The organism is Apibacter mensalis (genome assembly GCF_001418685.1).
GTDB lineage: Bacteria > Bacteroidota > Bacteroidia > Flavobacteriales > Weeksellaceae > Apibacter > Apibacter mensalis.
Genome location: NZ_LIVM01000003.1, coordinates 115,343 through 173,013, shown reverse-complemented (window position 1 = coordinate 173,013; position 57,671 = coordinate 115,343). Strand labels below are relative to the sequence as shown.

Annotated in this window: 48 protein-coding genes, 1 pseudogene and 1 riboswitch (2 of these 50 running past the window's edge); of the genes and pseudogenes, 30 read left to right on the top strand and 19 right to left on the bottom strand. The window is 30.5% G+C overall.

What is annotated here, in order from left to right; translation table 11 throughout:
- From ASC36_RS03230 to ASC36_RS03220, 3 genes and pseudogenes are all read right to left on the bottom strand, one after another.
- Positions 1–176 (bottom strand): annotated as a pseudogene (locus tag ASC36_RS03230) (Nramp family divalent metal transporter); its annotated part reaches 1,213 nt to the left of the window's first position; the annotation flags it as partial.
- Between the two features lie 61 nt (positions 177–237).
- Complete coding sequence (locus ASC36_RS03225; protein WP_055425053.1) at positions 238–561, bottom strand: MGMT family protein; 324 nt, start codon at positions 559–561, stop codon at positions 238–240.
- A gap of 439 nt (positions 562–1,000) precedes the next feature.
- Positions 1,001–1,519 carry an NUDIX hydrolase gene (locus ASC36_RS03220; protein ID WP_055425052.1) on the bottom strand — a complete coding sequence of 173 codons (519 nt, stop codon included), beginning with the start codon at positions 1,517–1,519 and terminating at the stop codon, positions 1,001–1,003.
- A 243-nt stretch (positions 1,520–1,762) separates the two neighbouring features.
- Here ASC36_RS03220 and tpx point away from each other — a divergent pair, with 243 nt between their 5' ends.
- The 9 genes from tpx (at position 1,763) to ASC36_RS03190 (ending at position 9,685) form a co-directional block, all read left to right on the top strand.
- Positions 1,763–2,263 carry a thiol peroxidase gene (tpx, locus tag ASC36_RS03215; protein WP_055425051.1) on the top strand — a complete coding sequence of 167 codons (501 nt, stop codon included), beginning with the start codon at positions 1,763–1,765 and terminating at the stop codon, positions 2,261–2,263.
- Positions 2,264–2,794: 531 nt separating this feature from the next.
- A complete protein-coding gene (gene fbaA, locus ASC36_RS03210) occupies positions 2,795–3,862 on the top strand; it encodes a class II fructose-bisphosphate aldolase (protein WP_055425050.1) in 1,068 nt (355 codons plus the stop codon).
- A gap of 84 nt (positions 3,863–3,946) precedes the next feature.
- Positions 3,947–4,678 carry an SIMPL domain-containing protein gene (locus ASC36_RS03205; protein WP_055425049.1) on the top strand — a complete coding sequence of 244 codons (732 nt, stop codon included), beginning with the start codon at positions 3,947–3,949 and terminating at the stop codon, positions 4,676–4,678.
- A 119-nt stretch (positions 4,679–4,797) separates the two neighbouring features.
- Entirely contained in the window at positions 4,798–4,959 is a 162-nt protein-coding gene (locus ASC36_RS10625) for a hypothetical protein (protein ID WP_141656186.1), read from the top strand.
- Between the two features lie 60 nt (positions 4,960–5,019).
- A complete protein-coding gene (locus tag ASC36_RS11020; RefSeq protein ID WP_260182339.1) occupies positions 5,020–5,142 on the top strand; it encodes a hypothetical protein in 123 nt (40 codons plus the stop codon).
- Positions 5,139–5,582 carry an oxidoreductase gene (locus ASC36_RS10620; protein WP_245630733.1) on the top strand — a complete coding sequence of 148 codons (444 nt, stop codon included), beginning with the start codon at positions 5,139–5,141 and terminating at the stop codon, positions 5,580–5,582. The genes ASC36_RS11020 and ASC36_RS10620 overlap by 4 nt, the downstream gene beginning before the upstream one ends.
- Positions 5,583–5,747 carry a hypothetical protein gene (locus ASC36_RS11015; RefSeq protein WP_245630725.1) on the top strand — a complete coding sequence of 55 codons (165 nt, stop codon included), beginning with the start codon at positions 5,583–5,585 and terminating at the stop codon, positions 5,745–5,747.
- 163 nt (positions 5,748–5,910) lie between these two features.
- Positions 5,911–6,098, top strand: a riboswitch (cobalamin riboswitch).
- 199 nt (positions 6,099–6,297) lie between these two features.
- Entirely contained in the window at positions 6,298–8,604 is a 2,307-nt protein-coding gene (gene metE / locus ASC36_RS03195; RefSeq protein WP_055425048.1) for a 5-methyltetrahydropteroyltriglutamate--homocysteine S-methyltransferase, read from the top strand.
- A gap of 385 nt (positions 8,605–8,989) precedes the next feature.
- On the top strand, positions 8,990–9,685 hold the full coding sequence (locus tag ASC36_RS03190) for a DUF421 domain-containing protein (RefSeq protein WP_055425047.1): 696 nt from the start codon (positions 8,990–8,992) through the stop codon (positions 9,683–9,685).
- A 5-nt stretch (positions 9,686–9,690) separates the two neighbouring features.
- Here the strand turns inward: ASC36_RS03190 and ASC36_RS03185 are convergent, their stop codons facing one another.
- Genes ASC36_RS03185 through ASC36_RS03175 form a run of 3 tightly spaced genes read right to left on the bottom strand, consistent with a single transcriptional unit; the run spans position 9,691 to position 11,787 of the window.
- Entirely contained in the window at positions 9,691–10,299 is a 609-nt protein-coding gene (locus ASC36_RS03185; RefSeq protein ID WP_055425046.1) for a fumarylacetoacetate hydrolase family protein, read from the bottom strand.
- The gene (locus ASC36_RS03180; protein WP_055425045.1) at positions 10,296–11,060 is read right to left on the bottom strand and encodes a 3'-5' exonuclease; all 765 of its coding nucleotides are present in this window, start codon (positions 11,058–11,060) and stop codon (positions 10,296–10,298) included. Before ASC36_RS03180 ends, ASC36_RS03185 begins: the two co-directional genes overlap by 4 nt.
- The gene (locus ASC36_RS03175; RefSeq protein WP_055425044.1) at positions 11,041–11,787 is read right to left on the bottom strand and encodes a CDP-alcohol phosphatidyltransferase family protein; all 747 of its coding nucleotides are present in this window, start codon (positions 11,785–11,787) and stop codon (positions 11,041–11,043) included. Before ASC36_RS03175 ends, ASC36_RS03180 begins: the two co-directional genes overlap by 20 nt.
- Before the next feature lie 194 nt (positions 11,788–11,981).
- Between ASC36_RS03175 and ASC36_RS03170 the strand changes: the two genes are divergently transcribed.
- The 11 genes from ASC36_RS03170 (at position 11,982) to recA (ending at position 28,115) form a co-directional block, all read left to right on the top strand.
- Positions 11,982–13,052: a putative type IX sorting system protein PorV2 gene (locus ASC36_RS03170; protein WP_449371651.1), complete on the top strand. Its 1,071-nt coding sequence runs from the start codon at positions 11,982–11,984 to the stop codon at positions 13,050–13,052.
- Between the two features lie 202 nt (positions 13,053–13,254).
- Complete coding sequence (gene rimP, locus ASC36_RS03165; protein ID WP_055425043.1) at positions 13,255–13,722, top strand: ribosome assembly cofactor RimP; 468 nt, start codon at positions 13,255–13,257, stop codon at positions 13,720–13,722.
- Between the two features lie 19 nt (positions 13,723–13,741).
- Positions 13,742–14,977, top strand: a complete 1,236-nt coding sequence (gene nusA / locus ASC36_RS03160) for a transcription termination factor NusA (protein WP_055425042.1) — start codon at positions 13,742–13,744, stop codon at positions 14,975–14,977.
- 62 nt (positions 14,978–15,039) lie between these two features.
- On the top strand, positions 15,040–17,886 hold the full coding sequence (gene infB, locus ASC36_RS03155; RefSeq protein ID WP_055425041.1) for a translation initiation factor IF-2: 2,847 nt from the start codon (positions 15,040–15,042) through the stop codon (positions 17,884–17,886).
- A gap of 254 nt (positions 17,887–18,140) precedes the next feature.
- Positions 18,141–21,212: a SusC/RagA family TonB-linked outer membrane protein gene (locus ASC36_RS03150; protein WP_055425040.1), complete on the top strand. Its 3,072-nt coding sequence runs from the start codon at positions 18,141–18,143 to the stop codon at positions 21,210–21,212.
- A 17-nt stretch (positions 21,213–21,229) separates the two neighbouring features.
- The gene (locus tag ASC36_RS03145) at positions 21,230–22,645 is read left to right on the top strand and encodes a RagB/SusD family nutrient uptake outer membrane protein (protein ID WP_055425039.1); all 1,416 of its coding nucleotides are present in this window, start codon (positions 21,230–21,232) and stop codon (positions 22,643–22,645) included.
- 308 nt (positions 22,646–22,953) lie between these two features.
- On the top strand, positions 22,954–24,909 hold the full coding sequence (locus ASC36_RS03140; protein WP_055425038.1) for a putative porin: 1,956 nt from the start codon (positions 22,954–22,956) through the stop codon (positions 24,907–24,909).
- Between the two features lie 89 nt (positions 24,910–24,998).
- A complete protein-coding gene (locus ASC36_RS03135) occupies positions 24,999–25,409 on the top strand; it encodes an acyl-CoA thioesterase (RefSeq protein ID WP_055425037.1) in 411 nt (136 codons plus the stop codon).
- A gap of 20 nt (positions 25,410–25,429) precedes the next feature.
- On the top strand, positions 25,430–26,353 hold the full coding sequence (locus tag ASC36_RS03130; RefSeq protein WP_055425036.1) for a GYDIA family GHMP kinase: 924 nt from the start codon (positions 25,430–25,432) through the stop codon (positions 26,351–26,353).
- 198 nt (positions 26,354–26,551) lie between these two features.
- On the top strand, positions 26,552–27,010 hold the full coding sequence (gene bcp / locus ASC36_RS03125) for a thioredoxin-dependent thiol peroxidase (RefSeq protein WP_055425035.1): 459 nt from the start codon (positions 26,552–26,554) through the stop codon (positions 27,008–27,010).
- 82 nt (positions 27,011–27,092) lie between these two features.
- Positions 27,093–28,115 (top strand): recombinase RecA, encoded by a 1,023-nt coding sequence (gene recA, locus ASC36_RS03120; protein WP_055425034.1) that lies wholly within the window; start codon positions 27,093–27,095, stop codon positions 28,113–28,115.
- A gap of 234 nt (positions 28,116–28,349) precedes the next feature.
- On the opposite strand, the gene tssD is transcribed toward recA, so the two are convergent.
- Positions 28,350–28,736, bottom strand: a complete 387-nt coding sequence (gene tssD, locus ASC36_RS03115) for a type VI secretion system tube protein TssD (protein WP_055425033.1) — start codon at positions 28,734–28,736, stop codon at positions 28,350–28,352.
- A gap of 335 nt (positions 28,737–29,071) precedes the next feature.
- Here tssD and gltB point away from each other — a divergent pair, with 335 nt between their 5' ends.
- The 3 genes from gltB (at position 29,072) to ASC36_RS10790 (ending at position 36,261) form a co-directional block, all read left to right on the top strand.
- A complete protein-coding gene (gltB, locus tag ASC36_RS03110) occupies positions 29,072–33,574 on the top strand; it encodes a glutamate synthase large subunit (protein ID WP_055425032.1) in 4,503 nt (1,500 codons plus the stop codon).
- A gap of 18 nt (positions 33,575–33,592) precedes the next feature.
- On the top strand, positions 33,593–35,029 hold the full coding sequence (locus tag ASC36_RS03105) for a glutamate synthase subunit beta (protein ID WP_055425031.1): 1,437 nt from the start codon (positions 33,593–33,595) through the stop codon (positions 35,027–35,029).
- 1,016 nt (positions 35,030–36,045) lie between these two features.
- Positions 36,046–36,261, top strand: a complete 216-nt coding sequence (locus ASC36_RS10790) for a hypothetical protein (RefSeq protein ID WP_055425030.1) — start codon at positions 36,046–36,048, stop codon at positions 36,259–36,261.
- A gap of 491 nt (positions 36,262–36,752) precedes the next feature.
- On the opposite strand, the gene rlmN is transcribed toward ASC36_RS10790, so the two are convergent.
- The 7 genes from rlmN to ASC36_RS03065 form a co-directional block, all read right to left on the bottom strand.
- On the bottom strand, positions 36,753–37,799 hold the full coding sequence (gene rlmN, locus ASC36_RS03095) for a 23S rRNA (adenine(2503)-C(2))-methyltransferase RlmN (protein ID WP_055425029.1): 1,047 nt from the start codon (positions 37,797–37,799) through the stop codon (positions 36,753–36,755).
- Between the two features lie 22 nt (positions 37,800–37,821).
- A complete protein-coding gene (gene queA / locus ASC36_RS03090; RefSeq protein ID WP_055425028.1) occupies positions 37,822–38,871 on the bottom strand; it encodes a tRNA preQ1(34) S-adenosylmethionine ribosyltransferase-isomerase QueA in 1,050 nt (349 codons plus the stop codon).
- A 304-nt stretch (positions 38,872–39,175) separates the two neighbouring features.
- On the bottom strand, positions 39,176–39,907 hold the full coding sequence (locus ASC36_RS03085; RefSeq protein ID WP_167336867.1) for a GH25 family lysozyme: 732 nt from the start codon (positions 39,905–39,907) through the stop codon (positions 39,176–39,178).
- A 535-nt stretch (positions 39,908–40,442) separates the two neighbouring features.
- Entirely contained in the window at positions 40,443–41,084 is a 642-nt protein-coding gene (gene gmk / locus ASC36_RS03080; protein WP_082435386.1) for a guanylate kinase, read from the bottom strand.
- 7 nt (positions 41,085–41,091) lie between these two features.
- Positions 41,092–41,952, bottom strand: a complete 861-nt coding sequence (locus tag ASC36_RS03075) for a YicC family protein (protein ID WP_055425026.1) — start codon at positions 41,950–41,952, stop codon at positions 41,092–41,094.
- 72 nt (positions 41,953–42,024) lie between these two features.
- A complete protein-coding gene (locus ASC36_RS03070) occupies positions 42,025–43,044 on the bottom strand; it encodes a metallophosphoesterase (protein ID WP_245630724.1) in 1,020 nt (339 codons plus the stop codon).
- Between the two features lie 234 nt (positions 43,045–43,278).
- Complete coding sequence (locus tag ASC36_RS03065; protein ID WP_055425024.1) at positions 43,279–44,361, bottom strand: 3-oxoacyl-ACP synthase III family protein; 1,083 nt, start codon at positions 44,359–44,361, stop codon at positions 43,279–43,281.
- A 103-nt stretch (positions 44,362–44,464) separates the two neighbouring features.
- On the opposite strand from ASC36_RS03065, the gene ASC36_RS03060 reads away from it, so the two are divergent.
- From ASC36_RS03060 to rny, 6 genes are all read left to right on the top strand, one after another.
- The gene (locus tag ASC36_RS03060; protein WP_055425023.1) at positions 44,465–45,031 is read left to right on the top strand and encodes a hypothetical protein; all 567 of its coding nucleotides are present in this window, start codon (positions 44,465–44,467) and stop codon (positions 45,029–45,031) included.
- A 40-nt stretch (positions 45,032–45,071) separates the two neighbouring features.
- Entirely contained in the window at positions 45,072–45,794 is a 723-nt protein-coding gene (gene ubiE, locus ASC36_RS03055; RefSeq protein ID WP_055425022.1) for a bifunctional demethylmenaquinone methyltransferase/2-methoxy-6-polyprenyl-1,4-benzoquinol methylase UbiE, read from the top strand.
- A 27-nt stretch (positions 45,795–45,821) separates the two neighbouring features.
- A complete protein-coding gene (porT, locus tag ASC36_RS03050; RefSeq protein WP_073961197.1) occupies positions 45,822–46,583 on the top strand; it encodes a type IX secretion/gliding motility protein PorT/SprT in 762 nt (253 codons plus the stop codon).
- Positions 46,584–46,913: 330 nt separating this feature from the next.
- Positions 46,914–47,207 carry a hypothetical protein gene (locus ASC36_RS03045; RefSeq protein ID WP_055425020.1) on the top strand — a complete coding sequence of 98 codons (294 nt, stop codon included), beginning with the start codon at positions 46,914–46,916 and terminating at the stop codon, positions 47,205–47,207.
- A 6-nt stretch (positions 47,208–47,213) separates the two neighbouring features.
- Positions 47,214–47,483 carry a cell division protein ZapA gene (locus ASC36_RS03040; protein WP_055425019.1) on the top strand — a complete coding sequence of 90 codons (270 nt, stop codon included), beginning with the start codon at positions 47,214–47,216 and terminating at the stop codon, positions 47,481–47,483.
- 286 nt (positions 47,484–47,769) lie between these two features.
- Entirely contained in the window at positions 47,770–49,341 is a 1,572-nt protein-coding gene (gene rny / locus ASC36_RS03035; protein WP_055425018.1) for a ribonuclease Y, read from the top strand.
- A gap of 101 nt (positions 49,342–49,442) precedes the next feature.
- On the opposite strand, the gene pdxA is transcribed toward rny, so the two are convergent.
- On the bottom strand, positions 49,443–50,540 hold the full coding sequence (gene pdxA / locus ASC36_RS03030; protein ID WP_055425017.1) for a 4-hydroxythreonine-4-phosphate dehydrogenase PdxA: 1,098 nt from the start codon (positions 50,538–50,540) through the stop codon (positions 49,443–49,445).
- 218 nt (positions 50,541–50,758) lie between these two features.
- Between pdxA and ASC36_RS03025 the strand changes: the two genes are divergently transcribed.
- A complete protein-coding gene (locus ASC36_RS03025; RefSeq protein WP_055425016.1) occupies positions 50,759–51,343 on the top strand; it encodes a riboflavin synthase in 585 nt (194 codons plus the stop codon).
- 66 nt (positions 51,344–51,409) lie between these two features.
- Here ASC36_RS03025 and ASC36_RS03020 read toward each other — a convergent pair whose 3' ends face one another.
- From ASC36_RS03020 to ASC36_RS03005, 4 genes are all read right to left on the bottom strand, one after another.
- The gene (locus tag ASC36_RS03020) at positions 51,410–53,266 is read right to left on the bottom strand and encodes a TolC family protein (RefSeq protein WP_055425015.1); all 1,857 of its coding nucleotides are present in this window, start codon (positions 53,264–53,266) and stop codon (positions 51,410–51,412) included.
- A 368-nt stretch (positions 53,267–53,634) separates the two neighbouring features.
- Entirely contained in the window at positions 53,635–56,265 is a 2,631-nt protein-coding gene (clpB, locus tag ASC36_RS03015) for an ATP-dependent chaperone ClpB (RefSeq protein WP_055425014.1), read from the bottom strand.
- A gap of 322 nt (positions 56,266–56,587) precedes the next feature.
- Positions 56,588–57,277 (bottom strand): LexA family transcriptional regulator, encoded by a 690-nt coding sequence (locus tag ASC36_RS03010; protein WP_055425013.1) that lies wholly within the window; start codon positions 57,275–57,277, stop codon positions 56,588–56,590.
- Between the two features lie 197 nt (positions 57,278–57,474).
- Positions 57,475–57,671: the final stretch of a LexA family transcriptional regulator gene (locus ASC36_RS03005; protein ID WP_082435385.1), read on the bottom strand. 490 nt of this gene lie beyond the right edge of the window; only the last 197 of its 687 coding nucleotides appear in the window; the start codon falls outside the window, past its right edge — the gene reads right to left on this strand; its stop codon occupies positions 57,475–57,477.

Genomic DNA, 57,671 nt, shown 5'->3' with positions numbered 1-57,671 from the left:
ATTAAAGCATAGCCAAACTTACTGCCTCCCGCAATATCAGTTGCCCAATTTCCCGGATCCAAGTATCCAACAGCAACTAGGTAAGCCGGGCCGAAAAAAGAAAGTATCCTTTTCCATTTTTTAGGATTTTCAGTATTTATACTTTCATGAACTTCTTGCAGAGATTTCTTACTCAATTGTTAGACTTTTCTAATATTTGCAAATATAAATTAAATTTTTGCATTATAAAATATAATATCAATCATTTTCAGGTATCCATAAATAATTTTTAAAATTGATGATCATATCATTTTTAACTCGGATTCCTTCATTTTGTAAAAGTTCTTCCATAAGTGTAGGGGTGGGAAAATGAAATTTCCCCGTTAACATTCCGTTTCTGTTTACTACTCTATGAGCCGGAATATTTGGTAAAGAATGAGAAGAGTTCATAGCATATCCGACCATTCTGGATGAGCTTTTAACTCCCAAATGAGCAGCAATAAGACCGTAAGTGGTTACTTTACCATAAGGTATTCTTCGTACAATTTGATATACTTTTTCATAAAAATTGGTTGTTTTCATGGAGTGAATGAAAAGTTTTTTAAAGTAAGCAAATAAATGCTATATAATTAATTTTAATTATTGAAATGTAATAAAAAATGATAATATATCTATTATTCAGCAAATTGGAATTTATAATTAAAAAATATTAAAATTGATATTATTAATTTATTTATAATAAATTTTAGATATAGAATAAAATTCATTACATTAGCAAAGAAGGGAGTTTAGGCTTCAAACACATCATAAAAAATGAGAATTTGTGATTTTTACTTTCTATAAAATAGTTTTTTTATTAAATCGAAAGCAAAAATAAAGAAATGATTCTAATACATGCAGAATCATTTCTTTTTTAGTTTAGACTGGTTTGTGCTCCATAATAGTTAAGAAATAGAATTTATTTTTCATGATAAAAAAATTATTAATAATAAATAGCCTTATAATAACCATAATTATTAAGTTAATCTATTTTTTTAAGAATAGATAAAGTTTTTTTATGACTGTCAAAAGCAATTTCATTAAGATCTATTTCAGATAAATTTTTCCATACATAACCTTTTAACTCAATAGGATCGAAATCTCCAACGGATAAATTATCATCTTTATAAAGAAAGAATAAATCAATAGTGTTATATAAAATATCTTTATATAAATAAGTATTGGGATATGAATTTATATATTTTAACTTAGATGTGTCAATGGATATATTTAATTCTTCTTGTAATTCCCTAAAGCTGGCTTGTTCTGCAGTTTCCATGGCATCAATAAATCCTCCCGCCAGATCCAAATAACCCTTTTTAGGTTCTTTATTTCTTATAGTCAATAATACTTTATCTTTTTTTTGAATGACAACAGCAGTTGCTCCGGCTGTATTATGATAATATTCAAAATTACAATCTAAGCATACAATCTTAGATCCGTGTGGATATTCTAAATGATTACTTTTACAATTGGGACAGAATTTGAAAATTGGTTGCATATTACATAAGTTTTAATATCCAAATTTAATTAAGTATTTATAAAAAAGTGTAACCAAAATTTTTTTTATATTAAAATTATAATAAATCATTTTCAAAATAGTAAAAAAATCTTTTAAATAGAAATAATTGATATGAGGATTGTATAATATAATATTTAACAAATAATCAAAATTAATATTATTTCATAAATTAGTCGTTATAAATTTAGTGTAATAATAATAAAATAATTAAAAAATAATACAATGGCAACAATAACATTAAAAGGTAATGAAGTACATACATTGGGAGCTCTCCCTGAAGTTGGAAATAAAGCTCCGGATTTTATATTAGTGGATACGGATTTATCAGAAAAAAAATTATCGGATTATAAAGGTAAAGTAGTTATTTTAAACATATTTCCAAGCTTGGATACAGAAACTTGTGCCATGTCTGTCAGAGAATTTAATGAAAAAGTATCTGATATGGAAAATACGGTGGTTTTGTGTATTTCAAAAGATCTCCCTTTTGCACAAAAACGTTTTTGTGCTGCAGAAGGTTTAGATAATGTTATTCCCCTTTCTGCATTTCGTTCAAATTTCGGTAAAGAATATAATTTAGAATTTTCGGATGGTCCATTAAAAGGGTTGTTTAGCAGATCAGTAATTGTGCTTAACGTTTCAGGTGAAATTATATATAAAGAACAAGTAGCGGAAACGACTAATGAGCCTAATTATGAAAAAGTGATGGCTGCTATTTTAAAATAAAAACAAATTTAGATAAACCATGCCTTATATTTTTAATATGAGGCATTTGAATTTTTTGCTAATATCTGCTTGTAATTAAAAAAAATTAAGTTCAGTAAACATTTATTTTCGTTCCTTCTTTAATTTAAATATTTTTTTTAAAATATTTACTATATACAAACATATGTATTAAAACTTATTTTTTGACAAAATACTTAGACTTAGAATGTAAAACTAGTACGATAATTGAGATTAGCAGTTAACAAGGGGTATATAAAGAAGTAAGTAGGAAAAAATATGAGAATGTATATTAATATTATATAATTTAAATTTTTAATTTGAAAGAAGCACAGTAAATTTTAAAAAATAATTCAATTCTTTTTAAAATTTTAGCTGTATTATTAGAAATTAAAGCAATGAGTTCAATTAAAATTATAACTTTTTGTAAAAAAATAAAAACATGAGAAATTTCAACAAGAAATAACTCTTTGGGATATAAATAGTTTTTACATTTACAATTTAAAAAAGTATAACAAAAAAAATTATAAAAACATGAGCAGAAAATTTCCGGCAGGAGTAGCAACAGGATCGCTAGTAAAAGAAATATTCGACTATGCTAAAGAAAAACAGTTTGCTTTACCGGCATGTAATGTTATAGGATCTAGCAATATTAATGCAGCTCTTGAAACAGCTGTTAAAGTAAATGCACCCATAATTATACAATTTTCAAACGGGGGATCTCAATTTAATGCAGGAAAAGGATTTAAAAACCAGTCCTTAAGAGCAGATGTTTTAGGAGCAATTGCTGGAGCAAAACATGTCCATACATTGGCAGAAGCCTATGGAGCAACTGTAATTTTACATACAGACCATTGTGCAAAAAAACTATTACCATGGATTGATGGTTTATTGGATGCGTGTGAAGAATTCCATAAAAAAGAAGGTAAAACACTTTATTCTTCACATATGTTGGATCTATCAGAAGAGCCATTAGATGAAAATTTATCTATCTCTTCAAAATATTTTGAAAGAATGGCTAAATTAGGAATGACTTTAGAAGTTGAAATAGGTATTACCGGTGGAGAAGAAGATGGAGTAGATAATTCAGAGGTTGAAAGTTCTAAATTATATACACAACCTGAAGACGTTTATAAGACTTATAAAGCATTAAGTGCAATAAGTCCTAATTTTACTATTGCAGCAGCATTTGGTAATGTTCATGGAGTGTATAAACCGGGTAATGTTAAATTAGAGCCCAAAATACTTCATAATTCCCAAGAATATGTTCAAAAACAAGTTGGAGGATCTTCTAAACCAATTAATTTTGTATTTCATGGTGGATCTGGCTCCTCTCTATTAGACATAAGAGAAGCCATAAGTTATGGGGTAGTTAAAATGAATATTGATACAGATTTACAATTTGCTTATACCGAAGGGGCCAGAGATTATGTAGAAAAAAATATCGATTATTTAAGAACTCAAGTAGGAAATCCTACCGGAGATGAAGCTCCCAATAAAAAATATTATGACCCAAGAGTATGGATGAGAAAATGTGAAGAGGGATTCACTAAAAGATTAGAAAAAGCTTTCGAGGATTTAAATAATATCAATACACTATAGAAATAAAAATATAAAATTTAATTATAACAATAAAAGCATCTTAATTTAAGGTGCTTTTATTGTATATTTGAAAAAAAAAGAAGTATGAAAAACCAGCTAATATTTTCAACACTAATTGCATCCATTTCAGTAGTTCTCGCCGCGTGTTTTCTGGGCAATTCTTACAAAAAAAGAAACCAATCCCACTCGATCATTGTTAAGGGATTGGGTACTCAAGATTTTGAATCAGATTTAATAGTATGGAAAGCAAACTTTTCAAAGAAAAATCTAGATTTAAAACAAGCCTATGCAGAATTGGATGTTGATAGACAAAAAGTGAAAGAATATCTTTTGTCCAAAGGATTTTCCAATAAAGATATGGTTTTTTCATCTGTTGACATAAGTAAACAATACGATTATAGATATGTTGATGGGATAAATCAAAATATTTTTACAGGATATCAATTAGATCAAACTATAACCATAGAATCTAAGGATGTGCTGAAAGTGGAAGATCTTTCACGTCAAATTACAGAATTAATCAATAACGGTGTAGAACTATATTCCCGTCCTCCTTTATACTACTATACTAGATTATCTGATTTAAAAATAAAAATGATATCAGATGCAACCAAAGATGCAAAAAGAAGAGCAGAAGAAATAGCAGTTAATGCTGGGTGTAAACTAGGGAAATTAAAAAATGCCAGTCAAGGAGTTTTTCAGATAACTGCCCAAAATTCATCCGAAGAAGATTATTCGTGGGGAGGAGTATTTAATGTATCTTCAAAGAAAAAAACAGCAAATATTACTATTCGTTTAGAATATGAAATTAAATAAGTATTAACCCCACCCATCAAAAATTAAAATGGAACATACATTATTTCAACCGTTTAATTCGAAAAAGCTACAATTAAAAAACAGGATAGTAATGACTACTATAACTCGGTCTTTTGCTTATGAGGGCATACCTACCTAAACAAGTAGCTAATTATTATCAAAGAAGAGCACAGTCAGAAGTAGGTTTAATTATTACAGAAGGAACGTTCGTTCGTAGGATGGCTTTATCCAATGATCCGAATGTACCTATTTTTTATAATGAACAAGTATTAGAGGGATGAAAAAGGGTAATTAAGGAAGTACATGCTAATGATGGGGAAATAGCTTTGCAACTTTGGCATATGGCAATAATTCCAACCTATAAAAATTGGAAACCGTCAGAGTCTTTTAAAGGGCCTTCCGGACTTTTAAATCCGGAAACACAAGGAAGAAAGGAAACGAGCGAAAGCGATATAGAAAAATAGAAGCTTTTGCTGAATCTGCTTATCAAGCTAAGAAAAAAGGTTTTGATGCCTTAGAATTACATGGTGCACATGGATATTTGATAGATCAATTCTTTTGGGATAAATTTAATAAACGGAAAGATAAATGGGGAGGTACTACAATAGCCGTAAGAAGTCGTTTTGCCACCGAAATAATAAAAGCTGTTAGAAATGCTTTAGGAGAAGATTTTCCTATAAAATTGCGTTTATCACAGTGGAAACAGCAAGATTATATAGCTAAATTAGCCAAAAGCCCTGAAAAGATGGAGCAATGGTTACTACCTTTGTCAGAAGCAGGAGTAGATATTTTCCATTGCTCTCAACGAAGATTTTGGGAACCGGGATTTGAAAATTCAAATTTAGATTTTGCAGGATGGGCAAAAAAAAAATTACGGCCAAACCATCGAATAAGTGTCGGGTGAGTGGGGCTTACCGGTGACTTTATAGGGGCATTCAAAGGACAAAGTTTTCAAGCATCCGATAATTCTCTTGATGAATTAAATAGAACATTAGATTTAATAGCAGTTGGAAGAGCACTACTTTCAGATCCAAAATGGGTATTGAAAATTAAAAAAGAAAATTTATAAAAGCTTAAAGAATCTTCTAAAGATCAACTAAAAGAATTATATTAATAAAAGTACAAAAATAGCAGTAATATAAAAATAGAGATCAGGATTTAATTTTTATTTAAATAAAGAAATAAAAGAAAAGGTTTTTTATCTTTGTATAAAACAAGTTCTTTACTTAATTTCTTTATCAACAAGAATAAGGTGCTGTGTAAAAACGACTTAATAGGGAATCATGTGAAAATCATGAGCTGACGCGCAACTGTAAGTAACGAGTAAAAATTTTATCAATAAAAACCATTGCCGATATGAAGGTGAGAAGGTAGATAAAATGTTATGAGCCAGGAGACCTGCCTATTCTTAATTGACAATGCTTTCGCGATTAAGAGCAAGATCACAAAATATAAAATTTGGATATAAGAAACTTCATGAATATATTATTTACTTAGATAGTTTACTTATATGTCAGTCCTATTTTGAATTTTTCTTTAATTTTAATAAAAAAAAGAAAGCATTGTGAAGTTTAGCAATAAGAGCTTTTTATAATATAATCGTTTAAAAAGTTATAAAAATGCAGACACACAATCTTGGCTATCCGCGTATTGGTAGTGACAGAGAACTTAAAAAGGCCTGTGAAAAATATTGGACAGGTAAAGCATCAGTAGAAGAACTGATGATAACAAGTAAAGATATCCGGCATCAAAACTGGATAACACAAAAAGATTTAGGAATTGATTGGATACCCTCTAATGATTTTTCTTATTACGATCAGGTACTCGATATGTCCTTAATGGTTGGAGCAATTCCTAAAAGATATAATCAGGTAATACTGGATAAGTCAAACACAGAATTAGACTTATATTTTGCCATGGCAAGAGGGTATCAAAAAGAAGGTATTGATATAAAAGCCATGGAAATGACCAAATGGTTTGATACCAATTATCATTATATTGTACCTGAATTTGAAAACAATCAAAAATTTTCATTGTTTTCTACAAAAGTTATAGATGAATATTTAGAAGCCAAAAAAGCAGGCATCAAGACCAAACCGGTTATTGTTGGGCCCGTATCTTATTTATTGTTGGGAAAAGAAAAAGAGGAAAACTTCAACAAACTGGATTTAATAAAAGATATTCTCCCTGTTTATCTAGAAATATTACATAAGTTGAAAAAAGAAGGGGTTGAGTGGGTACAGTTCGATGAACCTTTTCTGGCTCTGGATTTAGATGCAAAAGCTAAAGAAACTTACCAGTATGCATATAAAGAAATCCATAAACAATTTCCTTATATAAATAAAATACTTACCACTTATTTTGACGGCTTAAAAGACAATTTACATCTAGCCTTTAGTCTTCCCGTACAAGCTTTACATGTTGATTTGGCTCGTTGTCCAGAACAACTCGATGAAATTTTAGGAAATATACCGGAAAAATTATTGTTATCATTGGGAATCGTTGATGGAAGAAATATATGGAAAAACGATTTTGATAAATCATTGAAACTAATTCATAAAGCAATTTCTAAAATTGGTGAAGACCGTATTATGATAGCTCCATCTTGTTCACTTCTTCATAGCCCTGTAGATTTAGAATTGGAAACAGACACCGAAGCTCTTTCAACAGAAATTAAAAATTGGTTGGCATTTGCAAAGCAAAAAATAGATGAGGTGGTAACACTTAAACGACTTGCAGAAAATGAAAATACCCCTGAACTGCAAAAAAAATTACAAGAAAATAAAAACGCTGCAACCAGTAGAAAAACATCTACTTTAATACATAATGAAAAAGTCAAAGAAAAAATAAGAAATATAGAAAAAGTAGAAGATAAAAGACATTCTGTATTTTCACAACGAAAGAAAAAGCAGGCCAAGTCATTGCAATTACCTTTATTTACGACGACGACGATCGGATCCTTTCCTCAGACATCTGAAGTTCGAAGCTGGAGATCAAAACTGAAAAAAAGATTGATAACTCCTTTAGAATATGAAGAGTTGATAAAAAAGGAAATAGAAAAAGCAATACGTTTTCAAGAAAAAATAGGCATTGATGTATTGGTTCACGGAGAATTTGAGAGAAACGACATGGTTGAATATTTTGGAGAACAACTTGAAGGAGTTGCTTTTTCCAAAAACGGATGGGTACAGAGTTATGGAAGCCGTTGTGTGAAACCACCTATTATTTATGGAGATGTTTTCAGGCCTAATTCCATGACCGTGAAATGGTCCTCGTATGCACAATCTTTAACAAAAAAACATGTGAAAGGAATGTTGACCGGGCCTGTAACCATATTGCAGTGGAGTTTTGTAAGGGATGATCAACCGAGAAAGGAAACATGTTTTCAGATTGCATTAGCCATAAGGGAAGAAGTGCTGGATTTAGAAAGGGCAGGTATAAAGGTTATTCAAATAGATGAACCAGCCATTAGAGAAGGCCTTCCATTGCGAAAAAAAGATTGGAAAATATATTTAGAATGGGCAATAAAAGCTTTTAGGATTGCTTCATGCGGAGTAAAAGATCAAACACAGATTCATACACATATGTGTTATTCAGAATTTAATGATATAATACAAAACATAGCAGATATGGATGCTGATGTAATTACTATTGAGTGCTCTAAATCAGATATGAAATTATTAAACATTTTTTCAGAATTTAAATATCCAAATGATATAGGTCCCGGCGTTTATGACATACATTCTCCAAGAATACCTTCCAAGAAGGAAATGGTTTCCTTGTTACAAAAAGCAATAAAAAGCATACCGGTAGAGCAATTATGGATTAACCCTGATTGTGGGCTTAAAACTCGAGGGTGGGAAGAAACAGAGAAAGCACTTATAGAAATGGTAAGTGCAGCAATAGAATTGCGTGAACAATGCTAAAATGAATTAAGTTAAATTTATTAATGCCTTATATTTTATAATAATAGTAAACGATAAAATTAATATTTTATGAAAATTTTAAAATTACAATGTTAAATAATCTAAAAATTTAGATAAATTAGCTTATTGGAAAAAGAACCAAAAAATTTTAATATTTATTTGATTACAAAAAGCTAAAACGCTGTAAGAAAGATTGTCTGAATATATATTTTTATGTGTTATTAAAAAGCTGAAAGCATTACAATTTCAGCTTTTTTGTTTTATTATAATTATGTACATATATATTTCTTTAAAATAAAATAGTAAATAATTAGATAATAATGTATTAAATTATCAAATTAATTTATACTTTTGTATATAACACTAAATTACAAATAAAATTATCATGGATTTAAAAAATGCTGTTATAGGAAACTTCAATATATTTGATAATATCTTTATATCAATTAAACTAGTTGTAGCATTCATCGCTGTATTGATTTATATTAAATTAGTAGGACGAACGATATTAAACCAAGTTTCAGGAATTGATTTAATTCAAAATATAGTCTTAGGAGGACTAGTAGGTGGAATCATATATAATCCTAAAATATCCATTATGGAATTTGCCTTAGTATTGTTTATTTGGACATTAATAGTGTATTTAATAGCAATTCTCACCAAAAAATTTAGTCGTTTAAGGGGATTGGTTGAAGGTCCAATTATTCCCTTAATATTAAAAGGAAAATTTAATATAGAAGGGTTTAAAAAAGCGAAGATTGATATAATGACTTATGCCAGCGTATTAAAAAATAATGGTATATATGATATATCAAAAGTGTATTTTGCTCAAATGGAGCAAGACGGTTCAATTACTGCTTTTACAGATGACTATGATAAATATGCAGTATTATTAGTTATTGATGGCAAAATTAATCATGTTTATTTAGAAGGAATTGATAAAACAGAAGATTGGCTAAAGAATGAATTAAGAAAAGAAGGATATAATGATGTATCAGAAATTTTCCTTGCACAATGGTCACCACATAAATTTTTTATTGTACCTAAAAGCCAAGATTACAAATTGAAGATTAATGATTAAGATTATTACCTGATTTTTACTTCAAAAAACCGCACACCTTCAATATAACCTTCCAGAAAATCATTTTCCTTAAGTTTAGAAACTCCCGATGGAGTTCCGGTGAAAATTATATCTCCCATTTTTAAAGTGAAATATTGTGAAATATATGAGACGAGGAAATTAAATGAAAAAATCATTTCTGAGGTATTACCCTTCTGCTGAATTTGACCATTTTTAACTAAAGAAAAATTCAAATTATCTAAATTGAACTTTTCTTTATTAACAAAATTTCCAATTAAAGCAGACCGATCGAAAGCTTTAGATTTTTCCCAAGGAAGCCCTTTTTCTTTTAATTTATCTTGTAAGTCTCTAGCTGTAAAATCAATACCAAGACCAATTTCAGAATAATAATTTCCGGCAAATTCCGGTTGTATATACTTTCCAACTTTAGAAATTTTTATGAGAATTTCCACCTCATGTTGAAGGTCTTCAGTGAATTCAGGAATATACCAATCATCACCGGGTTTAGCAAAAGCCGTATCCGGTTTAATAAATAAAACCGGCTCTTTAGGAATTTCATTGTTTAATTCTTTCGCGTGATTACTATAATTTCTTCCTACACAGATAAATTTCATAAAACACTTTTTAATTTGGCTCTTGTAAAAATTTTTTTCGAATATAAAGGAAAATCAGCATTCATTAACCATGAATAATACCCTAAATCACTAAGGAAAACATTTTTTAATTTCTTCCCTTTATATTTTCCAAAATTGAAAATCTCATCTTCATCTTTATCTATGCCTACAAATCCGGCCAAGTCAGCATTTTTGCTTTGCAAAGTAAACTCATGTAGAAATTTCATATCGTTTTGAATTTCCTCATATTTTTCAAGTTGAGCTTTTAGTATTTCATAGGTAGCGAAAGTATCTGCAGATGCAGAGTGTGCATTTTCTAAATTTTTATCACAATAAAATTTATAAGCAGCAGAAAGATTCCTAGGTTCCATTTTATGGAAGATAACTTGAACATCAATAGGGCGGTGTTTTTTTGTGTCAAATTCGAACCCATTTCGCAAAAGTTCTTCAGCAAGTAAGGGGATGTCGAATCGGTTAGAATTATATCCTGCTAGATCAGAATCTTTAATCATTTCCAGAATTTGAGGGGCAATTTCCTTAAATGTAGGAGCATCGACAATATCTTGATCATAAATCCCATGAATTAAAGAGGATTCTTTAGGAATTGGAATTTCCGGATTAACTCTCCAAGTTTTGCTCTCCTTAGATTGATCAGGATTAACTTTAAATATACTTATTTCAACAATCCGGTCTTTGCTTATATTTATTCCGGTAGTTTCCAGATCGAAAAAGCAGATTGATTTATGTAGTTTTAGGTCCATTAGAAATGATTTTTTTTCTAAATATAATTGATAAAATTAGGTAAATTAAAATAAGTAATGGTATAGCTGATATTTTAAGAAAAATTAACATAACTATACATATTATAAGAAAAGAAAATACGAGAGAATTATCTTTCCATTTAAAATTTTTAAATTTAAACGCTAATAGTGGAATATTAGCAACCAGCAAATAACTAGATAATGCCGTAATGGATAATAAAAACCAGCAATTATCCAATAATAAAAAAGTATGACTCTGATGTAAATAGTATAATGAAAATATCAATATAGTATTTGCAGGTGTAGGCAATCCTTTAAAATAATAGCTTTGCTCTTCATCTAAATTAAATTTAGCAAGGCGTAAAGCAGAAAATAAAGTAATTAACAATCCCAAAAAAGGAAATAGTACTATATATTTATTATGAATAAATCCGTTTGACAAATTATTTAGACGCGCATAAAAATCATCTCCTCCCAGCATGGTAAACATAAATAAGCCGGGTAATACACCAAAAGTAACGATATCTGCCAAACTATCAAGCTCTTTTCCAAAATCTCCTGAAACCTTTGCAAGACGAGCAGCAAAACCATCGAAAAAATCAAAAATCAAAGAACACAGAAGCAGAATTAAAATATAATTTATGGGAGTTTTTATTATTGTTAAAATACACGCAATGCTACCACAAAGTAAATTAGCAAGAGTGAGTGTATTGGGAAGATATTTCATTTTTCTATTATTTTATAAATAAAGTATAATCAAATACAAAGCTAATTAAGTTATAAAAGTAAGAATTATTTTTAAAAATCCAGAGTAACCTAAGTAATAAAAAAATAGTTTTTAACGTTTAAAGAATAGTTGATTTTTTCAAAAGATAATATTATTTGAAAGGGAAATTTTTAAAAAAAATTAAATTAGTCTTTATCATTTGTACTACTTGCGCAAATGCAAATCTTCATGCACAAGCTTTTAGAAAGTATTCTAACGAATTTTTGAATATCGGAGCGGATGCTCGGGCTTTCGGAATGGGTAATAATGTAGTAGCCAATATATCTGATGTAAATGCCGCATACTGGAACCCGGCAGGACTGACGGAAGTTAGAGATTCCTGGCAAGGAGCTTTGATGCATGCAGAATATTTTCAGTCTATCGCCAAATATGAATATGCAGCTGCTGCTATTCCATTAAATAGTGGAACAGAAGGCACTATTGGTTTTTCACTATACCGATTTGCCGTAGATGATATTATGAATACTACTCAATTAATAGATAAGCAGGGAAATATAGATTATAATAAAATAAGCCGTTTTTCAACTGCGGATTATGCATTTATGGCTTCCTATGCCGGTAATTTATTTAATGATCCTAATCTTTCGATAGGTGCCAATGCAAAAATTGTATATAGACATATCGGTAAATTTGCTAATGCATTTGGTTTTGGTTTAGATGCAGGATTACAATATCGGACTCAAGATAAATTTTATTTTGGAGTTATGGCCAGAGATATAAGTACAACTTTTAATGCATGGTCTGTAAATGAAAAAAAATTAAATAAGTTAGAATTAGACGAGGAAACACTTAATGAAGCTCCTAAAGATAAAATAGAGCTTACCATGCCTAAATTGAAATTAGGAGCCGCCAAAAAATTTGATTTAAATAAAAAAATCGGGTTATTGGCAGAGTTAGATTTAAACTTTGAATTTGATAAAAACAATGATTGGATTTCATCTGATGCGGTAAGTATGTCTCCTTCCATAGGGGTAGAGTTCGATTATGATCAAGTTGTGTACGTACGAGCAGGCTTAAATAATATGCAATATGAGACCCGATTTGACGATTCAAGAAAATTAACCATTCAACCTAATGCGGGTATAGGTTTTCGTTACAAAGGAGTAACGGTAGATTATGCTCTAACCAATATAGGAAACTCTTCAATTGCTTTATATTCTAATATATTTTCAGTTAAAATTGATATGGCTGAGTTTATTAAATAATTTTATAGAATATAGGAGTGTAATTATCTTATACATAGAGAGTATAATTTTATTATTTAGAAAATAAGTGTTACATTTGTAAAGTTTTTGGGATTTAAAAGATTATTAAAAGCCTATCTACAAGGGCTTTTTTTTGTACTTTATTCTTAGAAAAGTATAGTAAATTATGATTGAAATTTAGTTTTTATTAGAAGGTGTTATTATGACATTAGAAGAGAAAGTAAATGTATTATTAGAAGATTTTCTTCAAACTAGGACAGATTTGTTTTTAATATCTTGTAAAATTTCTAAAACTAATAAAATAGAGGTTACCATAGATGGTGATAATGGAGTTTCAGTACAGGATTGTTTAGATTGTAGTAGAGCTATTGAAAATAACTTAGATAGAGAAGAGGAGGATTTCGAATTGTCAGTCTATTCTTATGGCATAGACAATCCTTTATTATATCCAAGACAATATCTTAAAAATAAGGGAAGAGAATTAAAGATAATTACCATAGAAAATAGAGAGTTAAATGGAATTATAATGGAAGCAGATGAAGAAAAAGTAGATCTTATATGGAAGGAAAGAAGAGCTAAAGAAAGAGGTAAAGGTAATGTAACTATAGAAGTCAAAGAACAAATACCCTACAACGATATAAAAAGAGCAACAATAAATATAAAATTTTAATTTAAATTAGAACGGACCGATGGATAGCATAGAGTTAATAGAATCATTTGCAGATTTTAAAGACGAAAAAAACATAGATAGAATTACTTTAATGGCGATTGTTGAAGAATCAATGAAAACCGTTTTAAGAAAAAGATATGGTTCAGATGATCATTTTGATGTTATTGTTAACCCGGATAAAGGTGACTTGGAAATATATTTGAATAGGAAAATCGTCGAAGATGAAATGTCTGAAGATGATTTATTAGAAATAGAAATTAGTGAAGTTAGAAAAATTGATCCAAGTTTTGAAGTTGGAGAAGAATATACTCAAAAAATCGAATTGAATGAATTAGGAAGAAGGAATATTCTTGCATTCAAACAAGTATTGAATACTAAAATAGCAGAATACGATAACTCTAATTTATATGAAAAGTTTAAATCTATTGAAGGAGAGATTGTAAGCGGTGAAGTGCATTACATTCGTCACAAGCAGGTTATATTAGTGGATGAAGATCAAAATGACATGATACTTCCTAAAGAAAATCAAATACCATCTGATTTCTTTAGAAAAGGAGAAACAGTAAAAGCTGTAGTTGAGGAAGTTGGATTTAAAGGTGGAAAGCCGTTGATAATTCTATCTAGAACTTCACCGAAATTTTTAGAAAAATTGTTTGAATTTGAGATTCCTGAAATATATGACGGTTTAATTACCATAAAGAAAACAGTGCGTATACCTGGGGAAAAAGCCAAAGTTGCAGTAGAATCATATGATGACAGGATAGATCCTGTAGGAGCATGTGTAGGTATGAAGGGATCTAGAATCCATTCAATTGTAAGAGAATTAAGAAATGAAAATATAGATGTAATCAGTTATACCAATAATCAGCAATTGTTTATCCAAAGAGCACTTAGCCCAGCGAAAGTGTCTTCAATGGAATTAGATGAGGAAAATAAACATGCAGTGGTTTTCTTGAGACCGGAAGAAGTTTCTAAAGCTATAGGTAAAGGTGGGCAAAATATTAAATTGGCTAGTTGGTTAACAGGATATGAGATTGATGTAAGAAGAGATGAACCTGAAGAAGAAGATATTGAATTGACAGAATTTTCCGATGAAATAGAAAGCTGGGTTATTGAGGAATTGAAAAAAGTAGGATTAGATACAGCAAGATCTGTATTAGAAAAAGATGTAAATGATTTATTAGAATTAACGGATTTAGAAGAAGAAACTATCATAGATGTAATCCGTATTTTAAAAGAAGAATTTGAAGAATAATATGAATTTCTTCCAATAAATTATCATATTTGTAAAAAAAATAGAATAACAACAAAGTATATATGTCGGGTATTCGATTAAGTAAAGTATTAAAAGACCTTAACATCTCTCTTGACAGAGCAGTTGAATATTTACATTCTCAAAATGTCGGGATTGAGAAAAACCCTAACGTAAAGTTAGATCAAAAAGCGTATCAGCTCTTAGTTACTGAATTTTCAGAAGATAAAATGAAAAAAGATGCGTCTTTAGATGTGGTCATAAATAAAATTCCGGAAAGAAGAAAGGAAGAGAAGGTGGAGCAACCGGAAATATTTAAGGTTAAAGCCGATGAAATAGCTGCACCTAAAACTATAGGTAAAATAGACCTTGATGCTCATAAAAAAGCAAAAAAAGATTTTCGAAAAGAGAAAGAGAAAGAAGAAGTAAAAGTAATTCCCTCTCAAATTCTTGAGCAAAAAGAAATAAAACCAGTTGAAGAAAAGAAATCGGGCATTAAAATAGTCGGAAAAATATCACCGGAAGATCTTCAAAGGGCTAAAGAACCCACACATCCTGTTAAAAAGCCGAAGGAGAAGAGTATTGTAGATGAGCCGAAACAGGAAATTAATGAAGAAATAAAATCAGAAAAACCTCAAATCGTTTCTTCACCTTCAAAGGTTGAAGAAAATGAAAAAAGATCACAGGATGACGAACCTGAAAAGTTGGAGACCCAATATCAGAAATTAGATGGGCCGAAAATTACAGGTCAAAAAATTGATTTAACTCAATTTCAAAAACCCAAAAAAGTCAACAAAGAAAATTCAAATTCTGAAAAAAAGAAAAGAAAAAGAATTGTAAAAGATTCTAAAGTTGATGTAAATGCAGTTGCCAAATCAATTAATAGCAATGGAGATAAGAAAGGCGGATCTGGTCAAGGACAAAATAAAAACTTTAAAAAAGGTGGAGGAAACAGACGTACAAATTCAGGCGGAATTAACAGAAATGTTCGTCCTGCAGAATTAACTGATGAACAAGTAAAAAATCAAATTAAAGAGACTTTAGAAAAATTAACATCTAAAGGTGGAAAATCTAAAAGTTCAAAATTCAGAAGGGATAAGAGAATTTTAAGAAGAGAGCAAGAAGCGGAATTACACGAACAAGAAAGAAAAGATAATACCATAAAAGTAACTGAGTATATTACAGTAAACGAGTTGGCAAGTCTAATGAATGTTGCAGCAACAGAAATTATTTCCGCATGTTTTTCTTTAGGTGTTATGGTAACCATGAATCAACGGTTAGATGCCGATACCATGGTATTAGTAGCAGATGAATTTGGTTATAAAATTGAATTTACTGATTCAGAAGTAGATGATTCCGCTATAGAAGAAGATCAAGATAAAGAAGAAGATTTGGTTACCAGAGCTCCAATTGTTACCGTAATGGGGCATGTCGACCATGGAAAAACATCGTTGTTAGACTACATAAGAAATACCAATGTGATTGCCGGTGAATCAGGGGGTATTACACAACATATAGGAGCTTATAATGTAAAGCTTTCCAATGATCAAAAAATAACATTTTTAGATACTCCCGGACATGAGGCGTTTACAGCAATGAGAGCGCGTGGTGCTCAAGTTACAGATTTAGCAATAATTGTAGTTGCGGCTGATGATAATGTGATGCCACAAACTAAAGAGGCTATTAGTCATGCTCAAGCAGCAGGTGTTCCTATGATATTTGCAATTAATAAAATTGATAAGCCTAATTCCAATCCGGATAAAATTAAAGAGGAGCTGTCACAAATGAACCTTTTAGTCGAAGATTGGGGAGGTAATATTCAATCTCAAGAAATTTCCGCTAAATTTGGGACTAATGTTGATGTATTACTTGAAAAAGTTTTATTGGAAGCTGAAATTTTAGATCTGAAAGCCAATCCCAACAGATTATCTAATGGAGTTGTCATCGAAGCAGCTCTAGATAAAGGTAGAGGTTATGTTTCGACAATATTAGTACAAAATGGAACTTTGCGAGTAGGAGACTATATTTTAGCAGGAAAAAATCATGGAAAAGTAAGAGCTATGATGGATGAAAGAGGAAAACCTATGAAAGAAGCTGGGCCTTCAGTTCCGGTAACTGTTTTAGGTTTAGATGGAGCACCTACTGCTGGTGATAAATTCAGAGTATTTGAGGATGAAAAAGAGGCAAAACAAATTGCTAATAAACGCGAGCAATTAATAAGAGAGCAGTCCATAAGGACTCAAAAACATATAACTTTAGATGAAATAGGAAGAAGAATAGCATTAGGTGATTTTAAAGAATTAAATATTATCTTAAAAGGAGATGTAGATGGTTCGGTGGAAGCATTAACAGATTCTTTACAAAAATTATCTAATGATCAGATTCAAATTAATATTATTCATAAGGGGGTTGGTCAAATCACAGAGTCCGATATCTTATTAGCAGTAGCTTCAGATGCTATATTAGTTGGATTTAACATTCGTCCCAATCTTAGTGCCAGAGATTTAGCAGAGAGAGAAGAAATTGAAATCAGAACCTATTCTATTATATATGACGTAATTAATGATGTTAAAGAAGCCATGGAAGGTATGCTTTCTCCTGAAATAAGGGAACAAATTATTGGAAATGTTGAAATTCGAGAAACCTTTAAAATCTCGAAGGTGGGAACTATTGCAGGGTGTATGGTTTTAGATGGAATAATTAACAGGAATTCTAAAATACGTATTATAAGAGAAGGAATAGTTGTTTATACAGGAGAGCTTGAAAGTTTAAAAAGATTTAAGGATGATGTAAAGGAAGTAAGCAAAGGATACGAATGTGGATTGAATATTAAAAATTATAATGATATACAGATAGGCGATTTATTAGAAGTATATGAAGAAGTAGAGGTAAAGAAAAAATTGAAGATTTAATTGTAAAATTATAAATAACTACTAAAAAAGCTGTATGAAATTTTTATACAGCTTTTTTATTTTTATGCTATCTATATTATTATTATAATGTTCTTTCAAAAAAAATAGTTCGTTTTACTGTTATTTTAATATATATTTATAAAATTGGCTAATTCTATAACAAAAAATCAATATTTTAAGATAATTTAATATTATTTTTGGATATATTAAAAAAATGTTAGAATTTTGTTGTTTAACTAAGTATATAATATTGTATGAGGAAAGAACTTAAAATTTTAAGCGTGCTAGGTTTGTGCTTATCCGGACAATTTGCTTTTGGGCAAATTAAAGGTAACGTACAAGAGGCTGATGGTGAACCTGCCATAGGAGCAAAGGTCGAAATTAAGGGAACGAATACTTTTACAAGAACCGATGAGGAGGGTAATTTTGAATTATCTGCAGGGAAAGTTGGTGATGTTTTAGTAATTACTAATTTAGAAGAAGATTCTGAAGAAGTAATGGCAAAAGATGATTTAATATTTAAATTTTCGAAAAAAATTGAGAAAAAAGACGAAAAAGAAATTGATGAAGTAGTTGTCTTAGGGTTTGGAAGGATAAGGGATGCCAAAGATGTGGTAGGAACAGCATCTGTCGTAAAAGGATCGGATATATCAAATGCCCCGATTGCATCATTTGATAAAGCATTGGCAGGAAGAGTTTCAGGTTTATCTGTAAATTCATCTACCGGACAGCCGGGGGGACTTGCACAAGTAAGATTAAGGGGTATAACCTCTGTAAACGGGAATAATAATCCGATATATATAATTGATGGGGTAAGAATATCTTCAGGTAATTTAACTAACAATAGAAATAATTCCGAAACAGATCCGTCCACTAACGTTTTAGCAACAATCAATCCCAATGATATAGAGTCGTATACTGTGCTAAAAGATGCAGCAGCAACCTCCTTATATGGAGCAGATGCAGGAGCAGGAGTAATTGTGATAACTACCAAAAAAGGAAAAAATGGAAAAGCCAAATTTACGGTTGATTTAGAAAGAGGCTTTGGAAAAAAAGCGGTAAAAGGACCTAAATCAATTACTCCGGGAACATGGAATAGAGTTTTAACAGAAGCTGTCAAAAATAAAAAGAATATAACTGAACAGGAAGCAATAGATTATATTACGAATGAATTAGCTCCCAAAGAAACAACGTTACCATTATGGGATGGTAAAACACCGGTTACAGATTGGACTAAACTAGTGGAAAGAGATTATACCTCTCAAAATAGTCTTAATATAGGAGTAACCGGAGGTTCCGAAAAATTAAAATACGCTTCCTCACTTAATTATTTTTCACAAGAAGGAACAGTAAGAAGTACAGATTTTGATAGAGTTAGCGGAAGATTAGCAACTGATTATACAGCAACTGACAGATTAACCATACGTACAGACATCAATGCCGCATATACCAAACAAAATAGTGTATTAAACGGGGGATATTTTTCTAACCCGCTATTAACTAAATACTTTATGTTACCAACAGATCAGGCTAAAAATCCAGATGGAAGTTACAATTTAGGAAAAAGGGGAAGAATGTTTAACGGTATGTTTAATGCCGCTTATTTATTGGAAAACAATTATATAACCACTAAAACTGCCAGAGTTTTTGCTAATGTACAAGGGCAATACAAAATCATTAATAATTTAAAATATATTATAAATTTTGCACCTGAGTATATAAACATCGAAAGAGATAAATATGATAACCCTATTCATGGAGACGGGGCAAACACAAATGGAAGAATGATCAATGAAAGAGTAAGATATTTTAACTGGAATGTACAGAATATTTTAAATTATTTTTTCACAGTAGGAGAGAATCACCATTTTGATGCACGAATTATACAAGAAGCTTATAAAAAAGACTACAAATATTTAAGTACTTCTAATACAACATTAGGTAGATTAGGGTTATATTCTACAGATAATTTTGTTAAAAACGAAGAAACAAATGGAAATGGCTATATGGCTACCAGAAATGCATATGCAGCGAACATAAGTTACGATTACAGTAGAAAATATTTTCTTGACGGAACAGTAAGAAGAGAAGCGTTGAATAACTTTAGTTCAGAAAATAAATGGGGCACATTTTGGTCAGTCGGAGCAGCCTATGATATTTCTAATGAAAGATTTTTAATCGGATCATCCGTTAATTTATTAAAAATTAAAGCTTCATACGGAGAATTAGGAAACCAACTATTATATGACGATTTAAATTCTTTTGCACAATATGGATATAATCTAAATTATAATGATGCTGCCGGAGGATATATTTATCAATTAGGTTATAAAGATTTTACCTGGGAAAAGATTAGACAATTTGATGCAGGTTTTGAAACAGAATTCTTTAACCATAGATTGAATTTTTCAGCTTCTTATTTTCATAAGAAAACAAAAGATTTAATATTCCCTAAGGGTATATCGCTAACAACAGGTTTTTCTACTGTATTGGTTAACGCTGGAGATATGGTAAATAAAGGGATAGAATTAGATTTAGGGGGTACTGTAATTAAATCAGATACTCCGGAAGGTTTTAACTGGTATGTTTCAGGAAATTTCACTTATGTAAAAAATGAGGTAACAAGCCTACCACTGGGTGAATCCATTACAGGAGTAAATATTGTTAGAAAAGGAGAAGCAGTAAAAAGTTGGTATATGAGAAAATGGGCAGGAGTCAACCCGACTACAGGAGAAGGACAATGGTATGTGAATGGTAAAGGAGGAGAAGTTACAACAGAATATAATAAGGCAGAGAGAGCTGTTCAAGGAACTACACTTCCTAAATACATGGCGGGAGTTTCAACAGATCTATCCTATAAAAGGATATCTTTATCTGCAACATTCAGCGGTAACTTTGGTCATAAAATATATGATGGATGGAGAAATTATACCACTAGTGACGGACAATATATACACATATATGGCGGCTATGAAGAACAAGGCGATTTCTGGACACCGGATAATCCTAATGCATCTAATCCAAAACCTATACTTACCAACGATTCCAAATCAAACTATTCTTCAACTAGATTTTTATATGATGGTGATTTCATAAGATTAAGAGATTTAACAATTGGATATACTTTTTCAAAATCAGTACTAGATGATATAGGACTTACTAATCTTAAAATATATTTAAGAGGTACTAATATTTGGACCTATTGCTTTGATAGTAAAGTAAGACACCTGAAATTAGAGCCAGAACAAAATGTTAATGGAGGCGGAAGTAATTTTGAACAACCCATATTAAAAACATTTACTGTTGGAGTTAATGTCGGATTTTAAATAATAAGAAGATAACCATGAAAAAAATTATAATATTAGCAACTGTTTTATCATCATTAATTTCAACAGTATCATGCTCAGATGATTTTACAGATCCAAAATTGCAGCAAAACGATATAATAGAAGATACCCCCATTACAACATTAGGGCAGCTGGAAACGTTTATGAACGGAACCTATGCTTTGATGAGATCTCAATATTATTACGGTTGTAATTATATAGTATTTGGGGAGGTTAGAGGAAGTGACGAAATGTATTCAACAGGTTCTTCAGGAAGATATATGACGGTTTCTCAATTTACCATGAATGCAACTGATAGTTATGCCAGTGACACTTGGAAAAGAATTTATCGGGTAATATCTAATGCAAATATTGTTATAAATGCAACCCTCACAGACGGAACTTCAGAAGAAAAAATTAACGAAATAAAATCACAAGCCTACGCTATACGAGCTTGGGCATATTTCGATCTAATTAAATTATTCGGACAAAAATATACCCAGGATAAAAATTTAGGAGTACCATTGATTTTAGATAATACCAATAATCCAGCATCATTTGCAGTATCAAGAGCAACATTAGAAGAATGTTATGCTCAAATTGAATCTGACTTTCAACAAGCATATGAAAAATCAGTGCACAATCTGGATGTTAAGCAAACATTAACTAAGGGAGCTATAGCAGGATTGATGTCAAGATACTATTTATACAAAGAAGACTATAAAAATGTCTATAAATATGCCAGCGAAGTAACTGGCCAATATGCTCCCATCGACAAAGGGTTATATGTAACAAGTTGGAGGATTGAAGGGCTTAACTCAATATTTGAATTAGCCTATGGTGTTGCAGGTGCGATAGGCACATCAGGTGTAGGTTATATTTTTTCACTAGATGGATATGCAAATACCAGAATAAATCCGAGTTTAGTCTCAGCATATGACCCTGATGATATTAGAGCTAGAATAAAAAAAGATAATAAAGATAAGACCGGAATGTTACGTCAAAATTCTTCTAAAAATGCAACCTATATGGAAGGTAAATATCCGGTATTGACAGGAGAATCCAATCAAAAGTTAGTAAGATATGAAGAAATTGCTTTAAATCAGGTAGAAGCTATACTAATGGGAGGAGGTGGTTCTAATGATGAAGCTTTAGAATTAATTAACGGAATTAGAGCCCAAAGAGGAATTATGCCATTAACGACTCTAACTATGGATGATTTAAAAGAAGAAAGAAGGAAAGAATTAGTAGGAGAAGGATTCAGAGTTTGGGATTTATTAAGATGGAATAAAACCTTAACTAGAACAGATTTAACAGGAGAGCAAGATATCACTCTGCCATTAGGAGATTACAGATTAGCTTTTCCAATACCACAAGCTGAAATAGATAATAATTCAGGAATAAGCAAAGACCAACAAAATAAAGGTTATTGAATGATTATAAATACGATAAAAACCACCTTAAATAAGGTGGTTTTTTTTATAGGTAACTTTTGTTTATTGATTTAAGCTTTGGTTTAACAATCTTATTTAAATAAATAATATGCATATATAAATCCTTAAAACAAATAGTTTTATAAATCTCTTAAACTATATAATAATAAAATAAACTTAAAATATAGGGTATAAATGATGATATTCGGCATTATTTTAACAGATATTAAGGATAATATTACATATAGAATAAACAGTCGGTTTTTTTGCCTTTTTTTTATTTTTATATTTGCATATTGTTTACGTACATGAGTAGAACTAAAATATTTTTTATCTGTTTTTTTTCAAATATAGTTTCAATATTTTCTTTTGCTCAGGTAACAGAAGATAAAACAAACCAGCTGCCTGCAACTAATATAACGACTTCAGTTTCTGACTCTATAAAATTTTATAATCCTACCATACAATCCTATAAATATTGGACAGAAAATAATACTAAGGAAGTTTTTGATACTGTATTAACTATAAATAAGTACTATAAAAATAAAATGTACAATCATAAAGATAGTTTTGGTGCTATGCCGTTTTCCAATATAGGACATGCCTTTAATCCGTTACTATATTCAACTAAAATTAATTCTGAAATAGATTTAATTCCCACGGGAAAATCTTTCAACCTTATTGAAGCAGATGAAGTAAGATATTTTGATGTTCAAACACCGATGACGGAATTCCAATACAATAATGGGTATAAACAGGGGCATTCATTATCAAGCTTATTTACACATAATATAAACTCAAAACTTAATTACTCCATTCAATACAGAGGATTACGCTCAGAAGGAAAATATTTAGAACAATTATCATCCAACAATACACTTTTATTTACCCTTAACTATCATACTAAAAATCAAAAATATAATTTGTGGACTCATTATATAACTGCCAACGTAGATGATGAAGAAAATGGAGGAATACAATTTCCTAAAAACTTTGAAGATGGAGATAGTAGATTCAAAGATCGGGACCGAATGGAAGTAAATCTGACTGGAGCGCAATCAAAATACGGAAGACGGAGATTTTATCTAGGACAACAATTAGGGATAATTAATTCAGGAAAAAACACATATCCGTTATCTATAAAAAATATTTTTACAGCAGAATCCTCTCACTATACCTACGAAGAATTTAAAAACCTTAACACCTATTTTTCAGATAAAAAAGGGATTTTTAATGCAGATAATTTAAAAAGTCATTATAATACTAAAAAACTTAGAAAAATTACCAGTCGGTCAATGGCAGTTTTTGATTGGAATGATAAATTACATTTGGAAACAGGATTTAAATATGAACATTTAGAATTTAACTTGGATAGAATAGTAGATCCTAGTATAACCTTTCCAAAAAATTTAAAAGATGACCGAATAGGAATAGCAGGAAAACTCTCTTTCAATTGGAAAAAAGAAATAGTATTAAAAACTCAAGGAGAAGCCATGACAGGAAACGAGTTTAAAAATTCATATTACTTAGATAATTATTTAATAATAAGTCCATTAAAAGATTATTATGTAGGGATTAATCTAGGAGTTAACTCACAGCTACCGTCCTTAAACCTGCTATATAATCAAAGCTTTTATAAGTCCATGAATTATTTTGTGCAAGATCCGGAAAACGAAAAAACTGTACAAGTAGGCGGAGAATTACATATTAGGCCATATAACACACGAGTTTTCACACAATTTTATAATATAAAAAATTATACTTATTTAGATAGCGATTATCTGCCTAAACAGTTTTCATCCTCTGTGGATATAGTACAAGTAGGCATAAAAAACAGCTTTCAATATAAAAAGTTCCACTTAGAAACTCATTTAGCTTATCAAAATGTTACCGATAATAAACCACTGTTGCCCTTGCCAAATTTTATAGGTAGAGCAACCATTTATTACCAATCAAAGGCATTTAAAAACAATGCAGAATTTCAATTAGGATTAAATGCTTATTACTTTAATAAATTCCAATCCAGACTGTTTGTGCCTGTAATTAATGAGTTTAGATTACAATCTAAAACAGAAAATTACAATATAGGAGAATATCCCGTTTTAGATTTATTTCTGCATTTTAAAGTCAAAAGAATGTTGATAATACTAGAAGGACAACATTTCAATTCCAGTTTTAGTGGTTATAAATTCTATAGTTCACCACTCAATCCGTACACGGATTTTCGTTTAAATGTAGGAATACTTTGGTATATATTCACTTAAAAACATTAAATAAAATTTTTATTATTCCTTTTTTATAAGCAAAATTTTCCATAAATTAGTGTTTACTATTACGTGTAAAAAGTTATATTATGAATACTCCTCTTTTTGAAATCGATTTGAAAGTACGCGATTACGAATGTGATGCACAAGGCATCGTAAACAATGCAAATTATCAACATTATTATGAAGTAGCTCGTCATGAGTTTTTAGAGCATAACGGGCTTGATTTTTACGATTTGCATCAAAAAGGAATCGATTTAGTTTTAATAAGCATACATGTACGCTATATGAACTCACTAAGAGGAGGAGAGCAATTTTTCTGCACCATAGATTCATTGGAAAAAGAAGGAATACGATATATATTTAATCAAAAAATTATACGCAAATCCGATAACAAAGTATGTTCTGAGGCAAAAGCAGAAGTAGTAAGTGTTGTAAATGGACGTGTAAGTATGCCGGCAATATTAGATGAATCATTTGCTAAATATTTTCAAAAATAAATAAAATAAACTCATACAATTTGAGTGTTTTACAAAAATTTAAAAGTAACGGTAAGTTACTTCTAACCGGAGAATATACAGTACTGGATGGTGCGTTAAGTTTGGCACTACCTGCTCGATTGGGTCAATCTCTAGAAGTATATGAAATGGAAAAGCATCCTAAAAAAACGGTATGGATTGCTTACAAAAATGATGGAAAATTATGGTTTAAAACTGTTTTGGATATACATGACAACAAAATAGAAGAAACGACGAACCTGAATTTTTCAAAAAAATTACTTCATATTTTTAAACAAGTTCAAAAACTGAGAAGTGTAAAATTACAAAATCATGTGGGATATGAGTTTACTACAAGATTGGACTTTCCCGAAAATTGGGGGTTAGGAACCAGTTCAACCTTAATCAATAACATTGCTCAATGGGCACAAGTTAATCCCTATAAACTTTTAGAAAAAACTTTTGGAGGGAGTGGCTATGATATAGCCTGTGCCAATGCCAATACACCTATTACTTATCAACTCAAAGAAGACGAATTAAAGAATATTAATAAGGTTGAGTTATCATCAGAAATAACAGAAAATCTTATATTTATTTATTTGAATCAAAAGCAAAATTCAAGAGAAGGTATACAACATTATAAACAAAGAAAAAAATCTCAACGTCTTATTGACGATATTTCAAAGATAACCCAAAAAATTACTAATTCTAAAATTACTTTTAATCAATTTAGAACTCTTATTTCAGAACATGAGCAAATGATTTCCGAGTTTATAAAATTAGATCCTGTAAAAAAGGTTTTATTCAACGATTACCCCGGATTTATTAAAAGTCTAGGAGCTTGGGGAGGGGATTTTATTATGGCTGAAAAATTTGAATTTACGGAAGAATATTTTAAAAATAAAGGGTATGATGTAATCAAAAATTATAAGGATCTTATACGGTAGCATTTGTATAAATTTTGGGGAAAACACATAGATAGTAATTGAGGTGCTAACGATAATAATAATTTAATATTATAATTATTTGATATATACTTGTTTATGATATTGGTTAGTGTTTGCCTCTGTTTTAGATTTTTAAAAAATTGATACTTATATATTTTATGAATATCTTTACATATCAAAAAGTTTAAACTTAAGATTATGTTAAAGATAGGGGATAAAGTTCCTGATTTTGAAGGAATCGACCAAGAAGGGAAAACAATTAAGTATTCAGATTATAAAGGAAGAAAACTTATCATATATTTTTATCCCAAAGCAAATACCCCGGGTTGTTCAGCTGAAGGTTGCAGTCTTAGAGATAATTATGAAGCTCTTCAGAAACAAGGATATAAAATTATAGGAATAAGTAAAGATTCAGTAGATAAACAAAAATCATTTCATGATAAATATTCATTTCCTTTTCCTCTCATAGCTGATGTGGATAAAAAAATTATAGAATCTTTTGGAGCATGGGGTAAGAAAAAAATTATGGGCAAGGAATATGAAGGAATTTTACGATTTACCTATATAGTAAATGAAAATGGAATAATTAATGATATTATTACTAAAGTAAAGACCAAGAATCATGCAGAACAAATACTTAGAAACATCAACCTTTGAAATTATCTTAGTACCGAATTCCGATATGAGTAAACAGCGGTTATATTAAAAGATTTGATAATACATATAAGTAAAATAAATAATGGCAGAAAAAGAAAGCAAAGACGCAAATAATTCAGAAGCAAAGAAAAAGGCGTTGAATCTAATTTTAGACAAATTAGACAAAACCTATGGTAAAGGATCAGTCATGCGAATGGGAGATAAGCCTGTAGAAGAAGTAGACACTATTCCTACCGGATCTTTCGGGTTGGACTTAGCATTAGGTGTCGGAGGCTATCCACGAGGAAGAATTATTGAAATATTCGGTCCGGAATCATCGGGAAAGACTACACTAACTTTACACGCAATAGCTGAAGCTCAGAAAAAAGGTGGAATAGCAGCATTTATTGATGCTGAACATGCTTTTGATCCCACCTATGCTCAACGATTAGGTATAAATTTGGACGATTTGATTATTTCACAACCCGACGATGGGGAACAAGCATTGGAAATTGCGGATAATTTGATTCGATCAGGAGCTATTGATATTGTAGTTATTGATTCAGTAGCTGCATTAACTCCCAGAGCTGAAATAGAAGGAGAAATGGGGGATTCTAAAATGGGACTCCATGCACGACTTATGTCTCAGGCCCTAAGAAAACTAACCGCCACTATAAGTAAAACTAAATGTACGGTAATATTTATAAATCAGCTTAGAGAAAAAATAGGAGTCATGTTCGGAAACCCGGAAACAACTACCGGAGGAAACGCATTAAAATTCTATGCTTCAGTAAGAATTGATATACGTAAATCAGGTTCCCCGATCAAAGATGGAGATAATGCAATAGGAAGTAGAGTAAAAGTAAAAGTAGTAAAGAACAAAGTAGCCCCTCCATTCCGTCAAACAGAATTCGATATTATGTACGGAGAGGGAATATCTAAAGTAGGGGAAGTTTTAGATTTGGGAGTTGAAATGGGAATCGTAGGAAAATCAGGATCATGGTTTAGTTATCAAGATACGAAGCTTGGACAAGGAAGAGATTCAGTCAAACAATTATTAAAAGATAATCCTGAATTATTGGAGGAAATAGAAAACCGCATCAAAGAAAAATTAGCAGAACAATAAAATATGAAATAATTACTCATAAAAAACGATGATTTTTTTAAATTCATCGTTTTATTTTTTTTATAAAATAAAGTATTTTTATATGATAGTAACTTTCGTATGTTAAACAGTATGATTAATTGAATAAAACAGATGAATAATGCAATGTTTAAACTACATAAAAATACGATAAAATAATTATAAGATTAATTCAAATCATCAATTCATCTAATTTCAATAATAAGTTATATAACCTTAAATCCATTCATTAACATGTTCACCGGTACCCATTTTAATGCTTTTAGCTGAAATAGTAAAAGTTTCTATTAGAGGAATTTTACCATAAGAATCAAAATTTTCTTTATATTTCACAACATAACCATCAAAAAAATATAATTCTTTCAAAGTAGTATTGGTGTCCATTTTTATAAATATTATTTTACCATCTTTTCTTTCAAAGCTATTAGTCATCCATTCAAAAATGTCGGTTTCGCCTGTGGATTCAATAGATACTTCAATCCTTCCCCCTCTAGTTTGAGATGATGGGCGACCGGTTGGATCTGTTTCCTGAGCTAAAGAGTAATTAATATTCAATATATTATATGATTTTTCTTCTACTTCTAATTTCGCTTTAAATGACATACTAATTATTTTACGATTATCTTAATAAAATTGTGTTAACAGTAATTTATAACACAAATATAATACATGAAAATTGTCTTATTTTCAAATTAATGTTAAATTAATAGTAAAATATAAAAATATTAGTATGTCCTATTTTCATTTAAAATATAAAGAGTAAACTATTTATAATTCAAAAAATCAATTGATAATAAAGCTCAACATGTCTTTTAAGATATAAAATAATATCTAATTTATGTTTTTAATTTACGAATTGTAAATTATAATGTAATTTATGTAATAAATTATAATTATAATTATTACTTTTATAACTTAAAAAATTCTGAGTTAAAATTATGTGGAAAAGTGAATACTGTAAAAAAGGATTGTATGATCCGGAATTTGAGCATGACGCGTGTGGGGTAGGTATGATAGTCCATACTCAAGGTGTCAGGTCCCATTCCATTGTTGAAAATGGGCTTCAAGTTTTAGAAAATATGACCCACAGAGGAGCTGAAAGTGCAGATAATAAAACGGGAGATGGTGCCGGGATAATGGTGCAAATACCTCATGAATTTGTTCTCCTACAAGGAATACCAGTTCCAGAAAAAGGCAGATACGGAAGCGGGTTATTATTTCTGCCTAAAGAAAAAAATGAAGAAAAAAAGGCATTTGAATTGCTATCAAGATTAATCAAGAAAGAAGGATTAAGTTTCTTAGCCTTACGAGATGTACCTGTTAATAGTGACATACTAGGAGAAATATCAAGGGCAAATGAGCCGGTTATAAAGCAGATATTCGTAAAAGGAGAAGAATATTCTCAAGAAGTTTTAGAATTAAAATTATATTTACTTAGAAAAAAATTTGAAAAAGCTCTATTAGAATCAGATATAATAAATAAGCGCGAATGTTACATGGTAAGTTTGTCAACCAAAACTATAATATATAAAGGAATGTTGACATCCTTACAGCTAAGACATTATTTTCCTGATTTATTACATCCCAATTTTACCAGTGCTATCGCATTAGTTCATTCACGATTCAGTACCAATACTTTTCCAACCTGGGATTTAGCTCAGCCCTTTCGTTTAGTAGGGCATAATGGAGAAATCAACACTATAAAAGGGAACAGGTTGTGGATGGAAGCACGAGAAAGCGTGTTAAAATCTGAAAAAATTGGAAATATAGAAGATATATGGCCTATAGTTCAGCAGGGAATGAGCGACAGTTCTTCATTCGATAATGTATTGGAATTTTTAGTAATGTCTGGAAAGTCTTTGCCTCATGCTTTAGCTATGATGGTACCGGAATCATGGAATGATAAAAACCCTATCTCATCCGAACTGAAAGCATTTTATGAATATCATAGCATACTTATGGAACCATGGGACGGTCCTGCAACCATCTTATTCAGTGATGGTAGATATGCTGGAGGATTATTAGATAGAAATGGATTACGTCCTGCTCGATATCTCATTACACATAATGATATGATGGTAGTAGCTTCTGAAACCGGAGTAGTTACTTTTGATCCGTCAGAAATTAGAGAAAAGGGAAGACTAAAACCCGGGAAAATGTTAATGATTGATACGGATACAGGAACTATTCAATATGATAAAGAATTAAAAGAAGAACTGGCAAATGCATATCCGTATAAGCAATGGTTAGATAAAAACAGAATTTCTTTAGATAATATATCTTCGGGAAGAAGCGTAAAATACGAAGTACCGAATATAGATGTTATGTTATCTGCTTACGGATATTATAGAGAAGATATCGAGAAAATTTTAATACCTATGGCTAAAGACGGAAAAGAACCGGTAGGTTCTATGGGTAATGATACTCCTCTAGCAATATTATCCAAAGGACCGAATCGCTTATTTTCCTATTTCAGACAACATTTTGCACAAGTTACCAATCCCCCCATAGATCCTATCAGAGAGGAATTAGTAATGTCATTGGCAGGATATATAGGTTCTTTACATAAAAATATATTGGAGCCCATGCCGGAACATTGTAAGATGGTAGGACTGGCATATCCAATTATAACCAATAAAGAATTGGATCTGCTAGAGAACTTAGATTATAAAGGATTTAAATCAACAGTTATTCCCATAACTTTCACCTATCAATCCAATGAATATGCTTACGGATTGGAAAAAGGGATTGAAGAACTTTGTAAAGCTGCGGAAGAAGCTGTGGATAAAGGAAGCAATTATATCATTTTGAGTGATAGAAAAGCAGATCTTGAGCATATAGCTATACCATCACTATTAGCAGTTTCTTCAGTTCATCATTATTTGATAAAAAAAAGGAAACGTATGCAAATTGATCTGGTGGTAGAATCAGCAGAACCTAGAGAAGTAATGCATTTTGCCTTATTATTTGGATACGGAGCCAATGCTGTAAATCCCTACCTATCATTTGCCATGTTAAATAAGTTGGTTCAAAATGGTGAAATACAAATGGTATTTTCAACAGCAGAACGGAATTATATGAAATCCATACACAAAGGATTATTGAAAGTTCTTTCAAAGATGGGAATATCTACACTTAAAAGTTATATAGGGGCCCAAGTGTTTGAGGCTATTGGATTAAGTTCAAAAGTATTGTCGAAATATTTTGGTCATACTATTTCTAAAATAGAAGGTATAGACCTAGAAGACATTGCATACGACACTATACAATCATTTCGAGAAGCATTTGAAGAAGTACATGATTCAACCATATATGATAACTTAGGAATGTATGCGTGGAGAAAAGGAAGGGAAGCTCATGCTTGGAATCCTGAAACTATTGCAAAACTACAAATAGCCACAAGAACCGGTGATTACAATAAATTTAAAGAATTTACGCAAGAGGTTGATAATAAAGAGGATAAAATATTTATAAGAGATTTTATCGATTATACCTCTAATAAACCCATAGATATAGACTTGGTTGAACCTGCTTCAGAAATAATGAAACGATTTGTTACAGGAGCTATGTCTTTCGGTTCAATCAGTAAAGAAGCGCATGAAGCTATAGCAGTGGCTATGAATACTATCGGGGGGAAAAGCAATACAGGAGAAGGAGGAGAACTTCAAGAGCGTTTTTCCACGAATGCAAGATCGGCTATCAAACAAGTAGCTTCAGGAAGATTTGGAGTTACTACAGAATATTTAGTAAATGCAGATGAAATACAAATTAAGGTAGCGCAGGGTGCAAAACCGGGAGAAGGGGGGCAATTACCCGGATTTAAAGTAGATAATATTATAGCTAAAACAAGACATTCTATACCCGGGATATCCTTGATTTCTCCTCCGCCTCATCACGATATATATTCTATTGAAGATCTGGCACAATTAATCTATGATTTGAAAAATGTAAATCCAAAAGCTGTTATTAGCGTTAAATTGGTATCTGAAAGCGGAGTAGGAACCATAGCAGCCGGAGTAGCAAAAGCAAAAGCGGATTTAATATTAATTAGTGGTTGTGACGGAGGAACCGGAGCCAGCCCGTTAAGTTCTATAAAACATGCAGGATTGCCCCTTGAAATTGGATTAGCTGAAACTCAACAAACTTTAGTTTTAAATAATCTAAGGGGCAATATTCGCCTTCAAACAGACGGACAATTAAAAACAGGCAGGGATATTGTTATAGCAGCAATGCTAGGAGCCGAAGAATTTGGTTTTGCAACCAGTGCTTTGATTATTCTAGGTTGCGTTATGATGAGAAAATGTCATTTAAACACCTGTCCGGTAGGAGTGGCAACCCAAAATGAGCAATTGAGAAAAAAATTTAGCGGAAAAAGCGATTATCTTATAAATTTCTTTACATTTCTAGCAGAAGAAGTACGAGAACATCTTGCGTTGCTGGGATTCACAAAATTGGAAGATGTTGTAGGTAGAACTGATTTATTAAGGGTTAAATCCTCTCTACAAAATCCAAGATTTGAAAAATTAGACTTAAGCAGAATCCTGTATTATTCCGAAAAAAATAATAACTCTTTGAAACATAGTAAAATTCAGGATCATAAAATAAATAATGTTTTAGATAAAGAGTTAATAAGCATTTGCCGAAATGCCATTGATAAGTCTATGCCCGTATCATTGAAGCGTAGTATTCAAAATACAGATAGAGCAGTGGGAGCCATGCTATCCGGAGAAGTGGCAAAGAAATATGGAAACGACGGATTACCAGATAACACTATTCATTGCACCTTTAAAGGATCGGCAGGTCAAAGTTTCGGTGCTTTTCTATCCAAAGGAATAACCTTTACATTACAAGGAGATGCCAATGATTATCTGGGAAAAGGTTTGTCGGGAGGTAAGATTATTTTATTGCCTCCAAGCTCATCCAACTTTATTCCGGAAAATAATATTATTGCCGGAAATACACTTTTATATGGAGCAACCACAGGAGAAGTATATATTAATGGTCAGGTAGGAGAACGTTTTTGTGTAAGAAATAGTGGTGCCATTGCTGTAGTTGAAGGAGCAGGAGACCATTGTTGTGAATATATGACGGGAGGAAGAACCGTGGTTTTAGGTAAGACCGGAAGAAATTTTGCTGCCGGTATGAGTGGCGGAATTGCTTATGTATATAATCCAGATAGTGATTTCGACTACTATTGCAATATGGAAATGGTTGAACTTTCCTTAATTGAAGATATCAGCGATATACGTGAATTACATGATCTTATCAGCAATCATCACAAAAATACATCAAGCCCTTTAGCTAAAAAACTCCTGGATAATTGGACAAACGAAGTAAACTCATTTATAAAAGTTATGCCCATTGAATATAAAAGAGTTTTGCAAGAAGAGAAGATTCGAGTAATTAATGAGAAAATTTCAAAATTAGAATATGATTATTAAGATATTATAAAATATAAGATGGGAAATCCAAAAGCATTTTTAACAATAAACAGAAAAGAAGCAGAATATCGCCCAATACATGAAAGAATTTCGGATTATGGAGAAGTAGAGCAAACATTAAATACAGAAGATAGACTCTTACAAGCATCTAGATGTATGGACTGTGGGGTTCCGTTTTGTCAATATGGGTGTCCATTAGGAAATAAAATGCCCGAATGGCAAGACCTCATCTATAAAGGAAATTGGAAAAGAGCGGCTCGAAGTTTACAATCTACTAATGACTTTCCTGAATTTACAGGCAGAGTATGCCCGGCTCCATGTGAAAAAACTTGTGTATTAGCGATAGAAGATTCACCGGTAACAATTAGAGAAAATGAAGCAGCCGTAATGGAACACGCCTATTCGGAAGGATATATGAAACCACAAATTCCGATTGCACGTACAGGAAAAAAAGTAGCGGTAATTGGATCAGGTCCTGCAGGAATGACTGTTGCCAATCAATTGAATAAAAAAGGACACTCAGTAACTGTTTATGAAAAAGATACCAGTATAGGCGGATTGCTTCGTTACGGTATTCCAGATTTCAAATTAAATAAGAATGTAGTCCAAAGACGAGTTGATTTGATGAAAAATGAGGGAATTGAATTTGTAGTAAACACAGAGATTGGCAAAGATATCAAAGGAAGAGAGATTTTAAAGAATTACGATGCCGTTTGTGTAGCCATCGGTTCCCAAGCACCCAGAGACCTACCTATTGAAGGAAGAGAGCTTAAAGGAGTTCATTACGCGATGGAATATTTAAAAATGCAAAATAAGATCGTTGCGAAAGAATCAATTTCCGAAGAAGAATTTATTAACGCAAAAGGAAAAAATGTCTTGGTAATCGGAGGAGGAGATACTGGTTCCGATTGTATAGGAACAGCTAATCGTCAAGGTGCTGCAAACATCATACAAATTGAAATATTATCCAAACCTAAAGAGTTAAAAGAAGTTGAAAACAGATGGCCAGTTCCTTTTCCTGTTTATTTAAAAACTTCCTCGTCTCATTTAGAAGGATGTGAACGAAGATGGTCTTTACAGACAAAAAGATTTATCGGTGAAGGTGGAAAGTTGACGGGAGTGGAAGTAGTAGAAGTTGAATGGAAAAAAGATTCATCAGGAAAATTTATTATAAAAGAAGTGGGAGAACCGGAAATCTTAAAAGTTGATTTAGCCTTTTTGGCACTTGGTTTTGTAAACCCAATTCAAGAAGGGTTTTTGGAAGAAATGGAAATCATTATGAATGAAAGAAATAATATACATACTGACGAAACTAGAAAAACCAATGTTGATAAAATTTTTGCAGCAGGAGATTGTGTAAGTGGACAATCACTGGTTGTAACAAGCATTGCATCCGGAAGAAAAACGGCCCAGCATATAGATGAGTTTTTAAAAACCAGTATAGTTAGTGAATAATAGAGGTAACTGATAGTTTGAAAAAGCTATCAGTACTTATTTTTTCATTTTACATAAAATTTAAAAATATGAATAACAAAAATTTTTAGTATTATATTATAGATTTACTAACCGATAGTACATGGGAAAGACCTTATTTATCTATACCAAAGTATTAATAAATAATGATTTAAGTTGTGGTGAGATATTTTTCAACCGTTTTTTATTAGCTTATATATGTGTATATTTTTTTCTCCTATAATAATATTTTGTAAAGAATTATAAATATGAATTACTATTCTTGTTATTAGGATTGTTTGAAGGGGGAGGAACTTTATAATAACAGAAAATACAGTTTTTAAAATAATTTTAATCTCCAATATATCGTTAATATTCTCAAGCCATACCCATAGTAACTGCCTTTTTGACAATTATAATATATAAAAAAAAGAAAAATTAATTAAGAGCCTAATTTATGGAGTATTATTTGCTTTTTAAAGGTATTCTTAGTCGTTTTCAATGACGTATTCATACTAAAATAAATTTTTTAGAAGATGTGATGACCTTTATGTCTGTGCTTTCTTGACCTTTCTATATCTTTCTTTTTAAAGAGTTTAAAAAAAGTTATGTTATACTTTATACAACACATAAATTTTCTTATGGAAATTAACTTTACTACCTTAACTTTTTATACATCCTATCAAACTTTAAAAAAATTCATTGTAGACCCCTATGCTCGTTTTTAAATCTTTTATTTTAGAAATTATTCCTTCTATGATCTTTTTTACATAGAATTTATTAATGAAAAAAAAAGAAATAATAAAAATAAGCTAGTTATATCCATATTATACCGTTGATTGCTATTATTGCCTCATCAATTATTTTGAATGAAAATGTAGCTGTCATATGAATCAATGGTAGGTATTATTGGAAGTTTATGTAGCAAAGAAGGTTGTATTAGTAGAAAAAAGCCTAATTAAAATTAAACAGGTAAGAAAAATGTTTTCAGCCAAGTTGCAAAAAATATTTAGAATTATATGGTTTATAATTGCGTTATTTTTACTATTTACCTGGGATTTAATAAGGGGAAGGATCATAAAGAAACACCTGCTCATATTCTGATTTTTACCATAACGGCTTTGCTTGGTTATGTTTGTGTTAATGTATTGGTATATAGATCACCGATATTATCCAATATATTAGGAATGTCGGCCAAATATTGGAAAAATATATACCCATCTGTTATATGGTAATATTAGTATCTATATAATTTTATAACTCATACCTTCGGGCTTTTTTTATAGACCAAGAAAAAAAATCAAGATCAAGAAGGTGGAATTAGAGTATCAAAAACAAATAACATAACCCTTACATTTACGATTTTATTCTGCATATCAGACATAATTCTTATGTTTTTATTGGGAGATTATATTTTTAAAAGACTCTTCAAGGTACATACTTTTACTTAATTGTATTGCTTATATGATAAGAGTATCTGTTCAATTTATTATGATAATGAGGCAGCCCTTTTCCTGGATTTTGTGGGGTATAAGCAATTTAGTAGGGTTGTCATTGAATTTGATTTCACACAATTATATTTTTGCTGTCCAATCCGTATTATATGAAAGTAGGTATTTATAAATGGAATGCTGATTCTAATAAATGATGCAATTTGTTAATTTAAAATTATATTTATTGATTATAAGATTATAATCTACTATAAACTTTTCCTTAAAATTTATTATTAATGTTTATTAGCGAGTTGCCCGCATGCGGCATCAATATCATCTCCTCTGCTTTTTCTTATTTTAACAATGATGTTTTCTTTTTCCAAGACAGATACATATTGTTGAGTTACTTCAAAATTTGCTTGAGAATATTTTCCTCCTTCGATAGGATTATATTGGATTAAATTAACTTTTGACGGTATTGATTTACAGAATTTAATTAATGCATTTATATCTTCATTGCTATCGTTAATTCCTTTCCAAATAATATATTCTAACGTTATCCTACTCTTAGTTTTCTGATACCAATAGGAAAGAGATTCCATAATACTTGTAAGAGGAAATTTCATACTGAATGGCATTAATTGATTGCGTTTTTCCTCGAGGGCTGAATGTAAGGATAAGGCTAAGTTAACCTTTAAATTTTCATCAGCTAATTTTTCAATCAATTTAGGAATTCCCGAAGTAGATACAGTGATTCTCCTGGGCGACATACCTAACCCTTTATCTTCTGTGATCTTTCGGATCGCATCAGTTACGGAAGAATAATTTAGTAAAGGTTCTCCCATTCCCATAAATACTATATTGGAAAGAGGCTTTTGATAATATTCTCTACTTTGCTTATCGATTAGAATAACTTGATCCACGATTTCGGCAGCGGTCAAATTTCTCATTCGCGTTAATTGTGCCGTAGCGCAAAAAGTGCAATCTAAGCTACACCCTACCTGTGAAGATACACAAGCTGTAGTTCTTTTAGCGGTAGGTATTAAAACAGATTCCACTATATTTCCATCATATAATTTAACTGCATTTTTAATAGTCCCATCTTTAGACTTTTGCATGATGTGAATTTCAGCCGGTTTAATTGAAAAATGGTTTTCTAATTTTTCACGAAGAGATTTAGAAATGTTAGTCATCTCTGAGAGAGAATGAGCATTTTTATTCCACAGCCAATCATAAACCTGCTTGGCTCGGAAAGGTTTTTCTCCTATTGATGAAAAATAAGCCTCAAGTTCTTGTAAACTTAAGGCTCTAATATCTTTCTTATTCTTATTTTGATTCAAAGTTACTATAATAATACTATAATTAAATGATTAACATCGCATCTCCATAGGAGTAAAATTTATAATTTTCTTTAATAGCTTCTTTGTATGCTTTCATAATTAAGTCATACCCGGCAAAAGCAGAAACCATCATCATTAAAGTTGATTTAGGTGTATGGAAATTGGTAATCATAGAATCGGCAATACCAAAATCATAAGAAGGGAAAATAAACTTGTTTGTCCATCCTTCAAAAGGATTTAGTCGTTTATTAGCGGAAACAGATGTTTCAATAGCCCTCATTGATGTAGTGCCGATAGCACATACGCGGTGTTTAGTCTCAATGGCGTGATTTACAATTTTACAGGTTTTTTCGGATATGGAAATTTGTTCGCTTTCCATCTTATGCTTAGAGAGATCTTCAACCTCTACAGAAGCAAAGGTACCTAAACCGACATGTAAAGTAATTTCCGCAAATTCAATTCCCTTAATTTCCAACCTTTTTAACAAATGTTTAGAAAAATGTAATCCTGCTGTTGGAGCTGCAACCGCACCTTCTTCTTTAGCATAAATAGTTTGATATCTTTCAGCATCATCAGCATCCGGTTTTCTTTTAATATATTTAGGTAGGGGAGTTTCACCTAATTCTTTTAATTTTCTTCTAAATTCTTCATAAGAACCATCAAATAAAAAACGCAAAGTCCTGCCACGAGAAGTGGTATTGTCTACAACTTCAGCTACGAGACTGTCGTCTTCCGTAAAAAATAATTTATTTCCAATTCTTATTTTTCTTGCAGGATCTACCAATACATCCCAAATTCTTGACTCAGCATCGAGCTCTCTTAATAAAAAAACTTCTATTTGAGCTCCTGTTTTTTCTTTATTACCATATAAACGTGCCGGAAATACTTTAGTATTATTTAAAATAAAGACATCTCCTTCATTAAAATAATCAATGACATCTTTAAATAATTTATGTTCTATTTCTCCTGTGTTTTTATGTATCACCATTAACCTTGCCTCATCTCTGTTTTTGGAAGGTCTATCAGCAAGAAGTTCAGGAGGTAATTTAAAATCAAAATCTGAAGTTTTCATTATTAAATCTATGTTTAGATTACAAATATACAATAAGCATACCCCTAAAGTCAAGTATTTATTTTTGTAATCTGTTTATCTAAAGGACTTTTTGGCAAGTTTTTTGAAATTTTAATTTAAATGGCAGTTGTAATTAGCAAAATAGTAAATAGTAATTGATTAGTTATGCAGTAAAATTTCTAAATTAGAATTTGTAACACCTAATTTAAAAGTAAATTAATTTTTTAAAGTAAAATTTCTTTCAAATAAATTTATACTTAGTTAGAGCAATAAGGGTAGAAATATTTTCTTTCCTTATTGTTTTTTAAAGGGTAAGTTTTTGCAATTCTTCTATAGTTCCATTAAATACATTTATATCTACAAAATTTTGTGTAAATCCTTTTACAACACCTTTTTCAGTAAATTGCCAAAAGATCCATCTTTGGTGCAAAGGACTTTCGATAGGATTATAGTTTGCCGTCCATATGATATAATCTTTTAAATCTAGATCAGAAATATGATGGATAAAATTAAAATCATTGGAATAAATAATGGGTTTTATTTTATATTTTTTTTCAACCAGATTTAGCCAATTGATAAGTCCTGATTTCAGTAATTCTAAAGATTGTTTTTTGGGCAAATCTTCCACGTCGAGCACAGGAGGCAAATCCCCTTTTTCTAAAGTAACTGTCTTAATAAAATTTTCAGCCTGTATGGTAGAATTTTTATTTACATCATAATAATGATATGCGCCTTTGAGTATTTTTTTTTTCGTAAGATTTTTCCAATTTTTTTTAAAAAAGGCATCTTGGGTAAAAGCTCCTCGTGTTGCTCTAACAAAGACAAATGAGATAGGAATATCCTTATGGATGAATTGAACACTATCCCAAAGTATTTTGCCCTGATGTTGACTAATATCCAGACCGAAAGCATAACTTTTATATTTCTTGAAAACTGCCTGAATTTTATCGGCTTCAGATATTTTAATACTTTTTTGAAAATTTCCGTTTCCCAATTCATGTATAGTGAAATTATCTTTTATAATGTAATAATACATAATTAGTGAAGTTCGAAAAAAAAAGAACACAGATAATAAAATGATTGCTCCAGTTAACCAGTAATATAGTTTATATGGAATTTCATTTTTACAATTTTTCTTATTTATCCTTCTTTTCATGGATATATAAAAAGATACTCATTTAATATTTAAGAATAATTTAGTTCGTCTCAAGAATAAGATTATTCAAATTTAACAAAACTATCAGTATAAGTGAAAACTTATTAGTTGTTTTAAGCTAAATAAAAATTTAACGGTAAGTAAATGAGTCTAAAATAGATTTGATATGAAACTGTAATATATTAAAATATCTTTTAAGTGCTTTATATTCTAAAAAAATACTTTTTTTAAGCTATATATTCAATAATTTTTTACTTTTTAAAGGTATTTTCGAATTTGTATGGGAGTACTAAATTTAAGATAATTGATAATTAATTGCCCCAAGCAAAAATGATGATACATTTTTGGAGTATAATAATTTAATAATTGTAGGATGATAAATGCAATTTTTTCGAGGCAGAAGGTAGTAATTAGCTTACTCTTTTATATAGAGAAAATTTTTGACTAGAGTTCTTGCTCTTTTTTGAGCTTTTTCCAAATTATCATTGATAATAACTGCATCAAAATCCTTAGCAAAAGAAAGCTCCTGATCAGCTTTTTGTATCCTTGCCAGTAATGACTCTAGATTTTCAGTATTTCTATTCTTTAATCTTTCCTCAAGATCTTTTAAAGAAGGAGGAGCTATAAAAATAGCCAAGGCTCTATCTTTAAATTGTTTTTTAAGATTAAGACCACCCTTTACATCAATATCGAAAATAACATGTTTTCCTTGGTTCCACAATCTTTTTATTTCAGAATGAAGAGTTCCATAAAATCGTCCTTTATAAACTTCCTCATGTTCAATAAACTCATTATTCTTTATTTTTTCCTCAAACTCTTTTTCCGTAAGAAAATAATAATCTTTTCCATCCACTTCATTTTCTCTTTTAGGACGTGTTGTACAGGAAATAGAAAATGAAATTTCAGGAAATATTGATAAAAGGTAATGAACAATAGTTGTTTTTCCTGCACCTGAAGGAGCAGAAAAAATAATTAATTTACCTTCAGTATGCTTTCCAGGAAGCAATTCCTTGAGTTGAAGAGTGTCATTTCCCGGTTTTTGATATATTAATCCCATGAATTACTTATAAAACGTTATTGGTTTGTTCTTTTATTTTTTCAAGTTCATCTTTCATTAGTACGACTAATTTCTGTATTTCCGAATGATTGGCTTTAGAACCGATGGTATTGATTTCTCTACCCATTTCTTGGGCGATGAAACCTAATTTTTTCCCGGCTTGTTCTTCTTCCTCAATAACTTTAAAAAAATACTCGCAATGTTGTTTTAATCGCACTTTTTCTTCATTAATATCTAGCTTCTCAATATAATATACTAATTCTTGATGGAAACGCTGTTCATCAAATTGGACTTTCAATTCAGCTAATTGTTTTTCCAATTTCTGTCTGACGGATTCAATTCTTTCCTGTTCGTATTTTTCAATCTCGAATAATGAATTAAGAATATTTTGATTGTATTTTTTTAAAACAATTTCTAAAGATTTACCTTCTTCAGCTCTAAAATCATTTACCTTTTCAAGTGAAGAGTTTAGACATTCTAAAACAAGCAACCATTCATCATCACTAATTTCTATTTCTTGGTTAGTAAATACTTCTGGCATTCTTATAGCCATCTTAAGGAAATCCAGTTGGGATCCTTCGATATGTAATTCTTCAAGATTAGATATATAATTTTTAACAGCATTAACATTAATGCGAGAGTTATTTTCTACACCTAAATTTTCAATAACTATGGAAAAATCAATTTTACCTCTAACTAATTTATTTCCTATAATTTTTCTTAATTCCAGTTCTTTATTTCTGTATCTTGGCGAAATCCTTACAAATAAATCTAAAGATTTACTGTTAAGGGTTTTAATTTCAATTGAAATTTTTAAATTTTCTGTATTGGCTTCTGACTTTCCATAGCCAGTCATTGATTGTAACATAGTTAATAAGATATTGTTTTAACTAAGCGTAAGCTAATTTAAATGTAGTTTGCTATTATAGGAACTGCAAAATTAACCTTTTTTTAATTCAATTACAGTTATTTCCGGCCAAATTCCCACTCTTCCCGGAAATCCTATAAATCCAAACCCACGGTTTACATAAAGGTATTTACCATTTTCTTGATATAAATCTGCCCATTTAGGATACCGGTATTTAATAGGAGACCATTTTATAACCCCGGGAATTTCAATTCCAAATTGCATTCCATGAGTATGGCCTGATAAAGTGAGATGCATTTTCTTTGCGAAATTTTTTACAATGGCGTCAAAATGGGAAGGATCATGAGATAGCAAAATATTAAATTCCCCATCTTTGATATTTTGTGAAGCAATATTTAAATCCCCATCTTTTGGAAAATGTCCTTGGCCCCAATTTTTAACACCTACAATATTGATGAATTGGTTTTCTTTATAAAGTCTTATAGATTCATTTCTTAATAATTTCCAATTAATAGATTTATGATATTGGTGTAACAGATCAATATTCTTTTGTTGGGCAATTTTATTATTTCCAAAAGCATATACTCCGTAGTCATGATTTCCTAAAATAGAATATTTACCATCTTTAGCTTTTATAGTTTTCAAAAGGGGAAGCCATGGCTCCATTTCCTCAGCAAGATTATTTACAGAATCTCCGGTAAAAACAAATAAATCAGCATTTTGATCGTTAAGGAGTTTAATACCTCTGGATACCTTATCAAAATCCTGAATGTCAAAGCTTCCCAAATGTATATCTGAAAGCTGGGCGATTTTATACCCATCAAAGCTTTCGGGTAAATCAGGAAATCTTAAAGTAACTTTCCTGACACGAAAATCAAATTTGCCCCAAACAATGCCTTCAATTATTGAAAAGAAAGGTATACTCGCAAGTCCTAATCCAATAGTACTTATAGCCTTTCTTCTTTCAGGTAAATAAGTTTTATTAACAGACGGATTTGAAAAAGTTTTTTTAAATAAAAAAGTCAACATTCTTATAAAATCTTCAAAGATTATGGTTATTGCCAAAATAAATTTCGGTACAAAAACAATCATGAAAAAACCTAATAAAAAATGAACTTGACCTTTGTTATTCCTATCAATAAATACGGACCATATAAGGATAGTCAATAAGATACTGCTTGAAAAAAACACCCAATATTGTCGAAATAGCTTATTATTTGTCAAAACCTTAATAGCTTGATAACAATAGTATTCAACAATAAGTGAAATGACAAACAATATTCCTATTAAAGCGCCCAATGTATTTTCAAACTTTCTGTAATTAATTTATGGCATTCTATACAAAATAGCATTTATATTCATTCCCGCACCAACCGAAGCAAATATGACCAAGTCATTGGATTTTAATGTTTGATTCAAAAAATTACCTTTGACCATCATATCATACATTGTTGGTATGGTTGCTACTGAAGAATTACCAAATTTTTGGATAGTCATGGGTGCTATTCCTTTCGGAATATCAGTTACATTTAATTTATACAATTTGAAAATTCTTTCCAGTATAGCATGATCCATTTTTGCATTCGCTTGATGAATTAGAACTTTATTTATATCGGATATCGTATATCCTGAATCATCGATTACTTTTTTCACGACTTGAGGAACGTAAGTTAATGCATATTCATATACTTTTCTTCCTTTCATTCGGATATTAGCCTTAGATCCAACATAATTAGGGTTTAAAGAAGAGTCTGTAGCAATATAGGATACTTCTTCACCATTATCGCTTCTAGTATAATGCCGGAGAATGCCTACCGGGTTGTCCGTTTCTCTAGATTCTAACACTACACCCGCAGCTCCATCAGAAAAAATCATACAATTTCTATCAAAAGGATCAACAGTTCTGGAAAGGGTTTCCGAACCAATTACTAATATCTTTTTAGCAACTTTTGCCTTCAATAGTTGGTCAGCTAAAATCATTCCTTCATTCCATCCCGGACATCCAAAATTCATATCGTAAGGCTTACACAAAATATTTTTAATTCCAATTTTTTTCTTGGCTAAAGCAGATATGGATGGCATTATTCTTACTTGTCTTTCATTAGCATCAATATCTCCAAAATTATGAGCTACGATAATATAATCGAGATCTTCCTTATTTATTTTTGCATTTTCAATTGCTAATTTACCTACTTCAGCTGCCAGATCAGAATTCATTACATGTTTGTCGTCAACATAACGTCTTTCAGTTATTTCAGTGATATCTGCAAATTTCTTAATAATTTCCGGAGTAGGTTTGGTTATGGGGTCTCTGTTTTCATCATAAAAAGTAATTCCTTCAAAATTGCTATTAGGAACGATTTTCTTAGGTAAGTACGATCCAGAGCCAGTTATAATACTTTGCAACATATTAAAATTTTGATATTATTCTTGATAATAATTCGACAAATTTATGTAATAATTACTAATAAATCTACAATATTGTTACCTTTGGGTATAAAAGTAAGGTTATATGCTGAATAAAAATTCCTTACAAGGATTATGTATAGCGATATCTATAGGGTTAATTTCATTTTTTATATATAAAATTTATATTGAAAAGAATGATGAATTTTTGTTGGATAATCCCAGCAATGATGAAATAAAAGTAATATTAAATGGGAAAAGTTATTTACTTGCCGCAGGGCAATCTCTTTCAATTCCTGTTATTTCAGGTAAGAATACTATTTCAAGTCAAGATATACATGGTAAAAGTATTTTAAAAGATACTTTTTTTGTGATCACTAAAAATACAAGAGGACTTATTAATCCTTCCTTATCAACCTATTTCACTTTTAGAAGATATTACGGTCATATAAAAAATATGAATTCGTTATATCAAGCCCATCGGAGAAAGATTGATGGAAAAGAATTTATGGGAGAAATTAATGAATATAGTCAATTAATAATACAAGATTTTTATTATAACATTAATCAAAAATTTCCTAAAATAATAAATAAGGTTGATTCGATTGAATCAAGGGTTAAATTATTTAGAAAAAACCAATTTTTAGAGTTTTATCGGTCTACATTTGAATAAAACATTTACTTTTGTAAGTTAAGAACAGCAAATTAATAATATGCCGAATATTGTAAAGCCTTATAACGATACAGAAAGTAAAAAGAAACAGGTCGAACAGATGTTTGATAATATTTCTGAAAATTATGATTTCTTAAACAGATTATTATCATTTAACATCGATATTTATTGGCGAAATCAATTGGAAAAAAAAGTGGTGGCATATAATCCCGGGAAAATATTAGATGTTGCCACCGGAACGGCTGATTTAGCTATAGAGCATGCAAAAAAAACAAAAGCGGCTATAACCGGATTGGACTTATCCCAGAAAATGTTGGATTACGGCCAGGTTAAAGTAAATAAAAAAGGGCTTAAGGACAGAATAAAGCTTATCAAAGGCGATGCGGAAAAATTATCTTTTCAAAACGGAGAATTTGATATTGTTACGGTTTCTTTTGGTGTTCGTAATTTTGAAAATTTAGAAAAAGGTATATCTGAAATGGGAAGAGTTCTTAAAAGTGGCGGAAAATTACTGATTTTAGAGTTTTCAAAGCCCAGTGGTTTTTTTGCTCCCTTCTTTATGTTCTATTTTAAGAAAATATTACCGAATATAGGAAAAATAATTTCAGGAGATTCACAAGCTTATACTTATTTACCCAATTCAGTTGATGCTATGCCCTATGGGGAGGATATGAAGAACCTGATCCTTAAAAATGGATTTAAAGAGGCAAATTTTAGAAAGTTGACTTTTGGAGTTGCTACTGTCTATGAGGGTATAAAATAAATATATTAAAAAATCGTTTTCTCTACTATGAAGAAATTAGTCATAGTCTTATTATTAATATTTATACATTGTGGAGTTTATGCGCAGTTCCGTTCAAGAGATGTCATGGAAAAATATTCTGATTTTGATGATCAGGAATTTTCCTGGGGATATTATCTCGCAATGAATTATTTTGATTTAAAGATTCATCCCAATAAAGAAGGTCTTGAAGATACCGGCAAGTATTTAGTTGATGTAGACTCTAAAGGCGGTTTTACGGTAGGATTAATTGGTAAAATGAAAGTTCATGATTACATTGATTTGAGATTAGAACCGGCTATGCATTTTACACAGCGAGATTTAATTTTTAATAATGTTCAAAAGATCATTGATGAAGAGATTGCCAACGGTCTCGAAACTACTTATACTGAACAGGATGTAAAACGTAACGTTAAATCTACGTATTTAGATATTCCACTTTTTTTAAATTTTCACGGTGAAAGATGGTATAATTCCAGACCTTATTTACAGGCTGGTTTAAGTTGGTTAATAAACTTACAAAGTAATGAGAAAAAGGAAAAAGATAATACCAATCAAACTTTCCGAATGAAAACTAATAACTTTTCCTATCAATTAGAAGCCGGTGTAGAACTTTATTTTAAAAGATTTAAAATGACCCCATCTGTAAGAGGAATATTCTTTTTCAATAATGAATTGGTTGCAGATAATCCGGGAACGCCTCCATACTGGGCAGGAGCATTAAAATCAATACATACTAGAGCTATTGTTTTTTCAGTTAAATTTGAATAATTTATTTACTTACATCTGTTATTCTCGTATGTTTTATATTAAATGTAAATGCTAATTTATTATTTTATGCCTTTACATTCATGAATAATTAAAAAGGATAAAAAAATAAAGCTAAGATAGAGTAACCTAAATTAATATTAATAAAAACTTGAAGAGAATTAGGGGAAAAGTTTAAATTTAATTAACGAAATAACAAATTTAGGCATGATATAATTTATTAATGAAGCATGTAAAATTTTATTGGATAAACTATTAAATAGGATATTAATTTTTAAAAAAGAATTTCTTATATTTGCAAGAGAGTTAGGATAGTAAATTTTTCGTTCTAATATGGAAGAGATTATTCAGGGAATTAATGAATTGGAAAACAAGATTCTCGAATTAAAGAAGGAAAATGAAGAATTGATAAGGAAAAATGAATACTTAGAAAGTTCTCTTTTAAAAAAAGAAGATAAATTTATTCAAAAAGAAAAACAATATAAAGAAATTGAAGAGCAAAATAAAAGATTGAAAGTCATCAATGCGATTTCAGGAAGTGGAGAATATAAGAAGTTGATGAAATTGCAAATGAATAGGATGATTAAAGAAATAGATGCATGTATTTCGCAATTGCAGAATTCATAAATAGAAATGTCTCAAAAAATAAATATACGAATAGCGGGAAGAAATTACCCCCTAGTAGTACAAAGTGAAGAAGAAGAGGTATTACGGATTGCTGCAAAAAAGATAGAAAAATACATTAATACTTTTGAAAAAAACTATAACATATCTGAGAAACAAGATGCTCTAGCGATGACTGCTTTACAACTTGCATCAGAGTTAGAAAACATTTTAAGGGAAAAATCCCAAGAACAAGAGGAGATTTTACTTAAAATAAAAAAAATAAGTAAATTGTTATAGGGAAAGTAACATATTTCCAGATAGATCTTAGAATAATAAGGTAAATGTAGAACAAAGATATAACCTACATTGATTCTAACTCAATTTAGTAAACTCAACACGAATTGATTGACTGAGTGATTGTTTTTTTTAATGGCGGGCTGCCTCTCATCTTTCGGGATGATTTGATAGTAATATCAACAGCAGATTACAGAGAAAATAACATAGCTTGAATCCTGTTTATTGGAGTTTACTTAAATCAAAGTTTAATAGAATTGATGTAGGTTTTTTTATATAAATTAATTGTATGAATGTAACGATAATATTTGAGTTAATTGCGACACTTTTTATAGGTGGATGTATAGGATACTTCTTATCGAAAAGTTCTCTAAATAAATATAGAGAAAATAAATTAAAAGAAGCGGAAGACAAAGCTGCTGCGATCTTAAAAGAAGGGGAGCTTAAAGCCGAAAATATTAAGCAGGAAAAAATGCTTCAAGCAAAAGAAAAATTCTTAGAATTGAAATTACAACACGAAGAGCAAATTAATCAGAGAGAAAAGAAAATGCTTGAAGTAGAAAAAAGAGTTAAAGATAAAGAAACAAAGCTTAATGAAGAATTACATCAGAATAATAATCAGAAAAAACAATTAGAACAAGCTATCAATGAAAATCTGATTAAAGCTGAATCCTTAACCAAAAAACAAGCGGAATTAAATCAAATGCATCAGCAACAGGTTGAAATTTTAGAAAAAATTTCCGGATATTCTGCTGAAGATGCAAAGGCAGAATTAGTAGAGGCTTTAAAGCAGGAAGCTAGATCCAGGGCTCAAGCTCAAATTCAGGCAATAGTTGAAGAGGCGCAACTGAATGCAAAGGCAGAAGCCAAAAAAATTATAGTACAAACTATTCAAAGAGTAGGTACTGAACAAGCCATTGAAAATTCAGTTTCTGTTTTTAATATAGAATCTGATGAAATAAAAGGAAGAATTATAGGAAGAGAAGGGCGTAATATTAGAGCATTAGAAGCAGTTACGGGAGTTGAAATTATCGTCGATGATACACCTGAAGCAATATTACTTTCATGTTTTGATCCGGTAAGGCGTGAGGTAGCTAGATTATCATTACATAGATTGGTTACAGATGGTAGAATTCATCCTGCAAGAATTGAAGAAATAGTAGCTAAAACACAGCAGCAAATAGAAGAAGAAATCATTGAGATTGGAAAAAAAACCATTATTGATTTAGGAATACATGGATTACATCCTGAATTAGTAAAGATGGTCGGTAGGATGAAATATCGTTCTTCATATGGACAGAATCTTTTACAACATTCAAGAGAGGTAGCTAATATAGCAGGAATATTAGCCTCCGAATTAGGTCTTAATCCCAAAATCGCAAAACGTGCCGGATTACTACATGATATAGGAAAAGTTCCTGAAGAAGAATCTGAATATCCTCATGCAATTTTGGGAATGCAATGGGCAGAAAAATATGGAGAAAATCAAACAGTTGTTAACGCCATTGGTGCCCATCACGATGAAATAGAAATGAAAAGCTTAATTGCACCTATTATTCAAGTTGCTGATGCAATTAGCGGAGCAAGGCCGGGTGCTAGAAGACAAGTTGTAGAATCATATATTCAAAGGCTGAGAGATTTAGAAAATGTAGCATTAAGTTTTGATGGCGTTAATACAGCTTATGCAATTCAAGCCGGTAGAGAATTACGAGTAATGGTTCAAAGTGAAAAAATAGACGATCAAAAAGCATCACAATTATCCTTTGAAATAAGTGAAAAAATTCAAAACGAATTAACCTATCCGGGACAGGTTAAAGTAACTGTAATTCGTGAAACGAGAGCTGTTAATATAGCTAGATAGATTGTTTAAGTAACTAGTAAATAAAAAACTTTAAAAGTAATTTTAAAGTTTTTTTTATTTAAAATTAAAAACTATTTTAATAATATACCCTAACTAATTGATTATATTTCACCCTCTTCAGGTAAATCTTCATCAATAGTAACATCAATACCTTCAATTTTTGTTTTTTGTAGAGTATTAGATTTTAAATTCACATATTCATTTCTTGTTTTGTAAATCTTTATGGCATCAAAGATCGCCTGTTTAAATGATTTTGCATCAGCGATTCCTTTCCCGGCTATGGAATAAACCGTACCATGATTTGGTGCAGTATGAATAACTGATAATCCTGCGGTAAAATTTACGCCATATTCATAAGCCAGAGTTTTAAATGGTATAAGACCTTGATCATGATACATAGCTAATATTCCGTCAAAAGAAGAATATATATTTGGAGAAAAGAAACTATCGGCAGAATAAGGTCCAAAGGAGAGAATACCTCTATCAAAAGATTCTCTAATTGCCGGTTCAATCCAACTAATTTCCTCCTTACCTAATAGGCCATTTTCTCCAGCATGTGGATTTAATCCTAAAACCGCAATTTTAGGTTTCTCAATACAAAAGTCTTGAATTAAAGTTGTATGTAGGGCTTTAATTTGTTTTTTAATTAATTCTTTACTCAATGTTTCGGGAACCTTGGAGATAGGGGTATTATATGTAGCAAACGCAATCCTTAATTCGTTATTTTCTAAGAGTAAATAAGCTTTTTCTTTCAGAATATCTTCAAGAAATTCTGTATGATTTAAAAAATTATATCCTTGAGTTTGCATAGCTTCCCAATTTAAAGGAGCAGTAACCAATACATCAACCCAACCTTGTTTCAATGCATCAACAGCAGCTAATAAAGATGCTTTAGATATTTTAATGCTTTCATTAGTTGAAACACCAAAATTAATTGAAACATTATCTTTCCATAAATTCACAACATTTATTTTTCCGGGAACAGCTTCTTCAGCTTTGAAAATTCCTTGAAAATAAATAGAGTTTAAACCGAAAATATTTTTTTGATAGGATAATAGTTTGGTTGATGCAAAAATAACCGGAGTAAAGAAATCCAAGATTTCTTTATTTTGTAAGGTTTTAAGTATTACTTCAATCCCTATACCGTTAGGGTCACCTATACTAATTCCTATTTTTAGCTTATGATTTTTAACGCTCATATATGAACTGGAAAATTAATTATAACAAATGTAGAAAAAATATATATTTAATTTATAAATATTTAACAAAATAGAAATATTACTATATGAAATAAAGATATTTTGACTTATAAATACGTAAAAATTAAGATATCTAAAGTGATTTTAGATTATTTAAATAATGTCTGTAAACATTTTAATAAAAATTTTAAAATATTACTTTTGAATAAAAATTAAATATGTTTACAGGTATTGTGGAAGAAACAGGAAAGATTGTAAATATGGAAAAAAAGGATGAAAATCTTTCCATATCGATATCCGCTTCATTTATTGATGAATTAAAAATAGATCAGAGTATTGCTCATAATGGCACATGTCTTACCGTAATAGATATAAATCAGGACTTTTATACGGTTACAGCTATTGCTGAAACTTTAAAAAAAACCAATTTTGCATACCTTAACGTTGGAGATTGCATTAATCTGGAAAGATGTGTCAAAGTATCTGATAGGTTAGATGGTCATATGGTTCAAGGTCATGTGGATCAAGTGGGTGAATTGAAATCAATAGAAAATCAAAAAGGAAGCTTTTTATTAACATTTATATATGACGGAAAACATATCACTGTGGAAAAAGGTTCAATTGCTGTGAATGGAGTTAGTTTAACGGTAGTAGACAGTAAGGATAATGAATTTTCAGTGGCTATAATACCATATACTTGGGATAATACAAATTTTAGATTTTTAAAAATAGGGGATAAAGTAAATTTAGAATTTGATATAATAGGTAAGTATCTACAAAAATTGCATAGTTTATATAAATAGTGAACTTAATATAAAAAAAACCTTTAACTTAAGTTAAAGGTTTTTTTTTACATATGTTGTATGTTGTTAGTCATATATTCCTTTGCTCAGCTTAGCGCGTCTTTCTTTAATTAAAGCTTCTCTTTGAGCGTCATTCTGGAATTGAGGTCTGGCGCCTTGACTATATTTTAATCTTCTTTCTTTTATTAAGGCTTCACGTTTGGCGTCTGCTTCGGTTTTAGATAATGGTTTTGCGGACGAATTTTTATTTGTTGATTTAACTGTCATGTCTTTACTATTCGCCGGAGCATTTTTTATCGGTTGAGATGCATTATTGCTTATATCAGTAGAAGTCTTAACTGTACCTATACTTGTTTTAAATTCATCTTTAGATTTAGCATCAATAGCTTTTCCGGACTTTATGTTAGCTGATGTATTTGGGGTAGAAAGATTTGTACCTTTTATTTCCGGGATATTATTATTTGGTTTTAAAATTTCTGGTTTTTTAATTTCTACATCAGTTGAAGTCAGATCATTGATTGCTTGAATAGTTTCTTTGCTAGGGGTTAAGTTGTTATAATTTACACTTTCATCAGAAGATATTTCTAAAGGTTTACCAATATAGAAATCTAGAATTTTTAATCTGAATAAAAATGAATATTTGGCCTGAAGCATTTGAGATAATGCATTAAAATAATTATTTCTGGCAGTATTTAAATCGTATATATTAATTTTTCCAGCAGTAAAACTTTTTTGGGCAAATTCATAAGATAATTCAGTAGACGATACCAATTCCTTTGCTGAAGTAAATGTTTGATATGCAGTATTTACGTCAAAGTAAGAGGTTTGAATATTCTGTTTTAAATTTAATTTTTCTTGATCGAGTTGGTTCTCTTGTAAAAGTTGATTAATTCTGGATTGTTGAACTTTTATTTTATTTGTTCCTTTACTAAATATTGGAATGTTTACTCCAACGGACAACATTTGAGAGTGATTGTCATACCATTGATCATCTATGGATTTATTGGAACGATCAAAATAATCTTGATAAAAGGTACTTACCTTATATCCTCCTGTAATAGAAGGGTAAAAAGCGGTTTTTGCAATGTCAATATCTTTTTTTGCCGATTCAACTCCCAATTCTGCCGATTTAATAGAAGGTTGATTGTTAAAAGCATAATTTATGATATCATCCAAGTTGATAAGAGGCATACCTATATCATCGGATACTTTCACATCTTCTATCTGAAAATCCCTATAATCTTTTTGAAGTAACATAGCTAAAACCATAAGAGACCGATCTACTTCAATTTTAGCATTTTCATAAGTTTGTTTAGCATTAGCCAAATTGGATTTCGATTCATATAATGTACTCAGAGGAATGCTACCGGCTGTATACAACTTTTCATTTCTATCCTTTTCTTTTGCTTGAATATCCATTGAATTGTATTGAACCCCTAAAAGTTCTTTATTCAATAGAACTGTAAGATAATTTCCTACCAGTTGTAATGAAATGTCATTTTTAATTTTTTCAGTGGTATATTGATTTTGTTGAACTAAAAAAGAATTTTTCTCCTCATTTAATCGCAACCGCCTGTTATTATAAAGTATCATTGAGGATTCCAAAGCAAGATTGTTTTGATATCCTTCCGTATATTTATAATAGGAGTCGATAGTAAAATCTGTTATACCATTTTGGGTAACCTTTTGAGTAGCCAACGGACCAAAAGTTATGCCGTTGGTTATGGTACCTTTAAGATCGGGAAGCTTTTCCTTTTTAGCAATTTTTAAATTACTTTCTTGTACTTGTTCATTTAGTTTTGAAGCAAGCACTTGCAAATTGTTTTCTCTGGCATAAGATAAGCAATCATTAAAAGACCATACCTTTTGCGCTGAAATAAATCCGACTATGAAAAAAGCGATTATGCTGTTGTTTAGTTTCATTCTTATGTAAATGAATTTTCACTATTATAAGTAGAATAATTAGTTATTTTGTTACACAGCTATCTGAAAAAAACATTTTATCAATACTCCTATTTATATACAACCTCTAAAATTAAAAATACATTTGTTGAATTTAAATTATTACTCTGGGTCTAATTAATATAAAAAAAATAATTTAATAAATTACAAGAAATAAAAATTAATTTATAAATACAATTTAAATAATATAATTTGTAACAAGATATTTCCAATATAAAATATATTTGAAATTATAATATATAACCTTTTTTTATAGCATTTTGAGTAAAAAAGGGTATAAATTTATACCCTATATAGACTCAAACGTGTATTTAGATTAATCCGTTTTATTAATAATTTTCTTTTCTAAAAACCAGGCCGGTTTCCGGGAAGTAATCAGCGACAATAGTATCATTGTCGATTATTTTTCCACCTAGAATTTCCTTAGACAGTTGATTTAAAATTTCATGCTGAATTAATCTTTTCAAAGGTCTTGCCCCAAAAGCAGGGTCATAACCTTTGCTCATTATGTAATCTTTTGCTTCATCGGTCATACTCATGTGAATCCCTTTTTTATCTAAAATTTTGTTGAGCGAATCTAATTGTATATCAATGATATTTCTTATTTCATTTTTATTTAGAGGCTTAAATACAATGGTTTCATCAATTCGGTTTAAAAATTCAGGTCGCAGAGTTTTTCTTAGCAATTCCATTACCTGTTGCTTGGTCAATTCTAAAATCGCTTTATAATTATTTCCTTCCAGTTTTTCAAAATTTTCTTGAATTACATGGGAACCCAAATTAGAAGTCATAACTATTATAGCATTTTTAAAATTAACCGTTCGCCCCTTATTGTCGGTAAGTCTTCCATCATCTAATACTTGCAATAAAATATTAAAAACATCCGGATGGGCTTTTTCTATTTCATCTAATAATATAACAGAATAAGGTCTTCTTCTGACGGCTTCGGTTAACTGTCCCCCTTCATCATAGCCCACATATCCCGGAGGCGCACCTACCAATCTGCTGACAGAATGTTTTTCTTGGTATTCACTCATATCAATTCGGGTCATTGAATTTTCATCATCAAATAAGAATTCGGCCAAAGCCTTTGCCAATTCAGTTTTACCTACTCCTGTAGTTCCTAAAAATAAAAATGATCCGATAGGTTTTCTTTCATCATTTAAACCTGCTCGATTCCTGCGTATGGCATCTGCCACTGCTTCAATGGCTTCTTCTTGTCCGACAACCCTTTTATGAAGGACAGATTCCAGATTTAATAATTTTTCACGTTCACTTTGTACAAGCTTAGTAACCGGAATACCGGTCCACTTAGCTACAACATCTGCAATATCTTCGGAATCTACTTCTTCTTTGATTAATTTAGGCCGATCATCAGAAAGCTCTTCTTCAGCTTTGGCAAGTTCAGCCTCCTGTTCTTTTATCTTTCCATATCGTAATTCGGCAACCTTACCATAATCTCCGGAACGTTCGGCTTTCTCTGCTTCAATCTTAAATTCTTCAATATTTTTACGAATTTCTTGAACTTTGTCCGCTCTTTCTTTTTCAGCTTTCCAAGATGCACTCAACTCATTTCTTTTTTCATTAAGCTGAGATAATTCTTCTTTTACATTTTCTAATCTTTTTTCATTAGCTTGTTTAATGCTTTCATTGGAAGAAGGGCTTTCTACCTCTCTTTTTACTGCTTCTAACTCTATTTCCAGCTGCATTTTTTTACGGTCTAAAGCATCCAGCTCTTCAGGCTTGGAGTTCATTTCCATACGAAGCTTTGCAGAAGCCTCGTCCATTAAGTCTATGGCTTTGTCCGGTAAAAAACGGTCAGAAATATAACGATTGGAGAGTTCCACCGAAGCTATTACGGCTTCGTCTTTAATGCGTACTTTATGATGTGCTTCATATTTCTCTCTAATGCCTCGTAATATAGCTATAGCATCATCTATATCTGGTTCCTCAACCATTACTTTTTGAAAACGTCTTTCCAAGGCTTTATCCTTTTCAAAATATTTTTGATATTCATTTAAAGTAGTTGCCCCAATGGAACGTAGTTCACCGCGTGCCAGTGCCGGTTTTAATATGTTGGCAGCATCCATGGCTCCTTCGCCTCCACCGGCTCCCACTAAGGTGTGGATTTCATCAATAAATAAAATAATATTTCCATTAGAAGCAGTAACTTCTTTTACAACGGCTTTTAGACGTTCTTCGAATTCTCCTTTATATTTTGCTCCGGCAATTAAAGCTCCCATATCCAAGGAAAAAATAGTTTTATCCTTCAAGTTTTCAGGAACATCTCCGTTTATGATTCGATGTGCTATACCTTCGGCAATGGCGGTTTTTCCAACTCCCGGTTCACCAATCAATATAGGATTATTTTTAGTTCGGCGTGAAAGTATTTGTAAAACTCTCCTAATTTCATCATCTCTGCCTATTACCGGATCAAGTTTTCCGTTTTGTGCTAATTCATTAAGGTTTTTGGCATATTTATTTAATGAATTATAGGTATCTTCTGCAGATTGAGAAGTTACTCGTTCTCCTTTTCTTATTTCTTCGATAGCTTTAATTACCCCCTCTTTGGTAACCCCTTGATTTTTTAATAATTGAGAAGTTTTGTCATTTACTGAAAGCAGCCCTAAGAAAATATGCTCTAAACTTATAAATTCATCTTTCATTTTAGTAGATTCTAATTGAGCTTCATTTAAAGCTTTATTAGAATTTTGAGATAGATAAATTTGTCCGCCGCTTACTTTGGGTAAAGAATTTAGTATTGATTGAAGCTCGGAGTTAATATATGCTAAATTTGAATTTTGTTTTTTCAATATAAAGGTTATTACACTAGCTTCACTTTCCAATAAAGCTTTAAGTAAGTGTGCAGGTTCAATCGCCTGGTTTTCTAAACCTTGTGCAATCACTTGTGATTGTTGCAAGGCTTCTTGTGATTTGATGGTTAATTTATTAAAATCCATATTTGTTTAATCTCTTACATTTCTATCTCAGCAAAATATAAACCAAATTCATCAATAAGGTTTTTAATAAATCAATGAGAGGAAAAACAAACAATTCAAGACAAAATGTCACTATATACTAAGATTAAATTGCAGCTCGTGACATAATGACATTTTGTATAGAATATTTGTTTGTTTTAAATCTATAAAGAATTAGCCTCTTGATTAATAATAACTTGAAAATAAATTACTTATAAATGATAAAGAATACTTTTAAGCGTATAATAAATGATTAATAAATGCGTAGTAGGAGGGGGGTATCGTTAGCTTTACTATTATTAATTTAATGGAACCTGATACTTGCGCGTATTATGCCAATTGCGTTAATCGTATTTAAAGAAACATCTTTAGATTCATACATAGGATTCGCGCTTACTAATTTTATGTGATCTTTGCCTAAGCTGGATTTCTGAATATGTCTTACGAAGGTATGATTGGAATATGGTGTTAAAGCTATTTCTATAATGTATAATTCGCCCCAAAATAAATTTTCTGTTGATGCATTTTTGAAAATGACCATATCTCCATTTTTTAAAAGTGGAAACATAGATTCACCTTTTATATAAATTGCTCCATCACAATCAGATAGATTTGGTATTTTTATAAATTCTGAAATAAATGTGTCTTTAGATTTTGAATGAACTATATTTTTTAATCCTCCATTAGTGTCTAAGTTGTAAACGGGTATAGTAAAATTATTTTTCTCTTGTAATTTAAACGCTGGATGCTCCCGTACGGATAAAGGAATATCTTTATCTGAAATGTAACGTTTTATCATGGGGCCTTCGCTAGTTAGTAACCATTCTAGATTTATTTCAGGACATTTAGTGTGAATCAATAAAGAATCATAACTGTTTCTTTTCTTCCAATTTAAAAACGTTTGGGGTGAAATACCAAGATATCTGGCAAATTCAGAATCTTTTTTAAACCCATAAAATAATTTTATTTTATTTAAAATGGTTGATTTTTCCATAGGTTGTAGCTATAAATAAAAGATCAAATAAATGGTATATAATCATTCCGTCTGCATGTGTTATTTGATTTTTGAACAAATATATTAAAAATTATCATATTGTCATAACAATGCAACATTATTTAAATAAATACAATATAAACAAAACAGAATATTAAACGTTTTGAAGATGAGGCTATAGAGTGGGGGGAATTTTTCTAAAAGATTCGTATACTACCAAGAATAAGAGCCATTGCATTAATTTTAGAGAAGGGAATATCTTGAGGAGCGTTTTTACTGTCCTGTCCAGTAAGCTTAACAAATTGTTCTCCTTTTTCAGATTTTTGAATATATTTTATTACTATGTAATAGGAATTATTATCCATGCTTAGCTCGATTAAATATAATTCACCCC

Excerpts from the sequence above, each read along its gene's own strand:
- ASC36_RS03225 (WP_055425053.1), bottom strand. The coding sequence starts at position 561 with ATGAAAACAACCAATTTTTATGAAAAAGTATATCAAATTGTACGAAGA.
- ASC36_RS03220 (WP_055425052.1), bottom strand. The coding sequence starts at position 1,519 with ATGCAACCAATTTTCAAATTCTGTCCCAATTGTAAAAGTAATCATTTA.
- tpx (WP_055425051.1), top strand. The coding sequence starts at position 1,763 with ATGGCAACAATAACATTAAAAGGTAATGAAGTACATACATTGGGAGCT.
- fbaA (WP_055425050.1), top strand. The coding sequence starts at position 2,795 with ATGAGCAGAAAATTTCCGGCAGGAGTAGCAACAGGATCGCTAGTAAAA.
- ASC36_RS03205 (WP_055425049.1), top strand. The coding sequence starts at position 3,947 with ATGAAAAACCAGCTAATATTTTCAACACTAATTGCATCCATTTCAGTA.
- ASC36_RS10625 (WP_141656186.1), top strand. The coding sequence starts at position 4,798 with ATGAGGGCATACCTACCTAAACAAGTAGCTAATTATTATCAAAGAAGA.
- ASC36_RS11020 (WP_260182339.1), top strand. The coding sequence starts at position 5,020 with ATGGCAATAATTCCAACCTATAAAAATTGGAAACCGTCAGAGTCTTTT.
- metE (WP_055425048.1), top strand. The coding sequence starts at position 6,298 with ATGCAGACACACAATCTTGGCTATCCGCGTATTGGTAGTGACAGAGAA.
- ASC36_RS03190 (WP_055425047.1), top strand. The coding sequence starts at position 8,990 with ATGGATTTAAAAAATGCTGTTATAGGAAACTTCAATATATTTGATAAT.
- ASC36_RS03185 (WP_055425046.1), bottom strand. The coding sequence starts at position 10,299 with ATGAAATTTATCTGTGTAGGAAGAAATTATAGTAATCACGCGAAAGAA.
- ASC36_RS03180 (WP_055425045.1), bottom strand. The coding sequence starts at position 11,060 with ATGGACCTAAAACTACATAAATCAATCTGCTTTTTCGATCTGGAAACT.
- ASC36_RS03175 (WP_055425044.1), bottom strand. The coding sequence starts at position 11,787 with ATGAAATATCTTCCCAATACACTCACTCTTGCTAATTTACTTTGTGGT.
- rimP (WP_055425043.1), top strand. The coding sequence starts at position 13,255 with ATGACATTAGAAGAGAAAGTAAATGTATTATTAGAAGATTTTCTTCAA.
- nusA (WP_055425042.1), top strand. The coding sequence starts at position 13,742 with ATGGATAGCATAGAGTTAATAGAATCATTTGCAGATTTTAAAGACGAA.
- infB (WP_055425041.1), top strand. The coding sequence starts at position 15,040 with ATGTCGGGTATTCGATTAAGTAAAGTATTAAAAGACCTTAACATCTCT.
- ASC36_RS03150 (WP_055425040.1), top strand. The coding sequence starts at position 18,141 with ATGAGGAAAGAACTTAAAATTTTAAGCGTGCTAGGTTTGTGCTTATCC.
- ASC36_RS03145 (WP_055425039.1), top strand. The coding sequence starts at position 21,230 with ATGAAAAAAATTATAATATTAGCAACTGTTTTATCATCATTAATTTCA.
- ASC36_RS03140 (WP_055425038.1), top strand. The coding sequence starts at position 22,954 with ATGAGTAGAACTAAAATATTTTTTATCTGTTTTTTTTCAAATATAGTT.
- ASC36_RS03135 (WP_055425037.1), top strand. The coding sequence starts at position 24,999 with ATGAATACTCCTCTTTTTGAAATCGATTTGAAAGTACGCGATTACGAA.
- bcp (WP_055425035.1), top strand. The coding sequence starts at position 26,552 with ATGTTAAAGATAGGGGATAAAGTTCCTGATTTTGAAGGAATCGACCAA.
- recA (WP_055425034.1), top strand. The coding sequence starts at position 27,093 with ATGGCAGAAAAAGAAAGCAAAGACGCAAATAATTCAGAAGCAAAGAAA.
- tssD (WP_055425033.1), bottom strand. The coding sequence starts at position 28,736 with ATGTCATTTAAAGCGAAATTAGAAGTAGAAGAAAAATCATATAATATA.
- gltB (WP_055425032.1), top strand. The coding sequence starts at position 29,072 with ATGTGGAAAAGTGAATACTGTAAAAAAGGATTGTATGATCCGGAATTT.
- ASC36_RS03105 (WP_055425031.1), top strand. The coding sequence starts at position 33,593 with ATGGGAAATCCAAAAGCATTTTTAACAATAAACAGAAAAGAAGCAGAA.
- ASC36_RS10790 (WP_055425030.1), top strand. The coding sequence starts at position 36,046 with ATGGTTTATAATTGCGTTATTTTTACTATTTACCTGGGATTTAATAAG.
- queA (WP_055425028.1), bottom strand. The coding sequence starts at position 38,871 with ATGAAAACTTCAGATTTTGATTTTAAATTACCTCCTGAACTTCTTGCT.
- ASC36_RS03085 (WP_167336867.1), bottom strand. The coding sequence starts at position 39,907 with ATGTATTATTACATTATAAAAGATAATTTCACTATACATGAATTGGGA.
- gmk (WP_082435386.1), bottom strand. The coding sequence starts at position 41,084 with ATGGGATTAATATATCAAAAACCGGGAAATGACACTCTTCAACTCAAG.
- ASC36_RS03075 (WP_055425026.1), bottom strand. The coding sequence starts at position 41,952 with ATGTTACAATCAATGACTGGCTATGGAAAGTCAGAAGCCAATACAGAA.
- ASC36_RS03070 (WP_245630724.1), bottom strand. The coding sequence starts at position 43,044 with ATGATTGTTTTTGTACCGAAATTTATTTTGGCAATAACCATAATCTTT.
- ASC36_RS03065 (WP_055425024.1), bottom strand. The coding sequence starts at position 44,361 with ATGTTGCAAAGTATTATAACTGGCTCTGGATCGTACTTACCTAAGAAA.
- ASC36_RS03060 (WP_055425023.1), top strand. The coding sequence starts at position 44,465 with ATGCTGAATAAAAATTCCTTACAAGGATTATGTATAGCGATATCTATA.
- ubiE (WP_055425022.1), top strand. The coding sequence starts at position 45,072 with ATGCCGAATATTGTAAAGCCTTATAACGATACAGAAAGTAAAAAGAAA.
- porT (WP_073961197.1), top strand. The coding sequence starts at position 45,822 with ATGAAGAAATTAGTCATAGTCTTATTATTAATATTTATACATTGTGGA.
- ASC36_RS03045 (WP_055425020.1), top strand. The coding sequence starts at position 46,914 with ATGGAAGAGATTATTCAGGGAATTAATGAATTGGAAAACAAGATTCTC.
- ASC36_RS03040 (WP_055425019.1), top strand. The coding sequence starts at position 47,214 with ATGTCTCAAAAAATAAATATACGAATAGCGGGAAGAAATTACCCCCTA.
- rny (WP_055425018.1), top strand. The coding sequence starts at position 47,770 with ATGAATGTAACGATAATATTTGAGTTAATTGCGACACTTTTTATAGGT.
- pdxA (WP_055425017.1), bottom strand. The coding sequence starts at position 50,540 with ATGAGCGTTAAAAATCATAAGCTAAAAATAGGAATTAGTATAGGTGAC.
- ASC36_RS03025 (WP_055425016.1), top strand. The coding sequence starts at position 50,759 with ATGTTTACAGGTATTGTGGAAGAAACAGGAAAGATTGTAAATATGGAA.
- ASC36_RS03020 (WP_055425015.1), bottom strand. The coding sequence starts at position 53,266 with ATGAAACTAAACAACAGCATAATCGCTTTTTTCATAGTCGGATTTATT.
- clpB (WP_055425014.1), bottom strand. The coding sequence starts at position 56,265 with ATGGATTTTAATAAATTAACCATCAAATCACAAGAAGCCTTGCAACAA.
- ASC36_RS03010 (WP_055425013.1), bottom strand. The coding sequence starts at position 57,277 with ATGGAAAAATCAACCATTTTAAATAAAATAAAATTATTTTATGGGTTT.